The organism is Pseudoclavibacter sp. RFBA6, assembly GCF_002931575.1.
Taxonomy (GTDB): domain Bacteria; phylum Actinomycetota; class Actinomycetes; order Actinomycetales; family Microbacteriaceae; genus Pseudoclavibacter; species Pseudoclavibacter terrae.
The window spans coordinates 55,965-112,935 of sequence record NZ_PSUA01000010.1; the positions used below are offsets into that span (position 1 = coordinate 55,965).

Genomic DNA, 56,971 nt, shown 5'->3' on the forward strand with positions numbered 1-56,971 from the left:
GTCCGAGATCATCCGCGGCGGCATCATCTCCATCGACCCAGGTCAGAAGGAGGCCGCCGAGGCGCTCGGCATGACGCAGGGCAAGATCATGTTCCGCATCATCCTGCCCCAGGCGCTTCGCTCCATCGTGCCGCCCATGGGCAACGAGCTCGTCACCCTCCTGAAGGAGACCTCGCTGGTGTCCGTCATCGGCGCAGGCGACCTCCTCACAAGAGCGCAGCAGATCGGCGCCGCCGACTTCAGCCGCATGGAGATGCTGCTCGTCGCGAGCATCTGGTACCTGATCCTTACGTCGATCGCGAGCATCGGCCAGGGCTTCCTCGAGCGCAAGCTCGGCAAGTCCCGCGGCTTCGCAACGCCCGAACCGGTCTGGAAGCGCGTGCTCAACTCGATTCTGCCCAACCGCAGGTCTGTCGGAACAACCAGAGAGGGAGTCCGCTGATGCCCGTCTCCACCGGGTCCGCCCCGATGATCGAGCTGCGCAACGTCGCCAAGTCGTTCGGCAGCGTCGAAGTGCTCAAGGACATCTCCCTCGACGTCCACGCGGGCGAGGTCGTCAGCATCCTCGGCCCCTCCGGCTCAGGGAAGTCGACACTGCTCCGCTGCCTCAACCACCTCGAGACCGCCGACCGCGGCGTCATCCGGGTGGCCGGCGAGCCCGTCGGCTACAAGGAGAAGAACGGCAAGCTCTACGAGCTTCGGCCCAACGAGATCGCCAAGCGCCGACGCGACATCGGCATGGTGTTCCAGCGCTTCAACCTCTTCCCGCACATGACGGCCATCGAGAACATCATCGAGTCGCCCGTTCAGATCCTCGGCCACAAGAAGTCGGCGGCCATCGCCGACGCGAAGGTCCTGCTCGAGCAGGTCGGCCTCGGCGACAAGGGCGACAACTACCCGTCACAGCTCTCCGGCGGACAGCAGCAGCGCGTGGCCATCGCCCGCGCGCTCGCAATGAAGCCGAGCGTGCTGCTCTTCGACGAGCCGACGTCCGCCCTCGACCCGGAGCTCGTCGGTGAGGTCCTGCAGGTCATGACGAAGCTCGCGAAGGAGGGCATGACCATGGTCGTCGTCACCCACGAGATCGGCTTCGCACGCGACGTCTGCGACCGCGTCGTGTTCATGGACGGCGGCGTCATCGTCGAGGAGGGCGCCCCGGAGGACGTCATCCAGAACCCGCAGCACGAGCGCACGAAGCGCTTCCTCGCACGCGTCCTCAAGTGAGAGAGCTGACATGACACGTCCCCTCGTCATCTTCACCGACACCACCGACCTCTCGCAGGAGCCTGCCGCCAGGCTCCTGCGAGAGGCTGGGTACGCGACCGCCCACCTCGAGCTCCCGACCTCGCCCGGACTCGACGCGGTCGTGCCGCGCGAGCACCTCGACGCCGTCGCGGCCATCGTCGGCTACGCGCGCATCACGGCGGATGTGCTCGCGCAGCTCCCGTCGCTGCACCTGCTCGCGACGAGCTCCGTCGGCACCGACATGATCGACGCGGATGCGGCCGCCGCGCGAGGTGTCAAGGTCGTGACCCTCGCAGGCGTCGCGACGGAGGAGGTCGCGGCGCACGCGCTGACCCTGCTCCTCGCCGCCGAGCGCTCGCTGCTCCGCAGCCTGCAGCTCGTGCGCAGCGGCGAGTGGACCGACGAGGCCACGGCCCGCCTCCAGGTTCCGCGCCGCCTCAGCTCGCTCACCCTCGGACTCGTCGGCCTCGGCCGCATCGGCGGCAGGCTCGCCGAGATCGCTCGCCCCAGCTTCGGACGCGTGCTCGCCTTCGACCCCTACGCCAAGGAGGCGCCTGAAGGGGTCGAGCTCGTCGACTCGCTCGAAGACCTGCTGCGCGCATCCGACTCGTTGAGCCTCCACCTGCCGCTCACCGCCCAGTCGCGCGGCATCATCGACGCAGCCGCCCTCGCCCTGCTCCCGCACGGCGCGGTGGTCGTGAACGTCTCCCGCGCCGGCCTCGTCGACGAGGCAGCCATCCAGGCGGCCCTCGCGAGCGGCGCACTGCGCACCTACGCCGCCGACGTCCTCGACGGCGAGCCGCCGCATCCGAGCGACGCCATGCGCACCGACCCCGGCACCCTCATCACCCCGCACACCGCCTGGTGGTCGGATGCGGCCCTCGCCGGCTACGAGGCCCAGCCGGCCCTCAACATCATCGCCGAGCTCGGCGCACCCGCCGACCCCACCTGGAGCCCCTCATGACCGACAGCAGCATCCCCCTCTCCGACGCGCACGAGCGCTTCCTGCGCGACTTCGACACGATGGGTGACTTCGGGGCCACCGGGCACGGCGGCGTCGACCGGCAGGCCGCGAGCGACGCCGACAACGAGCAGCGCCGCTGGTTCCAGGGCCTGCTCGAGGGGCACGGCTTCACCGTCGAGTACGACCGCATCGGCAACCAGTTCGGGCTGCTCGAGCTGGTGCCCGGCGCGCCATACGTGCTCATCGGCTCGCACATGGACTCGCAGCCGACGGCCGGCAAGTACGACGGCGCCTACGGGGTGCTCGCCGCGGCCCACGCCGCATTCCGGATCGCGGATGACGCTGTCTCCGGCGGCGTCGACGGCGCCAAATACAACGTCGCCGTCGTGAACTGGTTCAACGAGGAAGGGTCGCGCTTCGTGCCCTCCATGATGGGGTCCTCCGTGTACACGGGCGTGCTGCCGCTCGAGGATGCGCTCGCCGTGCGCGACAAGGCGGGCATCAGCGTCCAGCAGGCGCTGCGCCCGACCGGGTTCCTCGGCGAGGGCAACGGCCCCGTCGCCGCGCTCTGCGCCGAGATCCACATCGAGCAGGGGCGCCTGCTCGAGAACGCCGGCACGACCATCGGCCTCGTCACCGCGACCTGGGCCGCGAGCAAGTACCGCGTCGTCGTCAAGGGCGAGCAGGCGCACTCCGGCGCGACCGTCATGGAAGACCGCCAGGATGCGCTCTACGGTGCCTCGCTGCTCGTCGTCTTCGCGCGGGAGCTCACCGACCGCTTCCCCGGCAAGCTGCACACGGCCGTCGGGCAGCTCGACGTGTACCCGAACTCGCCCGTCGTCGTCGCCAGCGAGGTCACGCTGCTGCTCGACCTGCGCAGCGACGACGAGGAACTGCTCGCCGAGGCCAACGCGCTGCTGGACGCGCGCTTCGCGGAGATCGAGGCCAAAGGCCGCGTCGAGATCGAGCGCACCCTCTCACACTCGTGGGACGTCAACCCGTACCAGCCCGCCGGCGTGGAGCTGGCGCGCTCGGTCGCCGAGGAGCTGGGGCTCTCGAACGACGAGATCATGACCGTCGCCGGCCACGACTCCACCAACATGAAAGAGCTCGTGCCCACGGTCATGCTCTTCGTGCCCTCCGTCGACGGCATCTCGCACAACGAAGGCGAGTACACGAAGCCCGACGACCTCGTCGCAGGGCTCGACGTGCTCACCGAAGTCGTCCGCCGCCTCGTTCGGGGCGAACTCACGTAGGCCACGGCTGATCGCGGCCGGTCGCCGCCGATCGCGGCGGGTTGCGGCGGGTTGCGGCGGGTCGCCGCCGATCGCGGCGGGTCCGGCGGGTCCGGCCGGTCGCATCCGCAGTCGCATCCGCAGCCGCACCGGTCGCGGCCGGTAGGCCGTGCGCGCTGGTCGTCGCCGGCCAGGTGGGTGCATCCGCTCGCACAGCGCCCATCGCTGCCGGCCGAATGGCCCCTTTGGTCGGCACTACATCGATCGCGGTGGTTCGGGTGAGGCCTCCTTCGTCGGTAGGCCGTGCGCGCTGGTCGTCGCCGGCCAGGTGGGTGCATCCGCTCGCGCAGCGCTGATCGCTGCCAGTCAGATGGCCCCTTCGGTTGGTTCTGCAACGATCGCTGCCAGCCGAATGGCCCTTCACGGCGGTTGTAATGGGCGCTTCGGCTGGCAGTGATCGCGGAGGTTTGGGTGAGGCTTCCTGCGTCGGTAGGCCGTGCGCGCGGGTCGCCGCGGGCCAGGTGGGTGCATCCGCTCGCACAGCGCCCATCGCTGCCAGTCAAGTGGCCACTTCGGTTGGCACGGCCACGATCGCTGCCGGCCGAATGGCCCCTTTGGTCGGCACTGCATCGATCGCTGCCAGCCGAATGGCCCTTTACGGCGGTTGTAATGGGCGCTTCGGCTGGCAGTGATCGCGGAGGTTTGGGTGAGGCTTCCTGCGTCGGTAGGCCGTGCGCGCGGGTCGCCGCGGGCCAGGGGGATGCATCCGCTCGCACAGCGCCCATCGCTGCCAGTCAAGTGGCCACTTCGGTTGGCACGGCCACGATCGCTGCCGGCCGAATGGCCCCTTTGGTCGGCACTGCATCGATCGCTGCCAGCCGAATGGCCCTTCACGGCGGTTGTAATGGGCGCTTCGGCTGGCAGTGATCGCGGTGGTTTGGGTGAGGCTTCCTGCGTCGGTAGGCCGTGCGCGCTGGTCGCCGCGGGCCAGGGGGATGCATCCGCTCGCACAGCGCCCATCGCTGCCAGTCAGATGGCCCCTTCGGTTGGTTCTGCAACGATCGCTGCCAGGTAGATGGTCCCTTCGGCTGGCTCCGCCACGATCGCTGGCAGTCAGATGGCTCCTTCGGCTTGCACCGCCACGATCGCTGCCAGACATATGGCCCTTTGCGGCGGTCTTCAAGGGCGTTTTGGCTGGCAGCGATCGCGGTCGCGGGCGACGCAGTCGGGGTATCGCCGGTCTTGGCCGGTCACGATTGACTGGGCTCGGTTGACTGGGTTCGGCTGGACGTGGAGTGGATGCGCGTGGTGACGGCCGTCGGCGTGGACCGGACTGGATCGCGAAAAGGGGTGCGCTTTGCACCCGCCTGCGCCAGGGCAGGTGCAAAGTGCGCGCGTTGGAGTGGCCCCGTTTCGCTAGCTTCGACTGAGAAGCACGCGGCAAGGAGGCCCCATAGTGAGCAACGATTTCTTCTGGACGAACCCGCCTCGGGTGACGCAGAACGGCAATGTCGGACCGACAGATTCGGCACAGGTTCCGCGCTTTGCGGGCCCTGCCACGTTCGCGCTGCTGCCGCGGGTCGACGAGGTCGAGCAGCTCGACGTCGCGATCCTCGGCGTTCCCTTCGACAGCGGCGTCTCGTACCGCCCCGGAGCTCGCTTCGGTCCGGCGCACGTGCGCCAGTCGAGCCGCCTCCTGCGGCCGTACCACCCGACGCTCGACGTGTCCCCGTTCGCCGCCCAGCAGGTTGGGGACGCGGGCGACGTGCCCGTCAACCCTTTCGACATCGAGGAGGCGCTCGGCACGGTCGAGGCCGCGGCCAAGGCGTTGAGCGACACCGGGGCGAAGGTCGTGACCATCGGCGGCGACCACACGATCGCGCTGCCGCTGCTGCGCAACATGGCGCGCATCCACGGCCCCGTCGCGATGCTGCACTTCGACGCGCACCTCGACACGTGGGACACGTACTTCGGGGCGGCCTATACGCACGGCACCCCGTTCCGTCGCGCGTTCGAGGAAGGTCTGCTCGACACGGATGCGCTGAGCCACGTCGGCACCCGCGGCCCGCTGTACGGCAAGCAGGACCTCGAGGACGACGAGCGCTTCGGCTTCGGCATCGTCAGCTCTGCAGACATCTACCGCCGCGGAGCTGACGCCGTCGTGCAGCAGCTGCGCGAGCGCATCGGCGACCGCCCCCTCTACATCTCGATCGACATCGACGTGCTCGACCCGGCCCACGCGCCGGGCACAGGAACGCCGGAGGCCGGCGGCATGACGAGCCGCGAGCTGCTCGAGATCCTGCGCGGGCTCGCTGACCTCAACGTCGTCGGAGCCGACGTCGTGGAGGTGTCGCCAGCGTACGACCACGCGGAACTCACCGGCGTCGCCGCGGCGCACGTCGTGTACGAGCTCGTGTCGATGTTCGCGCTGCGCAGCTAACTCGCCCACCGGCGCGTTCGCCGCGTTCGCTGTCCAACATCAGTGCAATATCGGGCCGAATCGCCGTTCTGGAGGCGGTTTCGGCCGATATCGCACTGATGTTGGTCACGAGGGGCGGCGGGTTGCCGTTTCAAGTCGCCCTGACGCACCCAAGTGAGCCAAAAGCAGCGACGTCCTAGGCTTCAGGTATGGGAAGCACTGCGTGTGGCAACGTGTCCGACCTGGTGAACGAGCGATGAGCAGCTCCGGGGTCGTGGCCAGCAGCGCCCCGCAGGAAGCGGCCTGGAACGCGGGAGCCGTCGCGCCGCTCGAGCTCGTCCGCGACGGGATCTGGACCGTGGGCATCCCGATGCCACCGGGGCCGACGCCGGGCGGGCGCATCCCGTGCACGCTCGCATCGGTCGTCGCCGATGATGCGGGCGGGGTGCACGTCGTCGATCCGGGCTCGGGCTCCGATGAGAACCTTGGCATCCTCACCGAGGCCATCGCGGCCGCCGGACACCGGCTCGACCAGGTGCGATCGATCATCGTCACGCACCTGCACCACGATCACCTCGGCTTAGCCGAGCGGCTTCGGAGTGCGACGGGGGCGCTGATCGTGCTGCACCGGGCCGAGCAGGCGGCACTCGACCGGCTCGCCGCCGACCGCTCGAACGGCGCCGCCGAACGCACGCGGCTCACCGCTTGGGGAGTGCCGGTCGAACGCCACCCCGAGATCCTCACGCTCGTGGGACGCTCGGCGACGCCCGTGTCGCTGCAAGCCGACGTGCTCGTCGATGATGCTCAGCTGCTCGACGTCCCTGGGCGGCGGATGCGCGCCGTCCACACGCCGGGACACACGCCGGGCCACCTCTCGCTCGTCGACGACGACGCTCGCCTGGTCTTCACGGGCGACCACGTCTCGCCGGTGCTGCACCCGGGTCTCGGTCTCGGCGGCGACGACGGCGACAACCCGGTGCTGCAGTACCAGCGCTCGCTGCGGCGCCTCATCGAGCTCGGCGTCGACGAGGCTGTGCCGGGCCACGGCTTCCGGTTCGCGGGTCTCGCGCAGCGGTGCGCCGAGCATGCGCGCCACCACCAGCAGCGCACCGACGAGGTGCTGGACGCCCTCGCCGTCTCGCCGGGCGCCTCGATCTTCGAGATCGCCTCACGCCTGACGTGGTCGGCCGGCTGGGAGAAGCTCACCGGCTTCTCGCTGCGCTCGGCGCTCCAGCAGACGGCGATGCACGTCGACGCGGTGCGGACCGGCTCGGCCTGAGCGCAGCCTTGCCCGGGCTTCCGTCGCTGGTGCGCCGGACTGCTGGTGCGCCGGACTGCTGGTGCGCCGGACTGCTGGTGCGCCGGACCGCTGGAGCGTCACCGTATGGCCATACCAACGTTCCTGGGCCCTGCGCGGGAGCGTGCGGAGCGAACGCGGAGCGACGACTGCTTGGCTGGGTCGCGAGTGCTTTCACGGGAGCGCGACCGGAATACGAGCCACAATTTCGAACACCGGAGGTCGATATGAACACCAGGACCGAATGCCGCTGGATTCTCGCGGGTCTCGTGCTGCTGTCGATACTCGTCGTCGCTGCGTCCTTCCAGACCGGAGACCTCTTCCTGCGCATCCTGCTGATCCTGCCGACGACGCTCCTCTGGGTCGTCTACCGTGAGGCGGCGCGCAGGCGACGAGCCGCACAGGTCTCGTCGGTTGAGAGTGGCAACCCGGACATCGGCCGCAGCTGACGGCCGAAGGATGCACCGCCAGCGCTGGCGCGCAACCCCTTGGGCCTGCAGATCTTCGTCGCGTAGCGTCCGGGCCATGACCGATGAGCCAGCAGGTGCCGACACATCCGACGAGGGTCCAAGCGCAGCGGAGGCGGCCGAGGCCGCCGAGCGGGACGCCCTGAGAAGCGTCCGCGCCGTGGGAGAGGACCGTGGCGATCCGGACTCGGCTCGCAATGTGAGCACGCCCACCCCGCCGAGCGAGGTCGACCCTGAAGCAGGCACGGATGCCGACGGCTTCCCGGTCGAGAATCCCTCCGGCTGAGGCCAGCGCCCTGCCTCCCGAGGAGCTTCCCGACGGGGCCAGACCAACAGGGACCTAGGTCCCTTCCGCGCCCCGCACTCGTCCGCGAGTCTGTTTCCTGAGACGCCACACCCCCCCCCCGACGCGTCTCAGGGAACCTCGACGAATGAGGAATCATGCCGACGCACCAGGCTCCACTCCGAACCTCCCGTATCCTGCCGCTCGCGGCGCTGACGGCCGCGCTCGGCCTGCTGGTGAGCGCATGCACGAGTGCCGGCGGTGACGGCGGCGGTAGTTCCGCAGACCCGGCCTCGCCGGAGGTGACCAGGTCGGCCGCCCCGGAGGGCGAGCTGCCCGCTGAGCTCCAGGACGAGCTGCAGGCCGCGCTCGATGAGGTCATGGCCGAGTACGACGTTCCGGGCGCTGCTGTCGGTGTGTGGATTCCGGGCCAGGGCTCGTGGACGACCGCTGCCGGCCTCGCGAACGTGGAGGCGAACACGCCGACGACGACCGACATGTCGTGGCCCATCCGAAGCATCACGAAGTCGTACACGGTCTCGATGATCCTGCAGCTCGCCGACGAGGGCGAGCTGAGCCTCGACGACACGATCGACCAGTATGTGGAGGGCGTCACGAACGGCAACCAGATCACGCTGCTGCAGCTGGCGAACATGTCGAGCGGCAACGCGGACTATGTCACCGAAGCCTTCCAGGACGCGTTCCTCGCCGACCCGACGAAGATCTACACGCTCGAGGAGCTCAACAGCTTCGTCCTCGACCAGCCCGCACAGTTCGAGCCCGGTGCCGAGTACGTGTACACGAACGCCAACACGAACCTGCTCGGCGCGGTCGTCGAGAAGGTCACCGGCGCGGCCTACGCGGACGCCATCCAGGAGCGCATCCTGACCCCGCTCGGGCAGACCGGCACGACGTACATCACGGACGTCGACGACTGGGCGCAGCCGCATCCCACCGGGTACGTCATCGACGGCGAGCCGATGCCGATGGAGGAGAACTCCTCGATCCTCGGGCCGGCCGGTTCGCTGTTCTCGACCCTCGAAGACGGCAGGGCGTGGGCCGAGACGCTCGGCACAGGCGCGCTGCTGAAGCCGGAGACGCAGGAGCTGCGGGAGATCGGGCACAAGATCCCGAGCCCGCCCTACGACCTGTACGCGGTCGGCATGGGGGAGACGAACGGCTGGTTCGGGCACAACGGGGAGGGCCTCGGCTTCACGGCTGCGACCTTCCACGACCCGGCGACCGGGGCGAGCATCGTCGTGTACATGAACGTCTCGAACAACCCGGATGCGCATCCAGCGGATCAGGGCTTCCGCGCGCTGGCTGAGGTCCTCGCGAACGGAACGGGCGCATGATCGCCGGCAGGCCCAACTCGGGCGAGGGTGCCGTGCGGATGCGCCGACCAGGGCTCGGCCGCGGCGTAAGCGTTTTGACGGCGGGGGCCGTCTCGATGCTGCTGCTCACGGGGTGCGTCGCGGCCGACGCGAACGACGCGGAGGTGCCGGTGTGGGACGGCACGACGCTCGTCTCGGTTCCGGGGCTCCCGGATGAGGCGCTCGAGGTGATGAATCAGCCGCAGTTCGCGAGCGGCCGTTGGTCGATCTCGGTCGAGGACCTGGACACGGGGGAGACCCTCATCGATCTCGACGGGGAGAAGCTCGCCGAGCCCGGCTCGTTCGTGAAGACGTACAGTGCGGGGGCGGCCTGGGTGAAGTGGGGGCCAGACCACACCGTCACCACACCCGTGAAGCAGTCCGGGCAGGTGACGGCGGGGAGCCTCGACGGGGACCTCGTGCTTGTCGGTCAGGGCGACCTGACGATGGGCGGTCGCACGAAGGCCGACGGCACGGTCAGCTTCACGAACCTCGATCACAACGACGCCAACCCGCTGCCGGGTGCGACGCTCACCCCGGAGGACCCGCTCACGGGCCTCGACGAGTTGGCCGCGCAGGTGAAGGCGTCTGGCATCACGACGGTGGCCGGTGACGTGATCATCGACGACCGCCTGTTCCAGGGGACGCTCGCTGAGCAGCCGATCACGCCCATCGTCATCAACCAGAACCTCCTCGACGTGCTCGTCACGCCGGGGGAGGCGGGTCAGCCCGCGACCGCGGCCCTCACGCCAGCTGTCGGCCAGTGGATGCTGGACCTGCAGGTGGAGACGGTGCCTGCGGGCGAGGAATCTAAGGTCTCCGCGCCGAAGGTATCGGCGAGCGACCCCAACACGCTCGTCGTGTCCGGCACGATCGCCGCAGATGCCGACCCCGTGCTGCGGGTCTTCGAGTTCGACGACCCGTCGACGTTCGCGCGCACGGCCTTCATCGAGGCGCTCGAACGCGCGGGCGTCACGGTCAGCGCGGACCCGTTCGCGGAGAACCCGACGTCGGCGCTCCCCGAGTGGGATGCCGTCGAGGCGTTGCCCGCGGTCGCCGAGCTCGAATCGCTCCCGCTCGCCGAGGAGATCACCTACGTCATGAAGGTCAGCTACAACCGCGGCGCGCAGACCCTCATCTGCCGACTTGCGGTCGACGCGGGCAAGGACGACTGCGACGACGATGGCATGGGCGTCGCGCAGGCGATCTGGGCCGAGGCCGGCCTCGATACGACCGGCGCCTCGCTTGTCGACGGCTCGGGCCTCGAGGGCAACTACATCACCCCGAGGAACGCCGTGCAGATCCAGTCGCTCATGGCTGGGCGGCCGGACGCCGAGCGGTGGCGCGACACGATGCCCATCCTGGGTGTCGACGGGTCGCTCGCCGACGTGCAGACGGACAGTCCCGCCGCCGGGAAGGTGTACGCGAAGACGGGGACGCTCGTGGGCGGCGACGCCTTCAACGGCCGGCTCCGTCTGGCGACCAAGACCCTCGGCGGCGTCATGCAGACCGAGTCAGGCCGCAACCTGGCCTTCACGATCATCGTCAACCAGGGCTTCTACGAGGGCATGCCGGGCGTCTTCGAAGCGAACGACAACGTCGGCCAGGTCGCGGCGATCATCCAGCAGGCCTACTGACCGACCAGGATGCACGCGCACGAACCAGATGAGGAGACAGGACATGTCCACGATCGCGAAGCGCACGACGGTGACCGCCGCAGCACTGGTGGCCCTTCTGGGGCTGGCGTCCTGCGCGGCTGAGACGCCGGCAGCCTCGGCCCCCGCATCCACGCTCAAGCCCTTCGACGAAGCGGCCGTGACCGCCCTCTTCGAGGAGACCGCTGAGGCGCTCGGTCAGCCGGGCGCGGTGATGCTGCTGCGCACGCCGGAGGGGGAGTTCACGGCGACCTACGGCGTGACGAAGCCTGGCGGCAGCACGCCCGTCTCGGTCGACGACCACATCCGCATCGGCTCCAACACGAAGACGTGGACGGGCACCGTCATCCTGCAGCTCGTGCAGGAGGGCAGGATCGCGCTCGAGGACCCGGTGTCGAAGTACCGGCCAGACGTGCCGAACGGTGACAACATCACGATCGAGCAGATGCTGCTCATGCGCAGCGGGCTCGCCAACTACACGGAGACGCTGGAGCTCAACACGGCACTGGATGAGGAACCCGACCGGGTGTGGCAGCCGGAGGAGCTCATCAAGATGGCGCTGCCGCTGCCCGTGGACTTCGAGCCGGGCACCGACTACCACTACTCGAACACCAACACGATCCTCCTCGGCCTCATCGCAGAGGACCTCGACGGCAAGCCGCTCGCTGAGATCTACCAGGACCGCATCTTCACGCCCCTTGGCCTCGACGAGACGTCGTTCCCCGAGATCGGCGACAGCAGCATCCCGTCGCCCCATTCGGATGGCTACTTCTGGTGGACCAACGTCAACACGCTCGGCTCGTCGAAGCTGCCGCCGGACCTCATGAAGCAGGTCGAGGAGGGCACGTTCACGCCCAACGACGGTACCCTCGACAACCCGTCGTGGGCCTGGTCGGCTGGCGCCGGCCTCTCGACCGCGGGCGACCTCGCCGACTGGGTGGAAGCGCTCGGCGGGAAGAGCGGCGGCATCCTCGAACCGGACATGCAGCAGGCGCGGATGGACAGCTTCCAGCCGACGACGAAGAACCCGGGCGACCCGTCGTACGGCTACAACATCGCGCACTTCGGCCAGTTCTACGGCCACACGGGCGAGCTGCCCGGCTTCAACTCCTTCATGGGCTACGACCCGGAGGCCGACGTGACGCTGGTGGTGTGGGCGAACCTCGCCCCAGCGGCGAACGGCGCGGGGCCGGCCACCGAGATCGCGAAGGCGCTCATCGGGGCGCTGTACAGCAAGCCCGTGGAGGGCTAGCCGGTCACGAGACCACCTGCCAGAACATCATGGGCTGGCCTGGGCCCCCGCAGACCGCAGGCGTCTCGGGAACAGCGTGACCGACACCACCGCCCTCGATGGTGTCGCCCACGCCGACAATGCCGACACCAGGAACCTCCACGCTCAAGCCGTCCGGCGTGAGGGTGGAGCCGAAGGGGAACTGCACCAGAGTCTGGTAGTCGCCCTGGATCACAACCCAGCAGCGGCCTTCGTTGAGCCCGAGCGTCCCGCCGTCCTGAGTCTCCATGACCGTTTCCGGGGCCTGGTTGGCGGCGAGGAGCACCGTCTCAGCGATCGTCGTTGTCTGCGTCTCTTCGAGAGTCGGCCAATCCTCGTAGCCGTTCGTGTAGATCATCACGACCTCGCCGGTCGAATTGCAGTAGAGGTTCCATTCGGCCTGGGGCCGCTGCGTCGGCACGAGGGTGATCTGCCATTCGCCGTCCACGACGTTCGCGATGGCCTTGTCGTTCACGTAGGTGGCGTTGTACCGCTCTGGTGACTGGATGGACGGATCTGGTCGCCACGCCTCGACACACCCGGCAACTGCCTCGGCTTCGGTCAGCTGCGGCTGATGTGCGGGTGCGGGCGTCGACGGTGACGGCTCACTCGTCGCGTCCGGCGTGGTGCCGACGACGGGGGCCGGGTCGCCGAGATAGGTGGTCGCGGCGAACACCAGTGCTGTCACGGCGGCGCCCGTCACGGCGACGAGGCCGATGCTCCACGCGAGTCGGGAGCGGGTGCGTGCGCGGATTCTGCGAGAACGGGTGGAGGGGACCGGCTGCGCTTCACCCTCGCGAGGAGTGGCGAGGATGCGTGCCTTGCCCGTCTCGGCTCGTGCCCGCTGCTTCTCGGTCAGGGTCGTGAACGACGCCGCGTCGAGCCCTCGCAGCTGCTTCAGTGTTTCGTCGTCGACGTTCATGCCTGGCGCTCCGTGACGGTCGAGGGGGAATGCGGTGGTGGTGTCGGCTCTTCGAGGTGCTGACGCAGCGCGGCTCTGGCACGGTGCAGGCGGACGCGGTAGCTCTGGGCGCTGATGCCGAGCACTGTTCCGGCGAGGGCGGAGGGGAGCTGCTCCCAGATCGCGAGCGAGAGGACCTCCTGGTGGTTCGGGTCGAGACGATTCCAGGCGGTGGCGAGGTCGAGGCGGGTGTCAGCTGCCCTCGCCTCGTCGCTGAACGGCGACGTCTGCTCGGCGTCCGCGATCCGCACGCTGAGGTCGTTCCGCTTGCCGCTGTCGCGCCACTCGCGGAGCAGGCAGTTGCGCGCGGTCCCGAACAGCCAAGCGCGCGCCTCGTCGCGGAGCGTCGGCACGTCGTCGAAGCGGCGCCACGCGGTCAGGAAGACCTCGTGGGCGACGTCCTCGGCTGCGTCGAGAGGTGCACGGCGGGCGAGGAAGCGCAGCACGTCGACGTAGCTGTCGTCGTACAGCGCGGAGAAGCGCTCGGCGCGGTGGTTCTCGAGTCTGTTCGGGCTCACATCTCCTACATGCCCAGAAACGCGCGCCTGTTACAAATCCGCACCGGTCGGGGTTCGACTGACACGCGAGACCCTTCAGCGGATGCTCGCTCCGCCTTCCAGATCGCCGGCGGCCGCCAGGTAGCGCACCACGGCGAGCACGCGGCGGTGGTCGTCGGCGGCGACGGGCAGGCTGAAGGCGTCGTAGATGTTCGACGTGTGGTGCACGATGGCTTTCTCGGTCGACCCGAGGCGGGCGGCGATGGAGCTGGTGCTGCGCCCCTCCGCCATGAGGCCGAGCACCTCGAGCTGTCGGGGCGTGAGGTCTCCGACGGGCCCGCTGAGCTTGCTCGCGCGCGCGACGAGCACCGCGACGACGTCGGGGTCGAGCACCGTGCCACCGGCCTGCACGTGGCGCAGGTCCGCGGTGAACGCGCGCACGTCGGCGATGCGCTGCTTGAGGAGGTAGCCGACGCCCCCCTCGCGATGCCCGATCAGCTCGTTCGCGTACCTCCGCTGCACATGCTGTGAGAGGACGACGACCGCCACCTCGGGGTGGGCATGGCGGATGCGGAGCGCCGCGACCAGGCCTTCGTCGGTGAAGGTCGGGGGCATGCGGATGTCGGTGATCACGAGGTCGGGGGTGTGGCGTGCGACCTCGATCTCAAGCTCGACGGCGGTGCCGACCGAGGCGACCACCTCGAATCCGTCGTTGCTGAGGACGAGCCCCAGGCCCTCCCGCAGCAGCACCTCATCCTCACCGATCACGACTCGCATGGCAGCTCCACTCGTACTTCCGTTCCCGACCCGACGGGGGAGATCAACGCGAAGGACCCGCCGAGGGTGTCGATGCGGTCGACGAGCCCGTTCAGCCCGGAGCCGCCCTCGAGGCGAGCGCCGCCGCGTCCGTCGTCGCGCACCGAGACGCTCAGCAGGCTTCCCGTCTGCGTGATGCGCACTTCCACCGAGCGCGCCTCCGAGTGCTTGACTGCGTTCGTGAGGGCCTCGGCGACGATGAGGTACGCCGACTGCGAGGTGGCGGAGGACAGAGCGGCATCGTCGGCGTCGCTCACGAGCCGCGCCGGGATCTCGAGGCGATCGATGAGGTCTTCCGCGGCCGCGGTCAGCCCGCGTTCCACGAGCGCCGACGGCAGCACGGCGTGCACGAGGCTGCGCAGGTCGGCGGCGGCGACGTCGATGCGGTGCCGCAAGGCGGTCGCCTCCGTCACGGTGGAGGGATGCGCGGCGGATGAGTTCGCGATCTGCTGCGCCTCGAGGGCGAGCAGCACGAGCTGCACCTGGAGCCCGTCGTGCAGGTCACGAGCGATGCGGCCGCGCTCGCGGTCGGCGGTCTCGACGATGCGGAGCCTCGACTGCTGCAGCGCTTCGTTGCTGGCGAGGAGCGCCGCGGTGAGGCGTTCGCGGTCGAGCGCGATGGCGAGCACGCGCCCGGCCCGGCGCACGCTGTCCGCGTCGGCGATCATCCGCCCGTCGTAGCTGATGGCACCGACCAGTCGGGACTCGACGTGCACCTCCTGCCAGCGGCGCGGCTCGGACTGTGCGCGCACATCCACGTCGAGCCCTTCCTCGTCGACGAACGCCTGCCGCTCGTCCGCCCAGTAGGCGACACGCAGCGAGTCGTCACCGAGCGAGCGGGCGAGGGCTGCGCCGACGACGGTGCGCGCGGATCCGGCGAGGCTGAGCCAGGCGCTGAGCGCCTCCGCCTCCACGGTCTGCGAGTAGCCGCCGATGAGCACGCCGAGGAGGAAGGCGATGGGGATGCCCGCGATGACGACCAGCTGGATGGAGCCGATCACCTCGGCGGGAGTGCCGAGGAGGCGCAGCACGTTCGCGGAGAGGGGGATGCTCAGCACGGCCAGGATGCCGTACAGGTACAGGGGGAGCAGCACTCGGAGGTTCTTCGGGTCGGCCGAGCGGAGCCTGCCGATGAGCAGCGCGGCGGTGACCCCCATGACGGCGAGCCCGACGGCCGCCTGCACCCAGACGGCGATGACGTGCGAGGGGGACTCGGGCGGCAGGACGTAGAGGGGGATCTGCAGGAGCAGCGTCACGCCGTACCCGACGCTCACGGTGACGATCGACAGGCGCCCCTGCAGTCGGCCGGAGGGGAAGGCGTGCAGCAGGTGCACGGTGACGGACAGGATCATGGTGGCGAAGACGGCGCTGAGCTCCGTGAGCACGGGGAGGGTGAGGTTGCCGACCCCGCCGAGGAACATGGCGATCGCGCCGACGAGCAGCAGCCCGCCGACCATGCTCAGGGGACGCCGCCACCAGGCGATGATGCCGGCGGCAGTCCAGACGAAGAACACGCTGGTGAAGGCCGCCGGAACCCAGAACGGGACGGGTGCGGTGACGCCGACGGCGAGCTGCATGCCGCCGAGGGCGAGCGCGAGCACGGCGATGAGCAGCAGGGCTGGGCGCAGTGCATCGCCTCGCGTCGCACGGAGGGGGACTCGTGCTGTTCGGGCATCGGTGGATCGGGTCACGTCGAGCTCACCTCGGCTCAGGCCACGAAATGCAACGGTGCGTTCCGCGAGGGCTCGTCTCGCGGAGGTGCGGTGCTGCGCGCTGGGGGAGCGTGGACGAAGCCTATCCCTGCGGTGTCGCGCGGGCTACCCTGGTGGTTTGCTCGTGCGGGCGGTTGCTCGCCGTGGGCGCGGGTGGCGGAGTGGACCGGTGTTGGGCACTCGCGGCGGGTTGGGCGGAGGAGACGCGTGTCGGTACGGGCTGGGCGGTGGCTTCTGGTGGTGGCGGCCGTCGCGTTTCTCGTCGGCCTCGCGTGGTTCGCGCTCGTCGAGGCTGTCGCGGGGCCGTGGGCGAAGGGTTCGACGGGTGGCGCGGTGCTGGCGCTGCTCGGGGCCGTGGCGCTCAGCGTGGGCGCGGTGCTCTTCGGTCGGTTCGTTGAGGCGAGGGTCGAGGGGCCCGGTCTCGTGATCAGGTCCGTGCGGCGCAGGGAGCGGGTCATCCCGGTCGACGTCATCGACGAGGTCGTCGTCGTCGAGCGCCTGCTGCTTCCGCGAGGACGGGCCCGGGGACTGCCGCGCGAGTGATCCTGCGGCGCGGTGACGACACGATCGCGGCGTTCACGCCGCATGGTCTCCGGGTCGTGGATGCGCTTCGGTCGGCTGGGTGTCACGTCACGCTGATCAGCGAACCGCTCTCGCCGATGCGCGTGCGGCGCCGATACCGGGGCGGGGCGAGCGTCGGCGAGGTTCTCGTGGCGGGGGCGCCGGCGTTCGCGATCGTCGTCGCAGCGCTGGTGCTGCTCTGGGCCTTGACCGAGTTGCTCGCCGGGTAGCTATTCGACGTAGTCGAGGGCGATGACGAGTTCGGCGCGCACGCGGGCGTCGTCGAGGTCGAGCCCCAGCAGTCCTCGGAGCTGGTCGATGCCGCGGCGCACGCTGTTGCGGTGGATCCCGAGTTCGCGGCCGGTCGCGTCCCAGTGGCCGTTGGCGTGCAGCCAGGCGCGGAGCAGCGCGAGCTTCGCATCCCGCGCGTCGGCGTCGAGGGCGAGCAGCGGTTCGAGGCGCCGGTCGGCGAGCGCCCGACCTGAGGCTGTGCCGATGAACGAGTGCACGGGGGCGAGGTCGGCGCCGACGCGCACCACTCCGCCGTCTTCGCGCGCGCGACGCTCGAGGGCGCGGACTTCTGCGGCGGATGCGCGCAGCTGCTCGGGTGCGACGGGCCTGCCGACGACGAAGCTCCAGCCTTCGTCGACGAGGGATGAGAGCCGTCGTTCGGTGACGTCGAGGCGGGTGATGAGCGTGACCGTGGCGTGCTCGGCGGAGATCGTGACGAGCTTCGTGTCGAACAGGCTCCGCCAGCGGTGCAGCTCGCTGGTGCCCTTCCCGGCGGATGGTGCGCAGGCGACGACCACCCGCAGGGTCCGGGCGCGCGCATCACCGCCTGCGGCCTGCGCGAGCAGCTCGCGCCAGAGCTCGCCGTCCTGGCCGACGTTCGAGCGCGCGAAGACGTCACCCTCTTCGAGGAGCAGCGGCACGAGCAGCTGCCCTGGCGCGACGCTGCCGGAGGTGCGCTGCCGGGCGATGAGCTCGAGCATGCCGTGGGCCGTCGTGAGGAACGCGTGCGCTGTCGAGCCGGCCGGGGGAGCAGCCTCGACGAGAAGGGTGCCAAGGGAGGCGCCGCCAAGGCTGCGCAGCGGGTAGATGGCGTGACCGCTCTTGGTCGGGTCGGCGGCCTCCGCCAGAGCGCCCAGCACGGGAGCCGGCGGCACCTGCCCCGCCCTGGCGCGCACGGTCCCGCCCTGGCCGACGACCGCGGCCCACGAGTGGAGGCGCTCCGCGAGGGCCGCCGCGACCGCGGTCTCGGGCTGGTCGGCGGATGCGGCGCGCAGGAGCCTGCGCGTGGCGTCGGCGAGCGTGCGCAGCGCATCCACTCGCCGCAGCTCCGTCATCTCGGCGAAGGTGCGGGTGACGGAGACGAACGGGGTGTCGTTGGGCACCATGACGAGTGTGAGTTGCCGGGCAGTGCAGGCGTCGACGAGTGCCGTGGGGACGGAGGTGAAGACGGGGCCGATGCCGATGCCGAGCGCGACGACGCCGGTCTGGACGGCCCGGTCGACGTACGTTGCGAGCTCCTCGTCACCCAGGCCGCGCAGACCCACGCCGGCTGTCAGCAGGAACTCGCCGCCGAGCAGGTACGGGGTCGGGTCGGGGAGGTCGCTGGAGGCGACCCAGCGGATGCTCGTGTCGAGGGTTCCGTCGACGACCGCCTCGAGGTGCAGCTCGGGGCGTGCGAGCAGTTGGGCGATGGTGATCTGGCCGTGCGGTGACGAGGGTGATGGCATGCGAGCTCCCGTGCATTCTGTCGCATCTTCGCGACGAACCGAGCATATCGCCCGTGTCTGCGCTGCGCGGTGCGACCATACGATGGCCACGCTCAACAGAGCTGATCGATCCCTGATCAAGAACGGAACCGTCAATGGCGACATCACCCACCACGACCGGCAGGTCCCGCACGCCGCTCGGCGCGCAGCTTCTGCGACGCAAGCCGCTGGAGCAGCTCACCGACGAGTCGCTGACCCAGTCTGGCGAGGGCGGCCTGAAGCGCACGCTCGGCATGTGGCAGCTGACGATGATCAGCGTCGGGGCGACGCTCGGCACGGGCATCTTCGTGATCCTCGGCACCGCGGTCCCGCTGGCCGGTCCCGCCGTGTGGATCGCGTTCGCGGTCGCCGGACTCGCGGCGCTCCTCTCCGCCCTCTCCTACGCCGAGATGGCGAGCTCCGTTCCCGTCTCAGGCTCGAGCTACTCCTACTCGTACGCGACGATGGGCGAAGGCGTCGCCTGGGTCTGCGGGTGGTGCCTCGTGCTCGAGTACGGCGTCTCCGTCGCGGCCGTCGCCGTCGGCGCTGGCCAGTACGTCAACGAGACCCTCGGCGTCTTCGGCCTCGCCCTGCCGCCGGCCCTCGCGAACCCGATCGGCCTCGACGGCGGCTTCTTCAACCTGCCCGCCGCGGCCCTCGTGATCGTCGCGATGCTGCTGCTCGTGCGCGGCGCGAAGGAGAGCGCCTGGGTCAACACGGTCATGGTCGCCATCAAGGTCATCGTGCTGCTCATCTTCGTCTTCATCGCCTTCACGGCGTTCACGACGCAGAACTTCGAGCCGCTCGCCCCCATGGGCGCCGCCGGCGTCGCGGCCGCCTCGAGCCGCCTCTTCTTCTCCTACATCGGCTTCGACGCCGCCTCCACGGCGGGCGACGAGGCGAAGAACCCGCAGAAGGACCTGCCGCGCGCGATCATCCTGTCGATGGTCATCGTCACGGTCGTCTACATCCTCGTCGCGGTCGCCGCCATCGGCGCGCTCCCATGGACCGAGTTCAACGACGGCGAGGCGGCGTTCGTGCGCATCCTCACCGACATCACGGGCCAGCCGACGCTCGCGCTCATGTTCTCGGTGGGCGCCGTCATCGCCATCGCGAGCGTCGTGCTGACCGTCTACTACGGGCAGACGCGCATCCTGTTCCGCATGTCGCGCGACGGCATGGTGCCGAAGATCTTCGGCCGCGTGCGCCCCTCGACCGGCACCCCGGTCGCCGGCACGGTCATCGTCGGCACGATCATCGCGATCGTGGCCGCGTTCATCCCGCTCGGCGAGCTGGCGGATGCGACGAGCATCGGCACCCTGTTCGCGTTCGCGCTCGTGAACCTGTCGGTCATCTACCTCCGCCGGGCACGCCCCGAGCTGCCGCGCAGCTACAAGGTGCCGTTCTTCCCCGTCGTTCCCATCCTCGGCATCGTCATGTGCCTCGGCCTCATGGTCACGCTGGGCGGCACCACGTGGATGGTGTTCGGTCTGTGGATGATCGTGGGCGTCGCGCTGTACTTCGCGTACGGTCGGAAGCACTCCATCGTCGGTGCCATGAGCGAGAACGACTACGTCAACGCGGCAACAGCCGCGACCCCCGTCATCATGAAGGAGCACAAGTGACCATCGCGACCCCGATGCCGAGCGGCCCCCAGCGCGCGGAAGGCGCATCCACGCCGCAGGACCCGCAGCCGGTGACCATGCTCAACCCGGACTTCCCGTTCAGCTACGACGAGTTCCTCGCGCATCCGGCCGGCCTCGGCTCGGTGCCGGAGCACCGCCACGGCACCGAGGTGGCCGTGGTCGGCGCCGGCGTCGCAGGTGTCGTCGCCGCCTACGAGCTCATGAAGATGGGGCTCAAGCCCGTCATCTTCGAGGCCGACAGCATCGGCGGTCGACTGAAGACGCGCTCGTTCGACGCGGCGCCGAGCGTCATCGCCGACCTGGGTGGCATGCGCTTCCCCGAGTCGGGACGCGCGTTCTACCACTACGTCGACCTGCTCGGCCTCGAGACGCAGGCGTTCCCCAACCCGCTCTCCGAGGTGACCCCGTCGACGGTCATCGAGCTCGCCGGCACCTCGTTCTACGCGGAGACTCCCGCCGATCTGCCCCCGTTCTTCACGGAGGTGGCCGAGGCGTGGAAGCGCGCGCTGACGGAGGAGGCCGACCTGGTTCGCATCCAGGACGCCATCCGGGCGCGTGACACCGAGACCCTGAAGGCCGCCTGGAACGAGCTGGTGGGGAAGTTCGACAACCGCTCGTTCTACGGTTTCGTGGCAGAGAGCGCGGCCTTCAGGGATCTCAGCTTCGAGCACATCGAGGCCTTCGGCCAGGTGGGCTTCGGCACGGGTGGATGGGACACCGACTTCGGCAACTCGATCCTCGAGATCCTGCGGGTCGTGTTCACGAACGCCGACGACGCGCACCGCCGCATCGTGGGTGGCGCGCAGAAGCTGCCCGTCGACCTCTGGCACCACGAGCCGGCCGAGCTCGAGCACTGGCCGGAGGGCACGAGCCTCGCGAGCCTCCACGGCGGCGTGCCTCGCGGTGCCGTCGCCGCGATCAGGCGCGGTGCGAACGGCGGGGTCAGCATCACGGAGAAGTGGGGGCGCACCCAGGAGTTCGCGTCCGCCATCGTGACGTGCCAGTCGTGGCTCCTCTCGGCCCGCATCGACACCGACGAGGCGCTGTTCACGCCGGAGATGTGGACGGCCATCGAGAAGAGCCACTACATGCTCTCGTCGAAGACGTTCGTCATGGTCGACCGCCCGTTCTGGCGCGACCTCGACCCGGCGACGGGGAAGCCGGTCATGAGCATGACCCTCACCGACCGCCTGCCTCGCGCGACGTACCTTATCGACGAGGGGCCGGACAAGCCCGCCGTCATCCTCCTCTCCTACACGTGGAACGACGACGCCCTCAAGTGGCTGGCCCTCGACGCGTCGGAGCGCACGCGGCTCATGCTGCACTCGCTCGACAAGATCTACCCGGGCCTCGACATCGGCGCGCACATCGTTGGCGAGCCGATCACCGTGTCGTGGGAGGCCGACCCCAACTACATGGGCGCCTTCAAGAACAACCTGCCAGGCCACTACCGGTACCAGGAGCGCCTCTTCGGGCACTTCGTGCAGGATGAGCTCGCCGCCGAGCAGCGAGGCATCTTCCTCGCCGGCGACGACATCTCGTTCACGGCCGGCTGGGCGGAGGGCGCCGTCACGACGGCCCTCAACGCCGTGTGGGGCGTCGCGAAGCACCTGGGCGGCGCATCCGCTGCCGAGAACCCTGGGCCGGGGGATGTGTGGGCGGAGCTTGCTCCGGTGCGCCTCGACTAGCCTTCGCGTGTGACTGACACCGGGAGATCCATAGACGCGACGCACATGTTCGGCGACGAGCCGGAGATGGTGCACTCGAGCCGCTCTGCGATCTCGACGGGGCAGCTGCCCGACTCGGGCGACGTGAAGACGGCGATCGACGAGACGTACGAGCAGTTCTCGTCGGTCGACGACGGCGAGGTGCCCGACTACATTCCTGCGCTGGCGGATGCGGATCCCGACCTGTTCGGGATCTGCATCGTCTCGACGGAGGGGCAGAGCTACAGCCGCGGCGACGCGGAGCTGCTGTTCACGATCCAGTCGATCTCGAAGGCGTTCGTGTTCGCGCTCGTGCGCGAGGAGGTCGGGCACACGAAGGCGCGCGAGCTCGTGGGCGTCAACAACACGGGCCTGCCGTTCGACTCGGTCATGGCGATCGAGATCAACGGCGGGCGCACCATGAACCCGCTCGTCAACGCGGGCGCGCTCGCGACGTCGGCCCTCGCGCCGGGGGAGACGTGGGAGGAGAAGTGGGACTTCATCCTCCGCGGCCTCTCCGGGTTCGCAGGGCGCGACCTCGAGATCGACGAGGAGGCGTTCGAGTCTGAGCGCAAGAACAACATCCGCAACCAGGGCATCGCGCGCCTGCTGCAGAGCTACGGGCACATCACCCTCGACCCGCACGAGGTGACGGAGCTGTACACGCGCCAGTGCGCGCTGCTCGTCAGCACGGAGGACCTCGCTGTCATGGGGGCGACGCTCGCCGACGGCGGGCGGAACCCGAAGACGGGGGAGCAGGTCATCGGGCAGGGTGCGTCCAGGGATGCGCTCGCCGTCATGGCCGCGAACGGACTGTACGAGGCGAGCGGCGAGTGGCTGTACGAGATCGGGATGCCCGCGAAGAGCGGTGTTTCCGGCGGGCTCGTGACGATCGCCCCGGGCAAGGGCGGGTTCGCGAGCTACTCGCCGCGCCTCGACGACGCCGGCAACAGCGTGCGCGGCATCAAGGCGGCCAGGCACCTGTCGAACGAGCTCGGCATGAACCTCTTCGCGTCCGGCACCGTTCAAGACTAGATTCGGGGTCGTGACGACTCTCCCCGAACAGGCGCTCCCCGAGCGGGCCGCCGACGCCCCGCGCTCGACGCTGCTCGAGCATTCGACCGAGTTCCCGCACGAACCCGACCTGGTGGCTCCGGACAGCCGGGTCGTGTCGACGGGCAACCTCCCGGACCCGGTGCGGGTGCGCGAGATGCTGTCTGAGACGTACGAGCGGTACCGCGACGTGCAGGACGGGCGGGTCGCCGACTACATTCCGGCGCTCGCGGAGGCTGACTCCGGCTGGTTCGGGTTGAGCCTCACCTCGGCGACGGGGCACCGCTTCTCGTTCGGGGATGCGCAGCTCAAGTTCTCGATCCAGTCGATCTCGAAGGCGTTCGTGTACGCGCTGGTCGTGCAGGAGCTGGGCCACGTGGAGGTGCGGGAGCGCATCGGCGTGAACAACACTGGGCTGCCGTTCAACTCGGTGATGGCGATCGAGCTGAACGGTGGGCGCACCATGAACCCGCTCGTGAACGCGGGTGCGCTGGCGACGACGTCGCTCGTGCCCGGCACGACGTGGGATGAGAAGTGGGACTTCATCCACGCGGGCCTGTCGAAGTTCGCGGGTCACGAGCTGGAGATCGACGAGCGCGTGTACGAGTCGGAGATGGAGACCAACACCCGCAATCGGGGCATCGCGAGGCTGCTGGAGAGCTACGGGCACATCTCGCTCGACCCCATGCAGGTGACCGAGCTGTACACGCGCCAGTGCTCGCTGCTCGTCACGGCCGAGGACCTCGCGACGATGGGGGCGACGCTCGCCGACGGTGGCGACTGCCCGATCTCCGGTGTCGATGTCGTTGATCCGTCCGTGAGCCGCGACGTGCTCTCCGTCATGGCGACCAACGGCATGTACGAGGCGAGCGGCGACTGGCTGTTCGAGGTGGGCATGCCCGGCAAGAGCGGAGTCTCCGGCGGCATCGTCACGATCGCGCCCGGAAAGGGGTCGCTCGCGACGTTCTCACCGCCACTGGATGCGGCCGGCAACAGCGTGCGCGGCATTCGCGCGACCAGGCACCTGTCGAACAAGCTCGGCCTGAACATGTTCGCGTCGACCGTGCAGTAGCGCCCCGCCCCGGCGCTTGCGCCACCAGCGCTGAACGCTGCCAGTCAAATGGCCGTTCACAGGGTGTCAGAACGGCGCTTCGACTAGCAGCGATCGTGCCTGCGCGGCCCCGGGCTTACGCGCCGACGTCGGCGCGTTCTGCGGCGGGGATCGTGCGGAGCCCGGTGGTGTCGAGGGAGTGGCGCTTGTCGCGGCGCTCGACGGAGACGCCGAGTGCGGTGAGGCCCATGCCGAGGACGGCGAGGACGACGCCAACCCAGCCGGGGGCGAGGTAGCCGAGGCCGCCCGCGATGACCATGCCGCCGAGCCACGCGCCGAGGCTGTTGCCGACGTTGAACGCGGCGTGGTTGATGGCCGCTCCGAGCAGCGCTGCTTCGTCGGCGATGCGCACGAGGCGCGACTGGATGGCGGGCAGCAGCGACGACGAGGTGAGGCCGAGGAAGAACACGGCGATGAACAGGCCGACCGGGTTCGACGCGATGAGGCTGTAGAACACGAGTGAGGCGATGAACGAGCCGAAGCCGATGAACATCGTGCGCGTCAGGTTGCGGTCGGCCGCCCATCCGCCGATGAGGTTGCCGAGGGTCATGCCGACGCCGAGGGTCGCGAGCACCCACGGCACGATGCCGGGGCCGAGGCCGGTCTCGCGGGTCGTGACTTCGGCAATGTACGAGTAGACGGCGAAGAACCCGCCGAAGCCGATGGCGCCGACGGCGACCATGATCCAGAGGCGCGGGTTCTTGAACGCGCTGAGCTCCTTCATGGCGCTGCGCTCGGGGTTGCCGGGGTAGCGGGGCACGAAGAAGAACACGAGCAGGAAGGTGACGAAGAAGATGGCCGCGACGAGGATGTACGCGTAGCGCCAGCCGCTGGCCTGGCCGAGCCAGGTTGCGAGGGGCACGCCGAAGATGTTGGCGATCGTGAGGCCGGAGAGGGCGAGGGCGACGCCCTGGCCTTGCTTGCCTGGGCCCATGATGCGGGCGGCGAGCAGGGAGGCGACGCCGAAGTAGGCGCCGTGGGGGAGCGCCGCGATGAAGCGCATGACGGCGGTCGTGCCGAAGTCGGGCATGAGGGCAGATGCGGCGGAGGCGACGATGAAGATGCCGAGCAGCCAGAAGGCGAGCTTCGTCTGCGACATGCGGGCCGCGAGCACCGCGAACACGGGTGCGCCGACGACGACGCCGAGGGCGTACGCGGAGATGAGGATGCCCGCCTGCGCGATCACCGCATCCGGGTTCTGCTCGAAGCCGGGCAGCAGCTCGCGGGCGATGTCGGGCAGCAGCCCCATGGTGGCGAACTCGGTGACGCCGATGCCGAACCCTCCGAGCGCGAGCGCGAAGAGGGCGATTCCTCGCCGGAAGGGGGTGAGTTCGGGCATGACCTGCATGTTGCGGACCTCTGCTTCTGAGTTCGGGGACTGGGTTCGCAACGCTGCGCAGGTACCAGGCTATTCCGAGGCGGGAGATTGTGCGAACAATCGGCCGGGTGGATGTTCGGGTCAGTTGTCTGTCGCAGTGACGGTGATGCCGGGCGCGAACCGGTAGGGGGCGGCGACGAGCACGTCTCCGAGGTGGCGGCGCAGGCGGCTGGTCTCCGCACGCACGGTCACGTCGTGCTCCGGCGTCCCGTACAGGCGGGTGGAGAGTTCACGTGCGGTGAGCCCTCGCGGCGCGGCGGCCAGCAGGAAGAGGATGTCGGCTTGGCGGGAAGGGATGCGCACTTCGCGTGAGCCGGTTGGGGTGCGCAGTTCGACGAGCGCACCTGTGCCGGTGGCCGACACGGTGATCGTGGTCTCGGGCGGTGCATCCGCCGGTCTCGTGGATGCGCGCGCCGGGGCCAGGAGGAATCCTCGGTCAAGCCCGCTGATCAGCACCTCCCCGGAGGGTGTGGTCCACGTGTCGCCCGCCTGCAGGCCGCGGGGGAGCGGGATGCGGGAGTTCACGTCGACGCCGTGCGAGGCAGCAACCCAACCCCATTCGTCGACGACGGCCCACGGATGGTCGAGCTCGCGGGTGGCGCTGAAGCTCGCGGCGCGAAGGTCGGCGATGTCGCGGTGGTGGCGCTCGCGGAGGTCCTGTGTTGCCGCTTGGGCGAGGAGCGAGATGAGGCCGAGCGACATGGGGTGCGCGTCGGCGACTTCGAAGGAGAGGTCGACGGTGCCGAGCGTTCGGCCGTTTCTGGGGTCGCGCACCGGGGCTGCGGTGCAACTCCAGAGGTGCTGCGAGCGGGAGTAGTGCTCGGCGCCGTGTACCTGCACGGCGCGGCGGGCCGCGAGGGCTGTGCCGATGGCGTTTGTTCCGACGCTGTTCTCGCCCCATGCTGCGCCTTCGATGAAGCCGAGGTCGTCGGCGCGGGCCAGCATCTGCGTGCCGCCGCTCCGGGCGACGATGCGGCCGTGGCGGTCGCTGATGACGAGGACGGCGGTGTCGTCGCGAAGCAGGGTCGAGAGGTGGCCGAGGTTCGCGCGTATGAGCGACGTCAGCAGCAGGGCATCGGAGTCGAGCTCGTTTGTTGCGGAGACTCCGGTAGAGGCGGGCTCGGCTTGCTTCGCGCTCGCGGGCCGGCGATTCGGGCGTACTCCGCGACGGCGAAGTCGTGCCCAGGAGTCGGCGATGACGTCGCGTGGATGCGCGGGTGCCGGCTTGCCGGAGAATTCCGCGTCGTAGACGTCGCTGAGGAGCCGCGAGTATGACGTGAGGTCGGACGTGGAGGGGAACGCCCCTTCGAGGGGGAGCGTCATGCCGTCGCCTTTCTGGCGGGCCGGCTCGCGTCGTTGCGTCTGCTGGCATCGTGCTGGAGTCGGGGCGCCACGAGTCGATTTAACCCCATTTGCGCGCGGTTTGCCTGGAGGGGGTTCAGGGGTTGCCGAGGGTTGCGTGCGGTGTCGTCGGGCGGGGTGCCGCGGGGGAGTCGAGGCGAGCGTCCGGTGCCTTCGCGGGTGGCGTGGATGCGCGCCTATCGTGGCGTCGTTCAGCGGTCGCAGGCGAAGTCTGCTCGGCCGCACCTCGAGTTAGGAGTTGTCATGACCGACACACAGGTCGCGCTGGTCACCGGAGCGGGTCAGGGAATTGGGCGCGGGATCGCGCTGAAGCTGGCTGCGGATGGCTACGACATCGTGGTTGCCGACCTCGACTTCCAGGCGGAGAAGGCTGCCGGGGTAGTCGCCGAGATCGAAGCGCTCGGTCGCCGTGCCGTGTTCGTGGCGGCGGATGTGTCGAAGAAGGCAGACGTCGAGGCGGCCGTCGCGACGGCGCTTGAGAAGCTCGGCGGGTTCGACGTGATCGTCAACAACGCCGGCATCGCACAGGTGAAGCCGATCCTCGAGGTCACGGAGGAGGAGCTCAACAAGATCTTCCAGATCAACGTGAACTCGGTTGTGTACGGCATCCAGGCCGCGGCGAAGTCGTTCATCGAGCGGGGCGTGAAGGGGCGCATCATCTCGGCGGCGTCGATCGCGGCCATCAAAGGCTTCCCGATCCTCGGGGCGTATTCGGCGTCGAAGTTCGCGGTGCGCGGCCTGACGCAGGTCGCCGCGCAGGAGCTCGCGACGCACGGCATCACGGTCAACGCGTATGGCCCCGGCATCGTGGGTACGGGCATGTGGGAGCTCATCGACAGTGAGCTGTCGAAGATCAACGGCAAGCCGCTCGGCCAGAACCTGAAGGAGAACGTCGAGTCGATCCAGCTCGGCCGCATCGAGACTCCAGAGGACGTCGCGGGCGTGGTTTCGTTCTTCGCGAGCCCCAACGCCGGGTACGTGACCGGCCAGGTGCTGCTCGTCGACGGCGGGATGCTCTACAACTAGCCAGGTGGCTCCGCGCGCCACTCGTCGCTCGCGACACGACGGCGACACGGTGGTGCGCGAAGCCCCCAGGTTCCGCTAGGATGGTCGAGTTGTCCTCGCGGAGAACAAAGCCACGGGCTGTGGCGCAGCTTGGTAGCGCACCTGACTGGGGGTCAGGGGGTCGCAAGTTCAAATCTTGTCAGCCCGACGGTGATATGTCGCAAGACATCGGAATAGCTCGAACCTGCGGTTGCAGGTTCGGGCTATTTCGTTTTTGGCGTGGGTCCTTTGGGGTTGCCGGTGGGTTGGTAGTCCTTGCTGAGGTCGATGGTGAGCTCGCGGAGGACTTCGCCGGTGGTGGCGTTGATGACGGTCACGTCGAGGTCTTGGATGAGGAGCTTGACGTGGGTTCGGGGTGGGTTCGTCCGATGCCGATTTGGCGGAGTTTGCTGTCGACGCGGAGAGTGACGACGCGGGAGTCGTCGACGCGGTCGGTGCGGACGCGGTCGTGGGTGATGCGCTTCGTTGCGCGGCTCGGGCTGGCTTTGATGCCGGTCGCGTAGCGGGCGGCCGGGGTGGCTCGGTGCGGGAGGGCTCGGTGTGGTCTGTTCGTGTTGTAGTCGTTCCGGAACTGGTCGATGAGGTGCTGGAGTTCGGCGAGGGTGGTGGGCTGTTTGGGTTGCGCGCGGAGCCATTTCTTGAGGGTCTGTTGGAACCGTTCGACTTTCCCTTGGGTTTGCGGGTGGTGGGGATGCCCGTTCTTTTGCGTGATGTGCCGGCGGTGGAGTTCGTTCTCGAAGCTGTTGCGTCCTCCCTCGTTCTCGGGGGCGGCGAGGCGGACGGTGTAGACCATGCCGTTGTCGGTGAGGGTCGAGGCTGGGTAGCCGTGCTCGCGTGCGGCGGCGCGGAAGCTGCTGAGCACGAGGGGTATGGTGATGCGCTGGTGGGCCTCGATGCGGAGCGCGCAGCGGGAGTGATCATCCAGCCAGGTGATGATCTCGGTGTCCGCGTCCGGGCGTCCATCGGGGGTGGTGAGTCGGTAGTGGGTGAGGTCGGATTGCCAGCGTTCGTTGGGTTGGTCGGCTTGAAAGTGCCGGTAGGGGCTTTTCGGGCGTTTGGTGGGGTCCGGGGTGACCTGGGCGTGCTTGGTGAGGATGCGGTGGATCGTGGCGCGGTGGACGCGGAGGTGGTGGTCGTGCTCGAGGTGCCAGGCGATGGTGTCAGCGCCGGCATCGAAGCCCGCGACGATGAGGCGGTGGCGCAGGTGCAGGATCTGCTCGATCGCGGCCGGGTTGGTCGCGGTGGGTGAGGTGTGGGGGCGTCGGCTTCGGGGCTCGAACGCGGTCTCGCCTTCGACTCGGTAGCGGGCCATGAGTCGCGAGATCCAGGGCTGGCTGACGCCGTATTTGCGGGCAGTTGCTGACTGGCTCGCGCCAGCGAGGACGGCGGTGATCACGAGGCGCTGCTTGCTCATGGTCCAGCATCACGATCATGCGCATGTCTCGCGACAGGTTATGCCGATGTCTCGCGACACCCTATGCGTATGTCCTGCACCAGGACACTGTCAGCCCGACGGTGAGATGTCGCAAGACATGGAAATAGCCCGAACTTGCAGTCGCAGGTTCGGGCTATTTCTGTCTTCTGGTGGGTTCGTGGGGCTTACGGCTTCTAGGACAAAACTTATGGATGAGCTTGCGCGTGTGAGGACCTGCCGGCCCAGACTGAGCGGCTCCACTCGCTTATGCCTCGGTGGTTGCGCAACGTGGTACGGATGCCGTTGCTGATGCCGCCCCCGAGCGGGCTCGTGGTGCGCAGGTTTCCCCGGGCGGCATGCGTGGACAGGTGCCCGTTCCCGGAGAGCTTGCTGAGGAGTAGCCATGCTTTCCGGAGCCGGTCGTGGGTCCCCCACGAGGAGCATCCATCGCTTGAGCGCTGCTTCGTGAGGCACAGTGCTTCGGCCACCAAGCCTGCCGCCCGAGCTGTCACGCGACGGCGGTGTCGGCGTCCACGACCGGTGAGAGTGCTTTCGAGCGCTTCAGCAAGTCTCACCCCGCCTGAGTTCTCGGGTGCCGCGTCAGGTGACGCCGCACGTTAATGTGCACGTGAAACTCGCAGAGTTGAGTCTTAGTGTCTGGCCAGCAGAAACGGGCGGCCGACGCGAACCCGGAACCGCCATCACAGACCACCACCTCGGACGCGGGGATGCGCGCCAAGAGCGCGGTCCAAGCGGCCGATGACTCGGTCGAGCACCACTGCCACGCGAGGACCTGCAGGTCCTCTGTGACCGCGATCAAGAGACACCACGAGCCGATGGGGTTCCCATCAACCAGAACGACGCGATGGCGCGTATCGACCGGGCCCAGCGTTGGCTTGATTGCCCAGCACCACCCAGTCCGGCGCCGCAGTTGTCGGGCGGCGCTCGGGCCGCCCAGCTCGATCTGCGAGTGCTTCCCGAGCAGCCACCGCAAGAACTCCCGCAACTCGTTGCGCCGAGCGCGATCAGCGCGTTTCGGACAGCAGATGACCCATACGTCTGGCACCGCCATCGCTGGGTCCCTGCCGCGGTTCTCCCATTCTTCACGAGCGGCTGTCCGCACACCACACAAGTGGTCGAGTTGGCGTCGTTTCCCACGACTAAGGGTCCCGGGCTAAAGTCACCCCTCGACACGCCTCCAACGACGGGCCTAAATTAAGAACCCATCCACACAATTCGTCCCATCGGCCGCGGCGTCCGGCAGAAGCGTCGGTTGGCCAACACCAGGAGGCGCGCAAGCTGCATCGCTGTGCTTCAGGAAAATTCCTGTTTATGAGACAGTTAGGGCCGATTGCAACGTTTGGTTGAGCCGTCCGGCTCCCGGTTGCGACATCACCATGACCTCCAACCCGGCGCGGCACCCTATCAGGGCCGGAGGTCGCCGGTAGCCTAGGACACGGCACTGTGAGCACAACTTAAGGCGCGCCCTCGGCGCGGAGGAGAACGCCCCGATGAAGCAACATATTGAGTCAACACACCCGGCACGCGACGTGCCATCAAGGGGCGTGGTGTGACCGTGGCTCTCAAAAAGTCTGACCTGTATAGCTCGCTCTGGGCCGGAGCGGACGAGCTCCGTGGGGGCATGGATGCCAGCCAGTACAAAGATTTTGTGCTGACCCTGCTGTTCGTGAAGTACGTCTCGGATAAGGCCAAGGCCGATCCGTACGCCGACGTTGAGGTCCCCGAGGGCGGATCCTTCGACGACCTAGTTGAGTTGAAGGGGCAGCCGCACATCGGCGAGCGGGTCAACGTCGCCATCCGAAGATTGGCTGACGCCAATGACCTGCAGGGAGTCATCAACAATGCTGACTTCGACGACCCAGACAAGCTCGGCAAGGGCAAGGAGCTCGTTGACCGGCTCACCAAGCTGATCGGTATTTTCCAGGACCTCGACTTCACGGGGTCGCGTGCCGAAGGCGATGACCTACTTGGCGACGCCTACGAGTACCTGATGCGGCACTTCGCCAGCGAGTCGGGCAAGAGCAAGGGGCAGTTCTATACACCCGCTGAGGTCTCGCGCGTCATGGCGGCGCTCATTGGCATCAAGCCAGACACTCCGAAATCGGCCACTGTCTACGACCCGACCTGCGGTTCTGGTTCCCTGCTCCTCAAGGTCGCGGATGCCGCTCCGAACGGGCTGACCATCTATGGTCAGGAAAAAGACAACGCGACGCGGGCACTTGCCGTGATGAACATGGTGCTTCACGGTAACGCGACGGCTGACGTTCGTCAGGGTGACACGATCACTAGCCCGCAGTTCCTCCGTGGCAGCGATCTCCAGACCTTCGACTACCTGGTCGCCAACCCGCCCTTCAGCATCAAGTCATGGAACAACGGGCTAGAGAATGAGTACGGACGCTTCGACGGCTTCGGCCGTCCGCCGGAGAAGAACGGTGACTACGCTTTTCTGCTCCACATGATCAAGAGCTTGAAGAGCGCGGGCAAGGGCGCAGTGGTCCTGCCGCATGGTGTGCTCTTCCGTGGCAACGCCGAAGCAACGATCCGCAAGGAACTAATCAAGCGCGGGTACGTCAAGGGGATCATTGGTCTTCCCGCGAACCTCTTTTACGGCACCGGCATCCCGGCCTGCATCATTGTGCTCGATAAGGAGAACGCTGTCGGGCGCGCTGGCATATTCATGATCGATGCCAGCAAGGGATTCACGAAGGACGGCAATAAAAACCGCCTGCGTCCGCGCGACATGCACCAGATCATCGACACGTTCACGAGGCAGCTTGAGGTGCCTCGATATTCGCGCATGGTGCCACTGGGCGAGATCGCAGACCCGAAGAACGATTTCAACCTGAACATCCCTCGCTACATCGATAGCTCGCGGCCCGAGGATATCCAGGACCTGCACGCCCACCTCAAGGGTGGGATCCCGAACCGCGACCTTGACGCTCTGCAGCCGTACTGGGACGCGTTCCCGGCCCTTCGCTCGACGCTTTTCAACCTATTGCGTGAGGGGTATAGCGAGTTGGCGGTCGACAAGTCAGACATTCAAGCTAGGATCACTGACTCAACTGAGTATGCATCCTTCGTTGGTAATACCAACGTCATCATCGGTCGCTGGTGGAAGAGTCACGAGGTGGTCCTTCGAGGCATTTCAGAGACGACGCGCCCCGCAGAACTAGCTGCTGATCTGGGAGATAGTCTTCTCGAAGCGTTTCGCACGCAGCCTCTCCTGGATGAGTACGCCGTGTATGAGCAGTTGATGAGCTACTGGAATGACGTCATGCACGACGACGTGGCTTTGATCATGGGCGAGGGCTGGGACGGCGCGGCAAAGCCGCGCGCGGCTCGCATCCTCGGATACGACAAGAACAAGAAGCCAAAGTACGAATCAGCACACATTACGTTCGGCACTGGTGTCAAGGCACAGCGCTGGGTGATGGACCTGATCCCGCCAGAGCTGATCGTCGCACGTTACTTTGCCAATGAGCAGGCCGAACTCGATGCTCTGGAAGCCGCCGTTGAGGCTGCCGGTCAGTCAATCGAGGAGTACGTCGAAGAGCACGCTGTAGAAGAAGGATTGCTGGCCGATGCAACCGATGACGACGGCAAGGTAGCCAACAAAACCGCAACTGCCCGACTCAAGGCGGCCAAGGCCGAAGGCGCTGACAATGATGAGCTCAAGGCACTCGTTCACGTCGTCAGCCTGTTCAACGCAGAGACGGCCGCGAAGAAGGCCGCCAAGGACGCCCGGCTCGCGCTCGACCAGCAGACGCTCAAGCAGTATGCGCAGCTCTCCACGGCCGAAATTCAGAGCCTTGTCATCGATGACAAGTGGGGTCACCGCATAGCAACAGGAGTCCAGGCAGAGCGTGCAGCACTGATCCAAGCGCTCGTGCGGCGGCTGAACGTGCTTGGCGCTCGCTACGCGCAGACCGTGAGCGATCTCGACACCGAGGTCGAGGCTTTGAGTGCGAAGATCTCGGCCCACCTGGCTGCGATGGGGGTCGACGCATGACGCCCTCAGCCTGGATGACAACCACGATTGGGGGCCTGTCCGCGGTTGCGCGAGGCGCATCTCCGCGACCCATCGCATCGCCTCGCTGGTTCGACAACGACGGCGAGGTTCGTTGGATCCGCATAGCCGACGTCAACCGTTCCGATGGCCGGACGTTGCGCGAAACAACGCAAGCGCTGTCCGCCGACGGAATTGCACGTAGTAGGTACCTGAAACCTGGCACTCTCATCATGAGCATTGCTGCGACAGTGGGTATCCCAGTCGTCACTGGTGTTCCGGCGTGTATACATGATGGGTTTGTCGCCCTTGAGGATCTCAAAGCTGACAAGAGGTTCATGCTTTATCTGCTGAAAGCTTCAGAGGCGCGGCTTCGTGAGGCAGGCCAGTCTGGGTCTCAGATGAATGTCAACTCAGAGATCGTACGCGGGCTTCAAGTCACCGTTCCCTCTGACCGCGAAGAGCAGATCCGCATCTCGTCAGCGCTCTGGGATGCCGATGAACTCATGGACGCGTTGAGGCGAGCAATCGCGAAGAAGCGCGCCATCAAACAAGGAATGATGCAGGAACTGCTGACCGGCCGCACGCGACTTCCTGGGTTTAGAGACTCGTGGCGAGTGAGCAACGTGGGGGACTTTACTCAAGTGCGGGCAGGTGGCACGCCGTCGACTTCTGTGCCTCGTTACTGGGGTGGTGAAAACCGCTGGATGAGTTCAGGCGAGATCCATCAGAAGCGCGTGCGCGAGGTTGCCGGGCGTATCACGGCTGCTGGTCTTCGTGAGTCGGCTGCTCAGCTGTTGCCTGTGGGTACGGTTCTTATGGCGCTGGCAGGTCAAGGTAAGACCCGCGGCACTGTCGCTGTTTCGCGAGTCGAGTTGTCTACTAATCAGTCGATTGCAGGGATACTTCCGAGCGACGAGCATGATTCGGACTTCTTGTACTACAACCTTGATACGCGTTATATGGAACTTCGTGGAGAGTCAACGGGTGACGGTGGCCGTGGGGGCCTCAATTTGACAATCATCAAGAAGCTCAACATCTACATGCCCCGAGTCGAGGAGCAACGGGCGATCGCTCGGGTCATCGGGGACGTCGACGATGAACTGGAGATTCTCGAGCGTCGCCTCGAGTCAACCCGCGCCATCAAGCAAGGAATGATGCAGGAGCTGTTGACTGGGCGCACTCGCCTACCTGTGGCTGAGGAGGTTTCGGTATGAGTACGGTCGGACAGATCGAACGGAAGACGCAGGACCGCATCGTCAAGTTCTTCCAGGAGCGCCTCGGGTATGACTACGGTGGCAACCTTGAGGCGTACGAGAGCAGCAACATCGATGAGAATTCGCTGATCCATTACCTGGACAGCCGCGGGTACGACGAAGAGGTCATCCGAAAGGTGCTCCATGCCGTGGAGGCCGCCAGCTCTGTTGGTGGTGTTCGTACCCTCTACGAGGCCAACCGTGACGTTTACGATCTGCTGCGCTATGGAGTGAAGGTCAAGCGCGGGGTTGGTGATCAGTTTGAGACGGTCTGGTTGGTCGACTGGGACGATCCCGAGGTCAACCACTTCGTGGTGGCAGAGGAAGTTTCCATCGCGGGGGCCCATAACAAACGCCCTGACGTGGTGATGTACGTCAACGGGCTCGCTCTTGGTGTCATCGAGTTCAAACGATCCAAGGTCAGTGTTTCTGAGGGCATCCGTCAGAGCATTGGCAACCAGAGCGCCCACTTCATTCGCCCGTTCTTCTCGACCGTTCAGCTCGTGTTCGCAGGTAACGACGTCGAGGGGTTGCGCTACGGTGTTATCGAGACTCCTGAGAAGTACTGGTTGGGGTGGAAAGAGCCAGAGGACAGCACCGTCGGCGCCGACGTTGCCCAACCCCTTGACCGAGCAATTGCGCAAATGTGCTCGAAGGGTCGCTTCCTCGAACTGATCCACGACTTTATGGTGTTCGACGCGGGCAAGAAGAAGACCGCTCGTCATAACCAGTATTTCGGCGTGAAGGCAACGCAGACACGCATCGCAAAGCGCGAGGGCGGTATTATTTGGCACACGCAGGGCTCTGGAAAGAGTCTGACGATGCTCTGGTTGGCTAGGTGGATCAGAGAACACCAGCCGCAGTCACGGGTTTTGATCATCACTGACCGTACCGAACTCGATGAGCAGATCGAGAACGTGTTTGGCGGTGTCAACGAATCGATCTACCGCACCACGTCGGGTGCGGATCTGCTGACGCAGCTAAACAAGCATGACCCGTGGCTAATCGGCTCGTTGGTGCACAAGTTCCGTGGCAGCGATGATGACCAAGAAGTCGACCGCACCAGTGACGAGTTCATTGCTGAATTGCGCTCGCGCCTCCCTGCCGGATTCGTGGCGAAGGGCAACCTCTTCGTCTTCGTGGACGAGGCGCACCGCACCCAGTCGGGCAAGATGCATCGGGCCATGAAGGAACTGCTCCCAGGTGCGATGTTCATCGGCTTCACCGGCACCCCACTCTTGAAAGCAGACAAAGCGACCAGCATCGAGACCTTCGGCTCGTTCATCCACACCTACAAGTTCGACGAGGGGGTCGAGGACGGGGTCGTGCTTGACCTGCGCTACGAGGCGCGCAACATCGACCAGGATCTGACCAGTCCAGACAAGGTGGACAAATGGTTCGAGACCAAGACCAAGGGCCTCACCGATCTCAGCAAGGCCCGCCTCAAGAAGAAATGGGGCACGATGCAGAAGGTCGTCTCTGCCGAGCCGCGCGCCAAGCAGATCGTGCAGGACATTCTGCTGGATATGGAGACTGAGCCTCGCTTGGTGAGTGGTCGCGGCAACGCGATGCTGGTGGGCGACAGCATCTACCAGGCATGCAAGTTTTACGAGATGTTCGTCAACGCCGGGTTCAAGGACAAAGTCGCCATCGTCACGAGCTACGTGCCGAACCCAGGGGATATCTCCAAGGAAGACTCCGGTGCGGGAGCGACTGAGAAGCTGCGGCAGTACGACATCTATCGTCGGATGTTGGCCGATTTTTTTGACGAACCAGCAGACGATGCCGTCGGCCGGATCGAAGAGTTTGAGAAGGAAGTCAAACGCCGGTTCATTGAGGAGCCCGGCCAGATGCGGCTGCTCATCGTGGTCGACAAACTCCTGACCGGCTTCGATGCTCCGAGCGCAACCTACCTTTACATCGACAAGAAGATGCGCGATCACGGCCTGTTTCAGGCGATCTGCCGCGTCAACCGGCTCGATGGTGACGATAAGACCTACGGGTACATCATCGACTACCGGGATCTGTTCAACTCGCTCGAGTCGGCGATTACCGACTACATCTCTGGTGCGCTCGATGGCTACGAGGAGAAGGACGTCAAGGGTCTACTAAAAGACCGCGTTAAACAAGGGCGTCGGGACCTCGACGAGGCGCTTGAGAAGATCCGGGCGCTGATTGAACCGGTGGCACCACCTAAGGGAACACTCGAGTACCAGCACTACTTCGTAGCAGCGATACCGGGAGACGCTGGGCAGATCAAGGCAAATGAACCGAAGCGCGTTGAACTGTACAAGAGCGTCGCAGGTCTGGTTCGCGCGTATGCCGCTCTGGCAAACGATATGGACGCAGCTGGTTACTCGCCTGCGGAAGCCGCAGCGATCAAGAAAGAAGTCGACCACTTTGTGGCTGTTCGCGACGAGGTCGAGCTCGGCGCTGGCGAGAACATCGACATGAAGCAGTTCGAGGCCGGCATGCGTGCCCTCCTCGACACCTACATCCAGGCCGATCCGTCAGAGGTTGTGGCCACATTCGAGAAGGGTCTGGTTGACCTGATCATCGAACGCGGCGAAGGCGCGCTCGATTCCCTGCCTCCCGGGATCCGCAAGAACCCCGAAGCGGTAGCCGAGACCATCGTCAACAACGTGCGCAAGACTATTGTCGACGAACGAGCGCTTAACCCGCGCTACTACGACCGAATGTCCGAGCTGCTCGACGCGCTTATCGAGCAGCGCCGCCAAGATGCCCTCGACTACAAGGCATATCTGAAGCAGCTTTTCGATCTGGCGACCAAGGTAGGCACAGGTGGATCGGACACGGTGTATCCGGAATGGGCGAGGACCGGTGCTCAGCGTGCGCTCGTCGACTTCAGTTTCCCTGACTCCAACCTCGCCATCATCGTCGATTACACCGTGATGCACCAGAAGGAGCACGGCTGGGTTGGTAACAAGATGAAGGAGCGAGCGCTGGCTCGTGAGATTCGCCGTGCCCTGCCCGATGGATTCGACCGATTCGACGAACTGTTTGAACTCGTGAAGGCTCGTGATGAGTACCGCTAGTGCCTACCTCACTGTTGCTGGGCTCGGTATCGATGTTGTCTATAAGGACATCAAGAACCTGCATATCTCCGTCTATCCGCCGGTCGGTCGCGTGCGGGTTGCGGCACCGCATCGTATTGGTGAGGACGCGATCCGACTGGCGATCGTGCAACGATTGCCATGGATTAAGAAGCAGCGCGTGCAATTGCAGAACGCTGACCGTCAGACGGAACGCCACATGGTCTCCGGTGAGACGCATTATGTGTGGGGTGAGCGCTTGCGCCTAGACGCATCGCGCAACGGGCGGTCGCGGGTCAGCGTTGCTGGCAAGACCCTCTGGCTTACCACCCCTCGCGATCACAGCGGCGACCAATGCAAGGCCGTGCTCGACCGCTGGTACCGTAATGAACTCAAAGCAGCGGTGCGACCGCTCTTGGAGAAGTGGCAACCGCTCGTCGGTGTGAAAGCCTCGAAGTTTGTCGTGCGCAAGATGAAGACCAAATGGGGCACCTGTCAAACAGCCTCTCGCACCATCTGGCTCAACCCTGAACTCGCCAAGAAGAACCCACGCTGCCTCGAGTACATCGTGGTTCACGAACTCGTGCATCTGATCGAGCGCACGCACAACGATCAATTCATCGAACTCATGGACAAGCATGTGCCGGACTGGCGAGCGCGCCGCGACGAGCTAAACGGAGCTCCGTTGGCCAGCGAGGAGTGGGATGTGGAGGGCACAGCGTGACGTCGAAGTATCCGCTTTGGTCTGATGAACCCGCCACCCAAGATCTACTGTCGTTTCAGGCTGTAGACGAGACCGCAGCCGATGCTAATTTCGAGTACTTGATCCAGTGGCAATCGGCCTCTCTGGTGCTTGGGGCAGTGACAAGACTAGCGTGCTGGAGCTGGTCAAGTCCGAGATTAGGGAGCGTTCCTTGCACGGCGAGCGTGTGGTGCTGGTTATCCGACGCAGCGCTGGCTCTACGACCCGGCAGTTGGCGCCAAGGAGAGCCTCATAGCTGAGGTGCTGGGTGCACTCAGCAAAGAGATCAAAGCGAAGGATCCGGTGGACCCGGCTATTCTCGAAGCTCTCAAGAGGCTTGTCCGTAAGGTGAACTGGTCAAGACATCGTGATAGCTCGACGCTGAAGTTGCAGGTTCGAGCTATTTCGATTTCCGGCGGGTCCTGTGGGGTTGCCGGTGGGTTGGTAGTCTTGCCGAGGTCGATGGTGAGCTCGCCGGGCCGACTGGCCAGCTGCCCGCCCGCAACGTGTTTCTGAGCGTCTTAGCCGGCTCCACCTCACCCCGGAACCGGTAGAGCGAGCCGAATCGCTAAGCCTCCTAGTCTCGCGGGAACCTCGCGCGCAGCGCGTCGATGCTCTGCTGCGCACTCCGCCGCACATCGATCTCGGGGTCCTTGAGCAGCGGGCGCAGGCGATCCACGTCCTCGAGCTTGCCTACGGCGCCTAAGGACCTTGCGGCTGCCGATCGCACCCGAGCCACGCTGTCGACGAGCATCCCGGCCAGTTCGGATACAGCTGCGAGCTCGCGCGCCGCGACAACCCTTGCTCCCATTTCACGGACGCGCCAAGCCGGGTTGCCGAGCGTGCCGATCACCGCAGGCGCGGCCGATTCATCCCAGACATACAGCAACGCCCGGGTGCCCCAGAGCTCGGGCCAGTAGAGCACGGGCGCCCCATCGAGGATTCCCTGCGCGTGATCGCCGCCGACGAAGAGGAGTAGGTCGTCGCCTTCGTCATGCCCCTTGATGAGGCCGAGCACTCGCTCGACGAACTCGGACTGGCCGTACCGCTCGACGGCCGCCGCCAACCGCTGCTCGAGCGGAAGGTCGACAGGAACGGACGCAGGAACTGAAGAGGGCATGTCAGACATCACCTCACCCTACGCCGACCGCGCTCAGGTCAGGTGCCCGAGAGGCGCCTTCCCGCGTCGAACTCAGGAACCACCCGCCGCATCCGCATCCGCATCCGCCGCCAGCTTCTTCTGCACCGCGAACTGCGTCCGGTGCAACTCGTCGTACCGCCCAGCCGCGGCAAGCAGCTCCTCGTGCGTACCGCGTTCCACGATCGAACCGTCCTCGACGACGAGAATCATGTCCGCGCTGCGGATCGTGGACAGGCGGTGGGCGATCACCATCGCCGTCCGCCCCTCGAGCGCCTCACTCAGCGCCGCCTGCACGGCGGCCTCCGACGTCGAGTCGAGCGCTGCCGTCGCCTCATCGAGGATCACAACGCGCGGCTGCGCGAGCAGGAGCCTCGCGATCGTCATCCGCTGACGCTCGCCACCCGACAGGCGGTAGCCGCGCTCACCCACCATGGTGTCCAGCTGGTCAGGCAGCGACCGGATGAGCGGCTCGAGGCGCGCACGGCGCACCGCATCCCACACCTCGTCCTCCGACGCCTCCGGCCTCGCCAGCTTCAGGTTGGAGAGAATCGTCTCGTGGAACAGGTGACCGTCCTGCGTCACCATGCCAAGCGTGTGCCGCATCGAGGCGAAGGTGACGTCGCGCACATCCGTCCCCGAGAGGCGCACAGCGCCGCTGTCGACGTCGTACAGGCGCGACAGGAGCTGCGCGATCGTCGACTTGCCGGCACCCGACGTGCCGACGAGGGCGACGGTCTGCCCCGGCTCGATCCGGAAGGACACACCGTGCAGCACCTCCTCGCCACCGCGGGTATCCAGCGTCGACACCTCCTCGAGGGAGGCGAGCGACACCTTGTCCGCAGACGGGTAGCCGAAGTGCACGTCGTCGAACTCGACAGACACCGGGCCCTCGGGCACGGTAACGGCGTCCGGCTTCTCCTTGATGAGCGGCTCGAGATCCAGCACCTCGAAGACTCGCTCGAAGCTGACCACGGCGCTCATGATCTCGACCCGCGCATTCGCGAGGCTCGTGAGCGGCGCGTAGAGGCGGGTGAGGAGCAGCGCAAGAGTCACCACGTCGCCGGTCTCCAGCTGGCCGCCGAGCGCGAGGGCACCACCCAGCCCATAGACGAGCGCGAGCGCGAGCGCCGAGACCAGCATCAGCGCGGTGAAGAAGACGAACTGCAGCATCGCGGTGCGAACCCCGATGTCGCGGACCCGGGCTGCGCGGACGCGGAACTCCTCGGCTTCCTCATCCGGCCGACCGAAGAGCTTGACGAGCGTCGCACCGGGCGCCGAGAAGCGCTCGGTCATCTGCGTGCTCATGGCCGAGTTGTGGTCGGCGGCCTCGCGGCGTAGCGCGGCCAGGCGACTGCCCATGCGGCGCGCGGGAATCAGGAAGATGGGGAGCATGATGACTGCGAGCACCGTCACGAGCCAGGACGTGCTGAGCATGACGATGAGCGTCAGGATGAGCGCCACCAGGTTCGTGACCACGCCAGACAGTGTGCCGCTGAACGCCTGCTGCGCGCCGATCACGTCGTTGTTGAGGCGGCTCACGAGGGCGCCCGTCCGCGTGCGCGTGAAGAACGCGATCGGCATCTTCTGCACGTGGTTGAACACGGCCGTGCGGAGGTCCAGGATCACGCCTTCGCCGATCCGCGCCGAGTACCAGCGCGTCACGAGCGACACGCCTGCGTCGGCGACGGCGACGACGGCGATCAGGACCGCAAGCCAGACGATCGTCGAGAGCGCGCCCTTCGCGACGATGACATCCACCACCTGCCCGGCAAGGACCGGCGTCGCGACCGCGAGGAACGCGCCCACGATGGAGAGGGCGATGAACAGCACCAGCTTCGACCGGTAGGGCACCGCGAACGTCAGGATGCGCCGCACCGACTCACGCGAGAAGCCGTGCTTCCCATCCTTCGCGGACGAGATCTTGTAGAGCGAACTCCAGGCCGCGCCTTCCATGCTCATAGCGGTTCCTTCCCCTAGGCAGGAGGCTCAGCCTAGGCGGCAAGTCGCCCCACATCTGCGATTGTCCGCCAGGGGCGGAGAGCGTCCGATGTTGGCACTGACGATGGCCGCCCCCGCACCCCCTTGGCGCACGCGATCGGCCTCCTCTGGTACCTGAGCGGAGCAGGTCAGGCTGCGAACCGCAACGCGCTGAGCTTCTCCGGGTTCATGACGAAGTAGATCCGGTCGATCCCGGCGTCGCTGACGCCGATCATGCCCACCAGGTAGCGCTGACCGTCCTTGCGCAGCACAACCGCATCCGCGCCGTTCACCGACATGACATCGACCTGGAAGGCGCCCTGCGCCTTGTCCACGACGCCCAGCAGGAATCGTCCGACCCGGTCGCGGCCCTCGACCGGCCGTAGCGCCGCCGATACTGCTCCGCCACCGTCCCCGTAGTAGACGATGTCATCGGTCAGAAGCGACCGGAGCCGTTCGAGGTTCCCCGTCTGTGCAGCCTCGAGGAAGGACCGCAACAGGCGATCGTGTCTCTCAGCGGGCACCTCCCGCGCGCCCGCCGTCTGCAGATGCAGACGCGCGCGGCGCCCGAGCTGCCGCGCATTCGCCTCCGTCGTATCGATCACCTCGGCGATCTCGGAGAACGGAAAATCGAACGCCTCACGCAACACGTACACAGCCCGCTCAGTCGGAGTCAGCCGCTCCATCAGGAGCAGCATCCCCACCGCGAGGGATTCCGCGTTCTCCGCGCCCAGCGTCGGGTCGGAATCGGTCATCACCGGCTCGGGCAGCCAGGGGCCGATGTAGGTTTCCCGACGCACCCGCGACGACTCGGCGACGTTGATCGCCAGACGAGTCGTCATGGTCGTCAGAAACGCCAGTGGCGTGCGGACGCTCGCCCGGTCGGTGGTCTGCCACCGAACCCACGCGTCCTGCACCACGTCCTCCGCCTCAGCGACGCTTCCCAGCATCCGGTAGGCGATGCCGAAGAGGCGAGGGCGCAGCGTCTGGAACTCTTCGCCGAGCGCGCGCAGCTCGCCCACCGAGGTGTCATCAGCGGCGAAGCTCATATCGTCCTCCGATCCGTGACGCCCGAGGCCCCACGAGCGCTCCCCAACGTACTACCGGTGCCCTGGTCCCGGAGGGGCTGTCACATTTCGGGACGGCCACCGGTCACTACTGGAGAAGCAGTTCCCGAAAGGAGCACACGTGACCCACGAAGCCCAGCACAACGTCGTCATCATCGGAGCCGGGTATGCCGGCATCCTCGCCGCCAACCGCATCCAAGCGTCACTGAAACCCGCGGAGGCGCGACGGGTGCGAGTCAGGATGGTGAACTCGACCGGTGATTTCATCGACCGCATCCGCCTACACGAGGTCGCCGCAGGGGCCCGAGCAACCGCAGCAACACCACTCAACGAGATGCTGCACGCCCGCATCGAAGTCGTCATCGGAACCGTCCGCGACATCGACGCAGACACGCGGATGCTCTCCATCGAGACAGGGGAGGGCGTGACCCACGAGTCCTACGACACCCTCGTCTACGCGGTGGGGAGCGTCGCCGCGCTCGGCGCCCCAGGGGCAGAGGAATTCGCGCACCTGCTCAGCAACGTCGACGGTGCCGACGCGGCGCGGGGCGCCATCGCGGCAGGAGCGCCCGAGCAGCGCATCGTCGTGGTCGGCGGCGGGGCGACCGGCGTCGAGGCGGCGGCCGAGTTCGCCGAGCAGCGCCCGAGCGCATCCGTCACTCTGATCTCGCGGGGAGCTGTTCTGGGGCACCTGCCGCTCGGCTCGCGGAGATCAGTGGCGCGTTCACTCGAGAAGCTCGGCGTCACCGTCAGGGAGGGCTCCGGCGTCCGCAGCGTGACGGAGCGCGCAGTCGAGCTCGACGGCGGCGAACTCGTGCCGAGCGATGTCACGGTGTGGACGGCATCGTTCGCCGTCCCGGCGCTCGCCCGTCAGAGTGGCCTCGCCGTAGACCCGATCGGTCGGCTCCTCGTCGACGAAGAACTGCGCGTGCCCGCCCACCCGGAGATCTTCGGGGCGGGCGACGCGGTGCGCCCACCAGCGTCAGTCGGCGCCCACCTCCGCATGGGATGCGCCGTCGCCATGCCGCTCGGCGCTCACGCAGCCGACAACATCCTCCGCACCCTCCGCCGCGAGCCCCTGAAGTGCCTTGATGTGGGCTTCGGCGCCCAGTGCATCAGCATCGGACGGAAGGACGGGTTGATCCAGCTCCTCAGCAAAGCGGACGAACCCCGACCGCTGAGGATCACCGGCAGGCCCGGCGCGATCGTGAAGGAGCTCGTCTGCAGCGTCCTCGCCTTCGGATCGCCCAGGCGCGAACGACGCCTGCCCGGGTCGTTGATGCTCCCCTCCGGACCGAAGCGCCTGCCCGTCGGCAGGCTCGAGTGAGCACGGCGCCCGAGCGCAGCTTCCCGCTTCAGATGACGCCACTCGAGTGCATGAGCAGGTCGGGGGAGCACGAGCCCGAGATGAGGTCGGCGTCGTTCTGGGCGACCAGCTCGGTGAACACCCCCTTCACGATCTCGCCGGTCAGGCGCGGTGCATCACGACCGCCCGAACCGGGGACCCGTCGAGGCCCGTGAACGGCAGCGGCAGGGCCGAGATCCAGGGGCCACGCGCTGGGTCGATGGCGGAGAGGTTCGTGAGGTTCTCGATGATGACGCCGCCGGCGCCCAGGAAGACCTCGTGGAACGGCAGCTCGGCAGACTCCGCGGTCGGGTCCGTTCGGTCCGGACTGAGGGTGTCGACACCGACGACCGTCACTCCCGCAGCACGCAGCCGCTCGGCGATCGCGACGTCGAGGTAGGGATGCTTGAGGTAGGCCGGCTGCCCGAACCGCGCTGACCAGTCGGTTCTGAAGACGATGATCGCGCCAGGCTGCACCGCGTCGAGCTGCGAGGCGACCTCGGCGAGCGCGATCCGACGCGAGGGAGCCGCAACTGCCGTCACGTCGACGAGGTGCAGCGGCGCGACGAGCCGAGCGAGGTCGAGGCTGTCGACGGTGTCGCCGCCGGCGATCGAGTGCGAGGGCGCATCCAGGTGCGTGCCGGTGTGCGTGCCGAGCTGAAGATCGTGCACGACGACCCCGTGCTCGGCGAGCGAGGTGGCGGGCGCGATCCGCACCTCCGGGTCGCCGGGGTAGATCTGCATGCCAGAGGCGAGCGGATGCGTGAGATCGACGAGCTTCCGATGCGGTTGCGACATGGGGCCACCTTAGACATCGACGCCCGTCCCGCGAGGCTCTGCGCCTTCCGCCAGGCCGGCCAGGCGCATCCACACGAGAGATGCGGCTTCGTGGCCCAACCAAGCTGCATCTCTCGCGTGGATGCAGTGCGGCGGCGCGGACGGGCGTGCGCGTGGGAGGCTTGGCGCATGGACTTGGAGGTGTCGCGCTCACTCACGATTCCGGCCGCGGAGCTCGGCTGGCGGTTCTCGCGATCCTCAGGGCCGGGCGGGCAGCACGTCAACACCACCGACAGCCGCGTCGAGCTCTCGTGGAACATCAGCGAATCCCTGGTGCTCACCGACGACCGGCGCCGGATGCTCTTCGACCGGCTCGGGAAGCGCCTCGTCGACGGCGTGCTCACGGTCACCTCCTCCGAGCGACGCTCGCAGCTCCGCAACCGGGAGGCGGCGCTCGAGAAGCTCGCGAACCTCGTGCGCGAGGGCCTCGCCCCGCCCGGACCGAAGCGGCGCGCGACGAAGCCGACGAAGGGCTCGCAGCGGCGCAGGCTCGAGTCGAAAGGCCAGCGCTCCGCCACCAAGGCCCAGCGCCGGCGCCCGTCCCACGACTAAGACGGCGCGCGCAGCTCAACGCCGTCTGGGCGAATCGCCCCTCAAGAACCGAAACTTGTTCGATTGTTCCCTGGACGCGACTCGGGCGGCGGGTGTTTCCTTGGTGCAGAGCGGAAGCCGCAGGGAGGCAGTCGCAAGCACCATCGCCGTGCGACACCTGCGCAGCGGGGCCCGCCAAGTCCAAGGGAGCACTTGAATGTCGACCACACCCACACACGAGGCGGTGCTGGCCGCCGCCGACGCCATCATTGACGCGTTCCGCGCGACGGACACCGAGGCGTACTTCGCCGGGTTCGCGCCGGACGCGTCGTTCATCTTCCACCCGGAGCCCGCACGGCTCGACTCGCGCGCCGACTACGAAGCGCTGTGGGCGGGCTGGGTCGCGACTGGCTGGCGGGTCACCTCCTGCGCATCCACCGACCGCCTCGTGCAGGTATTCCCGGGCGGCGCGGTCTTCAGCCACACCGTTGCGACGAGCGTCGACTCGGCCGAGGGCGCCGACTCGTATCTCGAGCGGGAGAGCATCGTCTTCACGGTCTGCAATGACGGATCCCTCGTCGCGATCCACGAGCACCTCTCCGCGCCGACGACACACGCGGAGGCGACCTCATGACCGGCCCGAAGACCATGGCCCTGAACCTCGACGGCCAGGACGACTCGGCCGGACCCGTCCGCGGCACGCAGTCGCTCATCCGCATCGCCCTCATCTGGCTCGCCGCGAACCTCGTCGTCACGACGCTCCTCACGGGCACGCTCTTCGTTCCCGGCGTCTCGTTCGGAACGGCGACCGGCATGATCGTGCTCGGCACGCTCCTCGGCGTCGTCGTGCTCGTGCTCATCGGCAACATGGGCACCCGCACCGGCCTGCCGACGATGGCCCTGACGCGCGGAGCGTTCGGCATCCGCGGCAGCCTCGTTCCCGCGGCCTCCAACCTCATCGTGCTCATGGGGTGGAGCTGGGTGCAGGCGATGCTCGCCGGCGTCACCGTCGACTACCTCGTGTTCGAGGCGACGGGCTTCTCGAACCCGATGCTGTTCTCCGCCATCTGCCAAGGCATTGTCGTCGTGCTCGCCATCTTCGGCCACACGGGCATCTCGCGCGTCGAACCGTGGCTGGCGCTCGTGATCCTGGTGGTCATGGGCTTCGTGTTCGCGGCCGCGTTCGGCGCGTTCAGCCCCGGAGACTTCGCGGCGATGCCCGTGGATGCGGAGCTCGGCGGCACCCCGTTCATCACCCTCGACCTGGTCATCGCGACGGCGATCTCGTGGACCGTCCTCTCGGCCGACATGAACCGGCACGCGAAGAACAGCGTCGCCGGAGTCGTCGGCTCAGGCATCGGCTACACGCTCTCGACCACGATCGCCATGTTCCTCGGCCTCGTCGCCTTCAGCGTCGTCCTCCTTCGCGGCGGCGAGGCGATCGCGTTCGACCCGACCGTCATCGTCGCCGAGTTCGGCTGGCCGCTCGGCATCGCCATCTTCCTGTCGGTCATGGCGACCAACACCATGGTCGTCTTCGGCATGGTCACCTCCGTCATCAACGCGCAGTCGAAGTGGCACCTGCGCTTCCTGCCGACGGCGATCATCCTCGGCATCATCTCGATCATCGGGTCCACGTTCCTCGGCCTGCTGAACCAGTTCACCGACTTCCTCTTCATCATCAGCGCGTTCTTCGTGCCCGTCTTCGCGATCATGATCGCCGACTACTACCTGCTCAAGCGCCGCAGCTACTCGCGGCAGATCCTGCAGGAGCGGCGCGAGAGCCGCTACTGGTACCTCGGCGGCATTAACTGGTTGGCCGTGGTCGTATGGATCGTCGGGGCGGCCCTCTCCTACGTGCTCGCGTACGTCGCGCCGAGCCCCGTCGGCGCGAACATCCCGGCCTTCGCGGCGAGCTTCGCCCTCTACCTCGGCCTCACCTGGGTGCTGCGCGGCGTGAAGCCGCTCGCGCTCGCCGACCCGCGTGACGCCGTCAGGGCGGGGCACCTGCTCGACGAGGAGGAAGAGGCGGGGGAGCCGACGCGGGGCCGCTGACCGACCCGCGCAACCGCGGGTCGTCGGTCGGGTCGGCGTACGGCTCCGCGCATCCGTTCGCGGATGCAGCGGCCTGGTACTCGAAGTGCCACGGCTCGTTGAGGTAGGTCAGGCACAGCCCGTAGCTGGCTCCGTTGGTGGCGAGCCAGTCGGATGCGCCGTTGCCTTCCACATCGACGGCCTCGCCCGACACGTGGAGCGAGGTCTCGGGCGAGGCGACCCACCGCGACGCCTCGTCCTCTGAGCCGTACTCGGCGACCGCATCCTGCAGCAGCTGCTCCTGGAGCTCGGCCGAGCGCCACCCGCTGTTCACCATGACGGAGACGCCCGCCGACTGCGCGTCGCGCGTTGCCGCCTGCAGCGCGTCCCGCAGCTCGGGAGACAGCTTGCCGATGCCCGCATACTCGGTGTCGAACGCCGTCGTGCCGAACTGGAGGCGCCCGTCTGGGTTCTCGGTGCCGTCTGCCTCAGAGACAGGGGAATCGCCGGTCTCGCCAGTCCCGAGCTCTGAGGGCTCCGCGAGCACCGTGTCCTGCAACGGCAGCTCGGTGTGCGACGCCGTCGTCTCGCCGAGCTGCGCCGAGAACAGCGCAACCCCGACACCGGCGAGGGCGACGAGGGATGCGCCGCCGAGCAGCAGCCGCACGCCGCGCCTGCGGGGTGGCTGGTCGTCGTCGGTGCGCTGGTGGCGGGGCGGGCTGGTGAGCGTCATGCGACAAGTCCACGTGCGTGCACGTTGCCGGGGTGTTGCCACTTTCGCATACGCCGGCAATATGCCGCGGCTCGTATCATCGGCTCATGCGTGTGCTGCTGGTGGAGGACGAGCCCTACATGGCGGAGGCGATCCGCGACGGGCTGCGCCTCGAAGCGATCGCCGCCGACATCGCCGGCGACGGACACGCCGCACTCGAGCTTCTGAGCGTCAACGACTACGACGTCGCCGTCCTCGACCGCGACATCCCGGGCCCCTCCGGCGACGAGGTCGCCAAGCGCATCGTCGCTTCGAACAGCGGCGTGCTCATCCTCATGCTCACGGCCGCCGACCGCCTCGACGACAAGGCGTCCGGCTTCGAGCTCGGCGCCGACGACTACCTCACGAAGCCCTTCGAGCTGCAGGAGCTCGTGCTGCGCCTCCGCGCCCTCAACCGCCGCCGCGCGCACAGCCGCCCACCCATCCACGAGATCGCTGGCCTCAAGCTCGACCCGTTCCGCCGCGAGGTGTACCGAGACGGCCGCTACGTCGCGCTGACGCGCAAGCAGTTCGCGGTGCTCGAGGTGCTCATGAGCGCGGGCGGGGGAGTGATCAGCGCCGAGGAGATGCTCGAGAAGGCGTGGGACGAGAACGCCGACCCGTTCACGAACGCCGTCCGCATCACCGTCTCCGCCCTGCGCAAGCGCCTCGGCGAGCCCTGGCTGATCGTGACCGTGCCCGGCGTCGGCTACCGCATCGACGCCGAAGCGAACTCGGTGCTCGACGAGGACGACCAGCGGTGACCAGGCAGCGCGGGCTCAGCGTCCGCCTCAAGCTCGCCCTCAGCTACGCCGCCTTCCTCATGATCGCGGGCGCGCTGCTGCTCGCCGTCGTCTACGCCTTCCTCCTGCGGTACGTGCCAGCCGAGGCCATGGCGAGCGAGTGGACGTTCTTCCCCGGCCGCACCGACCTCGTGCGCGCGTTCGTTCCCGCCGCGGCGTGGGCGCTGCTGTTGCTGCTCGTCTTCGCACTCGTCGGCGGCTGGTTCCTGGCCGGGCGGATGCTCGCCCCGCTCACCCGCATCACCTCGGCGACGCGCGCTGCCGCCGCCGGGTCGCTGTCGCACCGCATCCGCCTCGACGGAAAGAGCGACGAGTTCACCGAGCTGGCCGACAGCTTCGACGCGATGCTCGCGCAGCTCGAGGCGCACGTCGCCCAGCAGCAGCGGTTCGCGGCCAACGCCTCGCACGAGCTGCGCACACCCCTCGCCATCTCGCAGACGCTCCTCGACGTGGCCCGCAAGGACCCGGACCACGACCACGACGCGGTCCTCGGGCGCCTGCATTCGGTGAACGCGCGCGCCATCGAGCTCACCGAGGCGCTCCTGGTGCTGAGCCGCACCGAGCACGGCACGTTCGCGACCGAGCACGTCGACCTGTCGCTCGTCGCCGAGGAGGCCGCCGAGACGCTCCTGCCGCTCGCCGAGAAGCGCGGCGTCGCCATCGAGACGGCGGGGGAGGCCGCGACCACGATCGGCTCGCCCGCGCTCATCTCCCTGCTCACCACGAACCTGCTGCACAACGCGATCGTGCACAACCTCCCGCAGGGCGGCTCGGTCACCCTCACGACGAGTTCGGCGACGGATGCGGTGGTCGCGAGGAATACTGCGGCTGCAGCTGCGGCTGCGGCGACGCTCGTCGTCGAGAACACGGGCAGTCCGATCGGCGATGACCTGCTCGCTACCCTGACGGAGCCGTTCCAGCGAGGCGAGCAGCGTGCGCGCAGCGACCACGCCGGTGTCGGGCTTGGGCTGGCGATCGTGAAGAGCGTCGTCAAGGCGCACGGCGGGTCCATGCAGCTCGCGGCGCGAGACGGCGGCGGGCTGCGGGTGACCGTTCGGCTGCCGCTCGCGGTCGACGTCAGGTCGACGGACGGGACTTAGGTCACACTGAGCCCTGTGTCGCGGTCGCGGAGGGGCTGTGCTGACTTTCGATGCGCGTGATGGGATTTTACCCACCACCTTCCGCCGAAAGCCCGCACGGGCTCACACGAAACCCATCAGCGGTACGGAAACCCATCAAGCGCTGCCGCCTCAAGCCCTTCAAGCGCTGCCGCCTCAGGCGCTGAGCTCGTCGTGCCGCACTCGATCTAGCTGAACGCCGAGCGCCGCACGCTCGGCGCAACGACCGCGGCACCGATCAGGGCGCCGACCGTGTTCGCGATGATGTCGCTCGTGTCGAAGCTGCCGACGGCGAGCGCGAACTGCGTCGTCTCCATGGCGAGGCTCGCGAACCCGGCCGCGAAGAACGTCTTCGGGCCCGGCGCGCGACGCCACAGGTAGCCCGTGCAGAGGCCGAACGGGATGAAGACGGCGACGTTCGCGAGCACCTCGAGCGGGAGGCTCGCCGCGTACCCCTCACTGGCGACGAACGGGACGAGCTTGAGTGCCCGCATCTCACCCCATCCGACGAACGGGGCCTCGAGCTTCCACACGATGAGCCACGTGAGCAGCACCAGGTACGCGAGGAAGAGCACGGCCACGAGGAAGCGCGGCGCCCGCGACGGACGACGAGTCCGCGGCCGGCGCTGGGCGCTGACGAACGCCCCGGTCGTCGGGAGTTCGAGGGTCTGGTCTGCGCGGCTGTAGCTCATGGCTACAGCATCTCGAGGGGCGTGTTGCGGCGGCGTATGCGGGTTTCGATACGCGGACGATACCCGCCGGGTCGGCGGATTCCACAGGCGCCGGGCCGAGTTCGTCATTCGTGAGAGACTTCCGGCTTGTGACTTCCGCAAGCGCATCCGAGAACAGCAATCCGCCTGAGGCCGCGCGCGAACCGCAAGCCGTCGCCGGTCAGAAGAGCGACGCGCAGCACCTGCAGCGTTCGCTGACGCCGCGGCAGCTCGCGATGATGGGCCTCGGCGGGGCGATCGGCGCGGGCCTGTTCGTCGGCTCAGGGCAGGCGATCGCGGTCGCCGGCCCCGCGGTGATCGTGTCGTACGCGGTCGCGGGCCTGCTCGTCATCCTGGTGCTGTTCATGCTCGCGGAGATGGCCGCCGCCGACCCGCAGAGCGGCGCCTTCTCCGTGTACGCCGCGAAGGCCTTCGGCGCCACCGCGGGTGCGACGCTCGGCTGGTTCTACTGGATGCAGCTCGTCATCGTCATCGCCGCCGAGGCCACCGGCGCCGCCGCCATCGTCGCCGCCTGGACCCCCGGCGTCCCGCAGGGTGTCTGGGCGCTCGCCTTCATGGTGGCGTTCACCCTCATCAACCTCCTCGGCGTGCGCCGCTACGGCTCGTTCGAGTTCTGGTTCGCCGTGCTCAAGGTCGCGGCCATCATCGGCTTCCTCGCCCTCGGCGTCGCCCTCCTCTTCGGGCTCATCCCCGACGTGCCCTCGCCCGGCCTGACCAACCTCGTCGCGCACGACGGCTTCGCACCGACCGGCATCCTCGGCATCTCCGCAGCCCTCCTCATCGTCATGTTCAGCTTCGGCGGCACCGAGCTCACCGCGATCGCCGCCGCCGAGACCCGCGACCCCGCCACGAGCATCCGCCGCGCCGTGCGCAGCGTGCTGTGGCGCATCCTGCTCTTCTACATCGGCTCCGTGTTCGTGATCGTCGCCGCCCTGCCGTGGATGGATCCCGCCGTCGTCGCCGGCCCGTTCGCCGCCGTGCTCGCCCTCACGAACATCCCCGGCGTCGACCTCATCATGTCGGCCATCATCGTCATCGCCCTGCTCTCGGCACTCAACGCCAACCTCTACGGCGCCTCCCGCATGGTCTACTCGCTGTCCGAGCGCCGCTTCGCGCCACGGGGCATACAGCGCCTCGCCCGCAACGGCACGCCGACCGTCGCCGTCCTCGTCTCCGTCGGGGTCGGCTTCCTCACCGTCATCTTCAACTTCCTCGCGCCCGACGCCGTCCTGCCGACCCTCCTCAACATCGTCGGCTCGACCCTCATCGTGCTGTGGGCGACCGTCACCGCCTCCCAGCTCGTGCTGCGGCGGCGAGCGGATGCGCGCGGCGAGACCCTCACAGCCCGCATGCCCGGCTTCCCCTGGCTGAGCATCTTGGCGGCCGTGATCCTCGTCGTCATCGTCGTGCTGACCATGCTCAACGAGGGTTCGAGGGAGCAGCTGCTTGCGACGCTGGGTATGACCGCGGTCATCGCCGTCGCCTGCGCGCTCACCAACCGGCACCTGCGCAGGCAGGGCGTCGACCCCGTGCAGCTGCTGCGCGGAGAGGTGAATGAAGGGGCTGTTGCATCGCCGCCAGCCGAGTCGGGTGGCGCGCAGAAGATCTAGGTGGAGGAAGTCTCCGTGCCGATCCGCCAGATCGTTCGAAACGGTCTCTCGGACGTGTGAATTCTCGGTTCCGGTCAAATGTGGGGATGAATCCCGAGGTTGGTGGTCTGGAAGCAAGCGTGTCGGAGAAAGTTATCCGCGACTCTGCAGAATGTCGGTGGCTGTCCGTAGCGTTGGGGACATGCAACAGCACCACGAGCACGACCTTCCGGACCCGGGGTTCGACCCTTCGGATCCGGCGTCTGTTGCTGCGCGTCGGTCGGACATTCTGGCGTTGGAGGAGCGGGCGGCCGCGATGATCGCGGCAGGGTCCGCGTTGCAGTTGCGGGCCCACGCTGCCGCGTACGACTTCGGTCACGCGTTGGATGCGGCGGAGGGGTGCGCGGAGTCGGCGATGCATGTGCGGTCGATCGCGAACGAGGTGGCGCTGGTCATGCAGGTGTCGTCCGGGGTGGCTCAGGGACAGCTGGCGCTCGCGTCGATGACGCAGCAGGACTTCCCTACTTTGGCGGTCGCGTTGGACGAGAACGTCGTGACGCCCGCGCAGGTGCACAAGCTGGTCGAGGTAGGCCTCAAGGTCAACCACGAGGATCCGGTCGAGCAGGCGGAGCGGCGGGCGTTGTTCGTGGAGGTGATGCTCGAGCGGGTTCGGCGGGAACCTCTGCCGCCGCAGGCACTGCGGAAGGCGGCGGAGCGGGTCGCGGAGGAGCAGACCGGGGAGTCCATCGATCAGCGGCACGCGCGGGCGAGGCGGCAGCGCCGAGCGACCGTCGAAGACCTTGGCGACGGGATGAGCATCATCCGGGTCACGACTGACACGTTCGTCGCGCACGCGATCCGGGACCGGGTGCGGAAGCAGGCGCTCGCGATCATCAAAGCGCGCCAGAGGGCGACAGCCGACGGTGCTTCAGGTGCAGCAAGCTCGGCCGCGCCCGGAACTGGCAGCGCGTTCGGACGCGTTGTCGACGATGCCCGTGCGAGCGCCGAGGTTACCGGGGAGCCAGACGCACCCGATGCCCTGGATGACCGGGGTCTGAACGAGGTCATGTCGGACGTCGTCGCGGACATGTTGCTGACCAGCGATCCGATGGGCAACTCGGCAGCGGCCGGCATTCAGGCGAACGTGCAGCTCTCGATCCCGATCACGACCGTCCTCGCCGACAGCGACCCCGCCAGCGACCAGCCGGGGCGGGCGCCCGCGCTGCTCGATGGGATGACACCCATGCCGATCGAGGACGCGAAACGCCTCGCCGCCACCGCACCAGCGTTCATCCGGGTGCTCACGCACCCGATCACCGGGGCCGTGCAGGCCGTCGACTCCTACAAGCCCACCGCGGCGATGCGCGCCTTCCTACAGGCCCGCGACATCCACTGCCGCTTCATCGGCTGCCGACAACCCGCCGTGAGGTGCGAGCTCGACCACACCGAGGACTACCAGCACGGCGGGAAGACCGCGGTGTGGAACCTCAGCGACTTCTGCAAGAACCACCACATCGTCAAACACCACACCGCCTGGAAAGTGCGACAACTCGGCGGCGGCGTCCTCGAATGGACCACACCGAGCGGCAAGATCTACATCAGCCGGCCCGAACCACACGGCGTCATCTTCAGGCCAAGCGACCAACTCTTCAGACCAACGGAAGAACCCAGGAGAGGCGAGCACGTTCATTCGGAGCGACGCGAACGAGCGCGTTCCGTCAGTGAAGCTCTGCCGCCGCGGCCCAACAGCAGCGCGACTCCACCGTTCTAGTCCCGCCGTTGCCGTTGCCGTTGCCGTTGCCGTGTTCTTTGCTGCTACTGACTCCTGCGCGCGGTCATACCTGCACGCAAGGGCCGCCGCGGGGACGAGCGGGGGCTAGCGGAGAATGCCGCGCGCCCTCGCCTCGGAGACAGCCGCAGTGCGCGACGTCACGCCGAGCTTCGTGAAGACGTGCGCGAGGTGCGACTTCACCGTCGTCTCTGTAACGAACAGGGCTGCAGCGACCTCCGTGTTGGAGCGGCCGGCCGCGACGAGCTCGAGCACCTCGATCTCCCGCGGCGACAGACTCTGCTGTGGTGCCCGCAGGCGATCCATGAGACGCGACGCGATCGGCGGGGCCAACGCACTCGCGCCTCCCGCCGCCGCGCGCACCGCAGCGAGCAGCTCGTGCGGGGGCGCATCCTTCAACAGATACCCGCTGGCGCCCGCCTCGACAGCCCCGAGGATGTCACCATCCGAGTCGTAGTTCGTCACCACGAGCACGTGCGGGGGAGCAGGCAGGGCGCGGATGCGCTTCGTCGCCGAAGCCCCCGTCTCGTTCTCGCGCGCCCCGAACTGCAGGTCCATGAGCACCAGGTCCGGCCGCGTGTCCGCCGCGGCGCGCACTGCCTCCTCCGCGGTCGAAGCCTCAGCGACGACCTCGATGTCGGACTCACCGCCGAGCAGAGCCCTGAGGCCGGCCCGGACCACAGGATGGTCGTCGGCGATGACGATGCGGATCATGCGGCGACCTCGCGGGGGAGCGTGACGGTCAGGGTCGTGCCCCGGCCCGCCGCAGACGCCACCGCCAGAGTGCCGCCCAGCTGCTGCACGCGGTCGCGGGTCGCGACGAGACCGAACGAATCAGGGCTCGGGCGCGCCGACCTCGACGCCGCATCCGCATCGAGCCCCTGGCCGTCGTCGGCGATCGTGAACACCAGCCCGGCATCGGTCTCGTCGAGCGTGATCGTCGCGCGGCGAGCACCAGCATGCTGGGTGACATTCGCGAGCGCACCCTGGGCGATGCGCAGCAGCGCAGTCTGCACGGGCATCGGCAGCGGGTGGGCGCTCGCCCGCACGTCGACGCGCAGACCGTGCGCCGCGGTCGTCGCCTCGCCGAGCCGGCGGAGCGCCTGCTCCAGGTCGGCACCGTCGAGGTCCGGCGGCGAGAGCTCGCGGATGAAGCGCCGCGTCTCCGCGAGATCGGCCGCGGCCGTCTCCCGGGCGAGACGGATGTGCCCGACGCCAGGCCCCTTCGGGTCCGCACGCTCGGCGGCGTGCAAGAGCATCTGGATGCTCGCCAGCCCCTGCGCGACCGTGTCGTGGATCTCGCGGGCAAGCCGCGCCCGCTCCGCGAGCGTCCCCGCCTCCCGCTCCGTCGCAACCAGGTGGGCCTGCGTCTCGAGCAGCTCCCGCATCAGCGCCTCCCGCTCCCTCGCCTCCTTCGCGAGCGCCGCGTAGCCGAGGCCGATCAGCACGGCGACGCCGGCCCCGATGCACGGGCCGATGACACCAGCCACCGACCACCCCTCGTGCAGGCCAAGGCCGACGACTGCGACGGCCGTCATCGCGGCGACTGCGAGCATCCCGGCACGCCGACCGAGCAGGTGCAGGACCACGAAGAACAGCGGGAAGACGAGGTACGCGGCCTCTCTGGAGAGCCACAGGAGCAGCATCCACTCGAGCGTCAGCGCGGTCAGCCACAGCAGACGCCGACGCTCGACGCGAGCGCCGGGCGCGAAACGAGCTACCGGCGCGACGCGGGTGCCCGGCTCGGCGCCGGCACGGGAGCCCGCGACGATCCCGAGGGCGTACGTCGCACCGAACAGCGCAACCGCGCCGAGCACGACTGCCATGCTCGTTTCGGGCGCCAGGAGTGACCGAGCCGCGACGAGCGCGAGCAGGCCGAACAGCAGCACGTGGAGCCCCGTGCGCAACCCCACGAAGACAGGGGTGAGCGCGGAGGGGGACATGCCGCTCAGCCTAGACACGAGCGGGAGCGCCGGCATCCTTCGAAAGTCGGACGGAACGCTCCGCATTGTGGGGCGGAAGGTCCGTGCCGACGGCCGATGCCCGCCCCTGGCCCTCAGCGGGAGGGTTGCCTGCGTCGCCGCAACCGGCGACGGGAAAGGACCACCATGTTCGTCGCCCTCCGCGACCTCCGCTTCGCACGCGGCCGATTCCTGCTGATCGGCGCCGTCGTGACACTCATCACCGTGCTCGTCGGATTCCTCAGCGGCCTCACCGGCGGCCTCGCCACCCAGAACATCTCGGGCATCCTCGCGCTGCCCGCCGACCGGCTCGCGTTCACAGTGCCGAGCGGCGACGACGCCCCGAGCTTCTCGACATCGGCACCCACCCGAGACCAGGCCGATACGATCGCCGCCATGCCGGGAGTGAGCCGTGTCGACCCGCTCGGGATCAGCCAGCTCCGCGCAGAGAGCGCGACCACGGGCACCGCTGTCGCCGTCTTCGGCGTGCCCGCCGACTTCAGCGTCTCCGGCCCAGTCGGCGACACCGCCGGCAGCGCTGCACTTTCGGATGGCATGAAGACCTTCTCCGGCGCGGTCGGCGACACCGCCGGCAGCGCTGCACTCTCAGACGGCACGAACGCCTTCTCCGCATCCGCGGAGGGCGCGAGCGCCAACTCCCGATCCGCGGAGGGCACGAACACCATCTCCGAGTCGGCACTCGGCACGAACGCCTTCTCCGCGCCCTCGGAGGGCACGATCGCCCTCTCGGCGACGGCGGCAGCAGAGCTCGACGCGGACATCGGGGACGAGGTGACGATCGCCGGCACGTCCTTCCGGGTCGAGACCGTCGGCCCGGACGCCTGGTACAGCCACACCCCCGTCGTCGAAGTCCGCATCGCCGACTGGCGCGCACTCGCCGAGGCGACCGGGTCACCCGACGCGTTCGCCACCGTGCTCGCCGTCTCCGGCGCCCCCGACTGGGCCGCAGTG

The 56,971-nt window shown here is 67.6% G+C and carries 49 protein-coding genes and 1 tRNA gene (2 of these 50 only partly in view); 33 read left to right on the forward strand and 17 right to left on the reverse strand.

Features of this window, described 5'->3' with window-relative positions; translation table 11 throughout:
* The 11 genes from C5C17_RS06550 to C5C17_RS06600 all read left to right on the forward strand — a co-directional run.
* Nucleotides 1-442: the final stretch of an amino acid ABC transporter permease gene (locus tag C5C17_RS06550; protein WP_104252586.1), read on the forward strand. The gene continues 524 nt to the left of window position 1, outside the view; the window shows 442 of its 966 coding nt (coding positions 525-966); the start codon falls outside the window, past its left edge; it ends in the stop codon at nt 440-442.
* Nucleotides 442-1,224 (forward strand): amino acid ABC transporter ATP-binding protein, encoded by a 783-nt coding sequence (locus C5C17_RS06555; protein WP_271982391.1) that lies wholly within the window; start codon nt 442-444, stop codon nt 1,222-1,224. Before C5C17_RS06550 ends, C5C17_RS06555 begins: the two co-directional genes overlap by 1 nt.
* Before the next feature lie 10 nt (nt 1,225-1,234).
* The gene (locus C5C17_RS06560; protein ID WP_104252587.1) at nt 1,235-2,209 is read left to right on the forward strand and encodes an NAD(P)-dependent oxidoreductase; all 975 of its coding nucleotides are present in this window, start codon (nt 1,235-1,237) and stop codon (nt 2,207-2,209) included.
* On the forward strand, nt 2,206-3,465 hold the full coding sequence (locus C5C17_RS06565) for a M20 family metallo-hydrolase (protein ID WP_104252588.1): 1,260 nt from the start codon (nt 2,206-2,208) through the stop codon (nt 3,463-3,465). Before C5C17_RS06560 ends, C5C17_RS06565 begins: the two co-directional genes overlap by 4 nt.
* A 1,435-nt stretch (nt 3,466-4,900) precedes the next feature.
* Complete coding sequence (gene speB / locus C5C17_RS06570; RefSeq protein WP_258066028.1) at nt 4,901-5,884, forward strand: agmatinase; 984 nt, start codon at nt 4,901-4,903, stop codon at nt 5,882-5,884.
* 235 nt (nt 5,885-6,119) lie between these two features.
* On the forward strand, nt 6,120-7,142 hold the full coding sequence (locus C5C17_RS06575; RefSeq protein ID WP_104252589.1) for an MBL fold metallo-hydrolase: 1,023 nt from the start codon (nt 6,120-6,122) through the stop codon (nt 7,140-7,142).
* A 245-nt stretch (nt 7,143-7,387) separates the two neighbouring features.
* Nucleotides 7,388-7,609 carry a hypothetical protein gene (locus C5C17_RS06580; protein ID WP_104252590.1) on the forward strand — a complete coding sequence of 74 codons (222 nt, stop codon included), beginning with the start codon at nt 7,388-7,390 and terminating at the stop codon, nt 7,607-7,609.
* Nucleotides 7,610-7,685: 76 nt separating this feature from the next.
* The gene (locus C5C17_RS06585; RefSeq protein WP_104252591.1) at nt 7,686-7,913 is read left to right on the forward strand and encodes a hypothetical protein; all 228 of its coding nucleotides are present in this window, start codon (nt 7,686-7,688) and stop codon (nt 7,911-7,913) included.
* Nucleotides 7,914-8,068: 155 nt separating this feature from the next.
* The gene (locus tag C5C17_RS06590) at nt 8,069-9,265 is read left to right on the forward strand and encodes a serine hydrolase (protein WP_104252592.1); all 1,197 of its coding nucleotides are present in this window, start codon (nt 8,069-8,071) and stop codon (nt 9,263-9,265) included.
* Nucleotides 9,262-10,920: a D-alanyl-D-alanine carboxypeptidase/D-alanyl-D-alanine-endopeptidase gene (gene dacB, locus C5C17_RS06595; protein WP_104252593.1), complete on the forward strand. Its 1,659-nt coding sequence runs from the start codon at nt 9,262-9,264 to the stop codon at nt 10,918-10,920. The genes C5C17_RS06590 and dacB overlap by 4 nt, the downstream gene beginning before the upstream one ends.
* 43 nt (nt 10,921-10,963) lie before the next feature.
* Nucleotides 10,964-12,190 carry a serine hydrolase gene (locus tag C5C17_RS06600; protein ID WP_104252594.1) on the forward strand — a complete coding sequence of 409 codons (1,227 nt, stop codon included), beginning with the start codon at nt 10,964-10,966 and terminating at the stop codon, nt 12,188-12,190.
* Between the two features lie 4 nt (nt 12,191-12,194).
* On the opposite strand, the gene C5C17_RS06605 is transcribed toward C5C17_RS06600, so the two are convergent.
* From C5C17_RS06605 to C5C17_RS06620, 4 genes are all read right to left on the reverse strand, one after another.
* Nucleotides 12,195-13,130, reverse strand: a complete 936-nt coding sequence (locus tag C5C17_RS06605) for a hypothetical protein (protein ID WP_104252595.1) — start codon at nt 13,128-13,130, stop codon at nt 12,195-12,197.
* On the reverse strand, nt 13,127-13,687 hold the full coding sequence (locus C5C17_RS06610; protein WP_104252596.1) for an RNA polymerase sigma factor: 561 nt from the start codon (nt 13,685-13,687) through the stop codon (nt 13,127-13,129). Before C5C17_RS06610 ends, C5C17_RS06605 begins: the two co-directional genes overlap by 4 nt.
* Nucleotides 13,688-13,762: 75 nt before the next feature.
* Entirely contained in the window at nt 13,763-14,443 is a 681-nt protein-coding gene (locus C5C17_RS06615) for a response regulator transcription factor (RefSeq protein WP_104252597.1), read from the reverse strand.
* Nucleotides 14,431-16,173 carry a sensor histidine kinase gene (locus tag C5C17_RS06620; protein WP_104252598.1) on the reverse strand — a complete coding sequence of 581 codons (1,743 nt, stop codon included), beginning with the start codon at nt 16,171-16,173 and terminating at the stop codon, nt 14,431-14,433. The genes C5C17_RS06615 and C5C17_RS06620 overlap by 13 nt, the downstream gene beginning before the upstream one ends.
* Nucleotides 16,174-16,401: 228 nt before the next feature.
* Between C5C17_RS06620 and C5C17_RS06625 the strand changes: the two genes are divergently transcribed.
* Together C5C17_RS06625 and C5C17_RS06630 are read left to right on the forward strand one after the other, a co-directional pair.
* Nucleotides 16,402-16,737, forward strand: coding sequence for a hypothetical protein (locus tag C5C17_RS06625; RefSeq protein ID WP_146079099.1), 336 nt, complete (start codon nt 16,402-16,404; stop codon nt 16,735-16,737).
* Nucleotides 16,734-16,985 carry a hypothetical protein gene (locus C5C17_RS06630; protein WP_104252600.1) on the forward strand — a complete coding sequence of 84 codons (252 nt, stop codon included), beginning with the start codon at nt 16,734-16,736 and terminating at the stop codon, nt 16,983-16,985. The genes C5C17_RS06625 and C5C17_RS06630 overlap by 4 nt, the downstream gene beginning before the upstream one ends.
* On the opposite strand, the gene C5C17_RS06635 is transcribed toward C5C17_RS06630, so the two are convergent.
* A complete protein-coding gene (locus C5C17_RS06635; protein WP_167516507.1) occupies nt 16,986-18,494 on the reverse strand; it encodes a PucR family transcriptional regulator ligand-binding domain-containing protein in 1,509 nt (502 codons plus the stop codon).
* Between the two features lie 134 nt (nt 18,495-18,628).
* Here C5C17_RS06635 and C5C17_RS06640 point away from each other — a divergent pair, with 134 nt between their 5' ends.
* From C5C17_RS06640 to glsA (C5C17_RS06655), 4 genes are read left to right on the forward strand one after another with little or no spacing between them, the layout of a single operon-like run.
* Nucleotides 18,629-20,137, forward strand: a complete 1,509-nt coding sequence (locus C5C17_RS06640) for an amino acid permease (RefSeq protein ID WP_104252602.1) — start codon at nt 18,629-18,631, stop codon at nt 20,135-20,137.
* Entirely contained in the window at nt 20,134-21,846 is a 1,713-nt protein-coding gene (locus tag C5C17_RS06645; RefSeq protein ID WP_374953901.1) for a flavin monoamine oxidase family protein, read from the forward strand. Before C5C17_RS06640 ends, C5C17_RS06645 begins: the two co-directional genes overlap by 4 nt.
* Nucleotides 21,847-21,855: 9 nt before the next feature.
* A complete protein-coding gene (gene glsA / locus C5C17_RS06650; protein WP_258066034.1) occupies nt 21,856-22,899 on the forward strand; it encodes a glutaminase A in 1,044 nt (347 codons plus the stop codon).
* A 10-nt stretch (nt 22,900-22,909) separates the two neighbouring features.
* Nucleotides 22,910-23,989 (forward strand): glutaminase A, encoded by a 1,080-nt coding sequence (gene glsA / locus C5C17_RS06655; protein ID WP_308471304.1) that lies wholly within the window; start codon nt 22,910-22,912, stop codon nt 23,987-23,989.
* 115 nt (nt 23,990-24,104) lie between these two features.
* Here glsA (C5C17_RS06655) and C5C17_RS06660 read toward each other — a convergent pair whose 3' ends face one another.
* Nucleotides 24,105-25,367, reverse strand: a complete 1,263-nt coding sequence (locus C5C17_RS06660) for an MFS transporter (protein ID WP_104252942.1) — start codon at nt 25,365-25,367, stop codon at nt 24,105-24,107.
* Nucleotides 25,368-25,487: 120 nt separating this feature from the next.
* Entirely contained in the window at nt 25,488-26,729 is a 1,242-nt protein-coding gene (locus C5C17_RS06665) for a helix-turn-helix domain-containing protein (RefSeq protein WP_104252603.1), read from the reverse strand.
* 282 nt (nt 26,730-27,011) lie between these two features.
* On the opposite strand from C5C17_RS06665, the gene C5C17_RS06670 reads away from it, so the two are divergent.
* Entirely contained in the window at nt 27,012-27,794 is a 783-nt protein-coding gene (locus C5C17_RS06670) for an acetoin reductase (protein WP_104252604.1), read from the forward strand.
* A gap of 113 nt (nt 27,795-27,907) precedes the next feature.
* Nucleotides 27,908-27,981, forward strand: a tRNA-Pro gene (locus tag C5C17_RS06675).
* Between the two features lie 165 nt (nt 27,982-28,146).
* On the opposite strand, the gene C5C17_RS06680 is transcribed toward C5C17_RS06675, so the two are convergent.
* Both C5C17_RS06680 and C5C17_RS19125 read right to left on the reverse strand, forming a co-directional pair.
* Nucleotides 28,147-29,247: an IS481 family transposase gene (locus tag C5C17_RS06680; protein ID WP_308471305.1), complete on the reverse strand. Its 1,101-nt coding sequence runs from the start codon at nt 29,245-29,247 to the stop codon at nt 28,147-28,149.
* A 571-nt stretch (nt 29,248-29,818) separates the two neighbouring features.
* Nucleotides 29,819-30,319, reverse strand: a complete 501-nt coding sequence (locus tag C5C17_RS19125) for a transposase (RefSeq protein ID WP_104252605.1) — start codon at nt 30,317-30,319, stop codon at nt 29,819-29,821.
* Between the two features lie 498 nt (nt 30,320-30,817).
* On the opposite strand from C5C17_RS19125, the gene C5C17_RS06690 reads away from it, so the two are divergent.
* The 5 genes from C5C17_RS06690 (at nt 30,818) to C5C17_RS19130 (ending at nt 38,581) form a co-directional block, all read left to right on the forward strand.
* On the forward strand, nt 30,818-33,277 hold the full coding sequence (locus C5C17_RS06690; RefSeq protein ID WP_258066036.1) for a class I SAM-dependent DNA methyltransferase: 2,460 nt from the start codon (nt 30,818-30,820) through the stop codon (nt 33,275-33,277).
* Nucleotides 33,274-34,491: a restriction endonuclease subunit S gene (locus C5C17_RS06695; RefSeq protein WP_104252606.1), complete on the forward strand. Its 1,218-nt coding sequence runs from the start codon at nt 33,274-33,276 to the stop codon at nt 34,489-34,491. Before C5C17_RS06690 ends, C5C17_RS06695 begins: the two co-directional genes overlap by 4 nt.
* Entirely contained in the window at nt 34,488-37,586 is a 3,099-nt protein-coding gene (locus C5C17_RS06700; protein WP_104252607.1) for a type I restriction endonuclease subunit R, read from the forward strand. The genes C5C17_RS06695 and C5C17_RS06700 overlap by 4 nt, the downstream gene beginning before the upstream one ends.
* Entirely contained in the window at nt 37,573-38,307 is a 735-nt protein-coding gene (locus C5C17_RS06705; protein WP_104252608.1) for a M48 family metallopeptidase, read from the forward strand. The genes C5C17_RS06700 and C5C17_RS06705 overlap by 14 nt, the downstream gene beginning before the upstream one ends.
* 106 nt (nt 38,308-38,413) lie before the next feature.
* Nucleotides 38,414-38,581 carry a P-loop NTPase fold protein gene (locus C5C17_RS19130; protein WP_219820481.1) on the forward strand — a complete coding sequence of 56 codons (168 nt, stop codon included), beginning with the start codon at nt 38,414-38,416 and terminating at the stop codon, nt 38,579-38,581.
* Between the two features lie 321 nt (nt 38,582-38,902).
* Here the strand turns inward: C5C17_RS19130 and C5C17_RS06715 are convergent, their stop codons facing one another.
* The 3 genes from C5C17_RS06715 to C5C17_RS06725 form a co-directional block, all read right to left on the reverse strand.
* The gene (locus tag C5C17_RS06715) at nt 38,903-39,445 is read right to left on the reverse strand and encodes a HEAT repeat domain-containing protein (protein WP_258066038.1); all 543 of its coding nucleotides are present in this window, start codon (nt 39,443-39,445) and stop codon (nt 38,903-38,905) included.
* A 72-nt stretch (nt 39,446-39,517) separates the two neighbouring features.
* Nucleotides 39,518-41,425: an ABC transporter ATP-binding protein gene (locus C5C17_RS06720; protein WP_104252610.1), complete on the reverse strand. Its 1,908-nt coding sequence runs from the start codon at nt 41,423-41,425 to the stop codon at nt 39,518-39,520.
* 167 nt (nt 41,426-41,592) lie between these two features.
* Nucleotides 41,593-42,492, reverse strand: coding sequence for an RNA polymerase sigma-70 factor (locus C5C17_RS06725; RefSeq protein ID WP_104252611.1), 900 nt, complete (start codon nt 42,490-42,492; stop codon nt 41,593-41,595).
* A gap of 139 nt (nt 42,493-42,631) precedes the next feature.
* On the opposite strand from C5C17_RS06725, the gene C5C17_RS06730 reads away from it, so the two are divergent.
* The gene (locus C5C17_RS06730; protein WP_181028511.1) at nt 42,632-43,837 is read left to right on the forward strand and encodes an NAD(P)/FAD-dependent oxidoreductase; all 1,206 of its coding nucleotides are present in this window, start codon (nt 42,632-42,634) and stop codon (nt 43,835-43,837) included.
* Between the two features lie 141 nt (nt 43,838-43,978).
* Here the strand turns inward: C5C17_RS06730 and C5C17_RS06735 are convergent, their stop codons facing one another.
* A complete protein-coding gene (locus C5C17_RS06735) occupies nt 43,979-44,653 on the reverse strand; it encodes a cyclase family protein (RefSeq protein ID WP_104252613.1) in 675 nt (224 codons plus the stop codon).
* A gap of 168 nt (nt 44,654-44,821) precedes the next feature.
* Between C5C17_RS06735 and arfB the strand changes: the two genes are divergently transcribed.
* The 3 genes from arfB (at nt 44,822) to C5C17_RS06750 (ending at nt 47,278) form a co-directional block, all read left to right on the forward strand.
* A complete protein-coding gene (gene arfB / locus C5C17_RS06740; protein WP_104252614.1) occupies nt 44,822-45,244 on the forward strand; it encodes an alternative ribosome rescue aminoacyl-tRNA hydrolase ArfB in 423 nt (140 codons plus the stop codon).
* Between the two features lie 196 nt (nt 45,245-45,440).
* On the forward strand, nt 45,441-45,857 hold the full coding sequence (locus C5C17_RS06745) for a nuclear transport factor 2 family protein (RefSeq protein ID WP_104252615.1): 417 nt from the start codon (nt 45,441-45,443) through the stop codon (nt 45,855-45,857).
* Complete coding sequence (locus C5C17_RS06750) at nt 45,854-47,278, forward strand: cytosine permease (RefSeq protein WP_104252616.1); 1,425 nt, start codon at nt 45,854-45,856, stop codon at nt 47,276-47,278. The genes C5C17_RS06745 and C5C17_RS06750 overlap by 4 nt, the downstream gene beginning before the upstream one ends.
* On the opposite strand, the gene C5C17_RS06755 is transcribed toward C5C17_RS06750, so the two are convergent.
* Nucleotides 47,217-47,990, reverse strand: coding sequence for a M15 family metallopeptidase (locus tag C5C17_RS06755; protein ID WP_104252617.1), 774 nt, complete (start codon nt 47,988-47,990; stop codon nt 47,217-47,219). The two genes, C5C17_RS06750 and C5C17_RS06755, sit on opposite strands and share 62 nt — an antisense overlap.
* An 86-nt stretch (nt 47,991-48,076) precedes the next feature.
* Here C5C17_RS06755 and C5C17_RS06760 point away from each other — a divergent pair, with 86 nt between their 5' ends.
* Both C5C17_RS06760 and C5C17_RS06765 read left to right on the forward strand, forming a co-directional pair.
* Nucleotides 48,077-48,772 (forward strand): response regulator transcription factor, encoded by a 696-nt coding sequence (locus tag C5C17_RS06760; RefSeq protein WP_104252618.1) that lies wholly within the window; start codon nt 48,077-48,079, stop codon nt 48,770-48,772.
* Complete coding sequence (locus C5C17_RS06765; RefSeq protein ID WP_219820482.1) at nt 48,769-49,911, forward strand: HAMP domain-containing sensor histidine kinase; 1,143 nt, start codon at nt 48,769-48,771, stop codon at nt 49,909-49,911. The genes C5C17_RS06760 and C5C17_RS06765 overlap by 4 nt, the downstream gene beginning before the upstream one ends.
* Before the next feature lie 206 nt (nt 49,912-50,117).
* Here the strand turns inward: C5C17_RS06765 and C5C17_RS06770 are convergent, their stop codons facing one another.
* Nucleotides 50,118-50,621 carry a VanZ family protein gene (locus C5C17_RS06770; RefSeq protein WP_181028512.1) on the reverse strand — a complete coding sequence of 168 codons (504 nt, stop codon included), beginning with the start codon at nt 50,619-50,621 and terminating at the stop codon, nt 50,118-50,120.
* 128 nt (nt 50,622-50,749) lie between these two features.
* On the opposite strand from C5C17_RS06770, the gene C5C17_RS06775 reads away from it, so the two are divergent.
* Both C5C17_RS06775 and C5C17_RS06780 read left to right on the forward strand, forming a co-directional pair.
* Complete coding sequence (locus C5C17_RS06775) at nt 50,750-52,270, forward strand: amino acid permease (protein ID WP_258066040.1); 1,521 nt, start codon at nt 50,750-50,752, stop codon at nt 52,268-52,270.
* Between the two features lie 181 nt (nt 52,271-52,451).
* Entirely contained in the window at nt 52,452-54,020 is a 1,569-nt protein-coding gene (locus C5C17_RS06780; protein WP_146079100.1) for an HNH endonuclease signature motif containing protein, read from the forward strand.
* 105 nt (nt 54,021-54,125) lie between these two features.
* On the opposite strand, the gene C5C17_RS06785 is transcribed toward C5C17_RS06780, so the two are convergent.
* On the reverse strand, nt 54,126-54,752 hold the full coding sequence (locus C5C17_RS06785; RefSeq protein ID WP_104252622.1) for a response regulator transcription factor: 627 nt from the start codon (nt 54,750-54,752) through the stop codon (nt 54,126-54,128).
* On the reverse strand, nt 54,749-55,981 hold the full coding sequence (locus C5C17_RS06790) for a sensor histidine kinase (RefSeq protein WP_104252623.1): 1,233 nt from the start codon (nt 55,979-55,981) through the stop codon (nt 54,749-54,751). The genes C5C17_RS06785 and C5C17_RS06790 overlap by 4 nt, the downstream gene beginning before the upstream one ends.
* Before the next feature lie 165 nt (nt 55,982-56,146).
* Between C5C17_RS06790 and C5C17_RS06795 the strand changes: the two genes are divergently transcribed.
* A protein-coding gene (locus C5C17_RS06795) for an ABC transporter permease (protein WP_104252624.1) crosses the window boundary here: on the forward strand, nt 56,147-56,971 show its 5' portion. Its footprint extends 450 nt past the window's final position; only the first 825 of its 1,275 coding nucleotides appear in the window; the start codon lies at nt 56,147-56,149; its stop codon lies off the right edge, out of view.

Excerpts from the sequence above, each read along its gene's own strand:
- dacB (WP_104252593.1), top strand. The coding sequence starts at position 9,262 with ATGATCGCCGGCAGGCCCAACTCGGGCGAGGGTGCCGTGCGGATGCGC.
- C5C17_RS06590 (WP_104252592.1), top strand. The coding sequence starts at position 8,069 with ATGCCGACGCACCAGGCTCCACTCCGAACCTCCCGTATCCTGCCGCTC.
- C5C17_RS06635 (WP_167516507.1), bottom strand. The coding sequence starts at position 18,494 with ATGCCATCACCCTCGTCACCGCACGGCCAGATCACCATCGCCCAACTG.
- C5C17_RS06580 (WP_104252590.1), top strand. The coding sequence starts at position 7,388 with ATGAACACCAGGACCGAATGCCGCTGGATTCTCGCGGGTCTCGTGCTG.
- C5C17_RS06605 (WP_104252595.1), bottom strand. The coding sequence starts at position 13,130 with ATGAACGTCGACGACGAAACACTGAAGCAGCTGCGAGGGCTCGACGCG.
- C5C17_RS06785 (WP_104252622.1), bottom strand. The coding sequence starts at position 54,752 with ATGATCCGCATCGTCATCGCCGACGACCATCCTGTGGTCCGGGCCGGC.
- C5C17_RS06760 (WP_104252618.1), top strand. The coding sequence starts at position 48,077 with ATGCGTGTGCTGCTGGTGGAGGACGAGCCCTACATGGCGGAGGCGATC.
- C5C17_RS19125 (WP_104252605.1), bottom strand. The coding sequence starts at position 30,319 with ATGGCGGTGCCAGACGTATGGGTCATCTGCTGTCCGAAACGCGCTGAT.
- C5C17_RS06560 (WP_104252587.1), top strand. The coding sequence starts at position 1,235 with ATGACACGTCCCCTCGTCATCTTCACCGACACCACCGACCTCTCGCAG.
- C5C17_RS06780 (WP_146079100.1), top strand. The coding sequence starts at position 52,452 with ATGCAACAGCACCACGAGCACGACCTTCCGGACCCGGGGTTCGACCCT.
- C5C17_RS06565 (WP_104252588.1), top strand. The coding sequence starts at position 2,206 with ATGACCGACAGCAGCATCCCCCTCTCCGACGCGCACGAGCGCTTCCTG.
- C5C17_RS06770 (WP_181028512.1), bottom strand. The coding sequence starts at position 50,621 with ATGAGCTACAGCCGCGCAGACCAGACCCTCGAACTCCCGACGACCGGG.
- C5C17_RS06600 (WP_104252594.1), top strand. The coding sequence starts at position 10,964 with ATGTCCACGATCGCGAAGCGCACGACGGTGACCGCCGCAGCACTGGTG.
- C5C17_RS06725 (WP_104252611.1), bottom strand. The coding sequence starts at position 42,492 with ATGAGCTTCGCCGCTGATGACACCTCGGTGGGCGAGCTGCGCGCGCTC.
- arfB (WP_104252614.1), top strand. The coding sequence starts at position 44,822 with ATGGACTTGGAGGTGTCGCGCTCACTCACGATTCCGGCCGCGGAGCTC.
- C5C17_RS06670 (WP_104252604.1), top strand. The coding sequence starts at position 27,012 with ATGACCGACACACAGGTCGCGCTGGTCACCGGAGCGGGTCAGGGAATT.
- C5C17_RS06700 (WP_104252607.1), top strand. The coding sequence starts at position 34,488 with ATGAGTACGGTCGGACAGATCGAACGGAAGACGCAGGACCGCATCGTC.
- C5C17_RS06750 (WP_104252616.1), top strand. The coding sequence starts at position 45,854 with ATGACCGGCCCGAAGACCATGGCCCTGAACCTCGACGGCCAGGACGAC.
- C5C17_RS06575 (WP_104252589.1), top strand. The coding sequence starts at position 6,120 with ATGAGCAGCTCCGGGGTCGTGGCCAGCAGCGCCCCGCAGGAAGCGGCC.
- C5C17_RS06555 (WP_271982391.1), top strand. The coding sequence starts at position 442 with ATGCCCGTCTCCACCGGGTCCGCCCCGATGATCGAGCTGCGCAACGTC.
- C5C17_RS06680 (WP_308471305.1), bottom strand. The coding sequence starts at position 29,247 with ATGAGCAAGCAGCGCCTCGTGATCACCGCCGTCCTCGCTGGCGCGAGC.
- C5C17_RS06640 (WP_104252602.1), top strand. The coding sequence starts at position 18,629 with ATGGCGACATCACCCACCACGACCGGCAGGTCCCGCACGCCGCTCGGC.
- C5C17_RS06705 (WP_104252608.1), top strand. The coding sequence starts at position 37,573 with ATGAGTACCGCTAGTGCCTACCTCACTGTTGCTGGGCTCGGTATCGAT.
- C5C17_RS06660 (WP_104252942.1), bottom strand. The coding sequence starts at position 25,367 with ATGCCCGAACTCACCCCCTTCCGGCGAGGAATCGCCCTCTTCGCGCTC.
- C5C17_RS06720 (WP_104252610.1), bottom strand. The coding sequence starts at position 41,425 with ATGAGCATGGAAGGCGCGGCCTGGAGTTCGCTCTACAAGATCTCGTCC.
- C5C17_RS06585 (WP_104252591.1), top strand. The coding sequence starts at position 7,686 with ATGACCGATGAGCCAGCAGGTGCCGACACATCCGACGAGGGTCCAAGC.
- C5C17_RS06615 (WP_104252597.1), bottom strand. The coding sequence starts at position 14,443 with ATGCGAGTCGTGATCGGTGAGGATGAGGTGCTGCTGCGGGAGGGCCTG.
- C5C17_RS06665 (WP_104252603.1), bottom strand. The coding sequence starts at position 26,729 with ATGACGCTCCCCCTCGAAGGGGCGTTCCCCTCCACGTCCGACCTCACG.
- C5C17_RS06695 (WP_104252606.1), top strand. The coding sequence starts at position 33,274 with ATGACGCCCTCAGCCTGGATGACAACCACGATTGGGGGCCTGTCCGCG.
- C5C17_RS06790 (WP_104252623.1), bottom strand. The coding sequence starts at position 55,981 with ATGTCCCCCTCCGCGCTCACCCCTGTCTTCGTGGGGTTGCGCACGGGG.
- C5C17_RS06755 (WP_104252617.1), bottom strand. The coding sequence starts at position 47,990 with ATGACGCTCACCAGCCCGCCCCGCCACCAGCGCACCGACGACGACCAG.
- C5C17_RS06745 (WP_104252615.1), top strand. The coding sequence starts at position 45,441 with ATGTCGACCACACCCACACACGAGGCGGTGCTGGCCGCCGCCGACGCC.
- C5C17_RS06735 (WP_104252613.1), bottom strand. The coding sequence starts at position 44,653 with ATGTCGCAACCGCATCGGAAGCTCGTCGATCTCACGCATCCGCTCGCC.
- C5C17_RS06715 (WP_258066038.1), bottom strand. The coding sequence starts at position 39,445 with ATGCCCTCTTCAGTTCCTGCGTCCGTTCCTGTCGACCTTCCGCTCGAG.